We start from the raw sequence: 54,847 nt of genomic DNA on the forward strand, positions 1-54,847 counted from the left end.
TTTGGCGCCTCCCTTGTTTCGTTTTTCACCCCTGGGCGGCCGGGGCGGGGGCTGTTTGGGTTCCCCCGGGGGGCCGCCGGAGCGGCGGGTCCGGCGAGCCGGACGAGCTGCAGGAGGAAACAGAGATGACGCGGGTCTTCAGCGGTATCAAGCCGACCGGGCATCTGACCCTGGGCAACTACCTGGGGGCGGTGCGGCAGTGGGCCGCGGTCGACCAGCACCGGGCCGAGTCCCTCTTCTGTGTGGTGGATCTGCACGCGCTCACGGTGGACCACGACCCCGCCCGGGTGTGCCGGCTCAGCCGGCAGGCCGCGACGCTGCTGCTGGCCGCCGGGCTGGACCCCGCGGTGTGCACGCTGTTCGTGCAGAGCCATGTGGACGAGCACGCCCGTCTGGCCTACCTCCTGGAGTGCGTCGCCACGGACGGGGAGATGCGGCGGATGATCCAGTACAAGGAGAAGGCCGCCCAGGAGCAGCGGCGCGGCGGCAGCGTACGGCTGTCGCTGCTGACGTATCCGGTGCTCATGGCGGCGGACATCCTGGCGTACCGGACGGACGAGGTGCCGGTCGGCGACGACCAGGCGCAGCACGTGGAGCTGACGCGGGACCTGGCGGAGCGCTTCAACCAGCGGTACGGGCCGGTGTTCACGGTGCCCAGCGCGGTGCTGCCGCCGGTGGCGGCGCGGGTGATGAACCTGCAGGACCCGGCCGCGAAGATGGGGAAGTCCGACGACACCGGCCCCGGGATCGTCTATCTGCTGGACGAGCCGGAGGCGGTCCGCAGAACAGTGATGCGGGCGGTGACGGACAGCGGCGAGGACGTGGCGTACGACCGTGAGGAGCGGCCGGGCGTGGCGAATCTGCTGGAGATCCTGTCGGCGTGTTCGGGAAGGACGCCGCAGGAGCTGGCCGCGGAGTACGACTCCTACGGGGCGCTGAAGAAGGACACGGCGGAGGCGGTGGTGGAGGAGCTGCGGCCGTTGCGGGAGCGGCACGCGGAGCTGGCGGCCGATCCGGGGTACGTGGACGGGGTGCTCCGGACGGGGGCCGAACGCGCGCGGGCGCTGGCGCGGCCGACGGTGGACTCGGCCTACCGGGCGATCGGGCTGCTGCCTCCCGCGTGAGCGGTGGAGGGGACTGCCGCCCCGGGTGCCGGGCGCGGCCGTCCCCTCCGGACGTCAGCCGTTGCCGGAGGCGAGCTCGCGGCTGCGGTCGCGGGCGGCTTCCAGGGCGGCGATCAGGGCGTGGCGCACCCCGTGCTTCTCCAGCTCGCGGATGGCGTTGATGGTGGTGCCGGCCGGGGAGGTGACGGCCTCGCGCAGCTTGACCGGGTGCTCGCCGCTGTCGCGGAGCATGACGGCGGCGCCGATCGCGGACTGCACGATGAGATCGTGCGCCTGGGCGCGGGGCAGGCCGAGGAGGATGCCCGCGTCGGTCATGGCCTCCACCAGGAAGTAGAAGTACGCGGGGCCGGAGCCGGACAGCGCGGTGGCGGCGTCCTGCTGGTACTCGGGGATGCGCAGGGTCTTGCCGACCGGCTGGAAGATCCCCTCGGTGCGGACGAGGTGCTCCTCGCCGGCGTGGCTGCCCGCGGAGATGACCGACATGCCCTCGTCGACGAGGACGGGGGTGTTGGGCATGACGCGGACGACGGCGATGCCGGTGGCGAGGCGCTCCTCGAAGAAGGAGGTCGGCACGCCGGCCGCGGCACTGATGATCAGCCGGTCGGCGGCGACGTGCGGGGCGAGCTCGTCCAGGAGGGCGGACATGTCCTGCGGCTTGACGGCGAGGATGAGGGTGTCCGCGGTCTTGGCGGCCTCGTCGTTGGAGACGGCCTCGACGCCGTAGCGGGCGCGCAGTTCCTCGGCGCGGGCCGGACGGCGGGCGGTGACCAGGAGGTTTTCCGGCTTCCAGCCGGCGCGGAGCATCCCGGAGAGCAGGGCCTCGCCGATCTTCCCCGTGCCGAGCACGGCGACTTTCTGGGTCATGGGCCCATCTTCGCACCGGGGACGGCGGCCGCGGGGTCGCTGTCCACGGTGCGGTCGGGTGGGTCGAGCGGGGTCAGGCGGTGCGGCGGCGCAGGGTGGCGGCGCCCAGCGCCAGGGCGATGGCGGCGCTGCCCGCGACGACGGCGAGGTCGCGGACGAAGTCGCCGGTGATGTCGGTGTGGGTGAGGACCTGCTGCATGCCGTCGACGGCGTACGACATGGGCAGCACATTGGAGACGGCCTCCAGCACGGGCTGCATCTGCCCGCGCGGCATGAGCAGTCCGCACAGCAGGAGCTGCGGCAGCAGTACGGCGGGCATGAACTGCACGGCCTGGAACTCGCTCGCGGCGAAGGCGCTGACGAAGAGGCCGAGGGCGGTGCCGAGGCAGGCGTCGGCGAGGGCGACCACCAGGAGCAGCCAGGCTGACCCGGTGACGTCCAGGCCGAGGGTGAGGACGGCGAGGCCGGTGGCCAGGCCCGCCTGGACGACCGCGATGGCGCCGAAGGCGAGCGCGTACCCGGCGAGGAGGTCGCCCTTGCCGAGCGGCATCGACAAAAGGCGCTCCAGGGTGCCGGAGGTGCGTTCGCGGAGGGTGGCGATGGACGTCACCAGGAACATGGTGATGAGCGGGAAGATGCCGAGCAGCGAGGCGCCGACGGTGTCGAAGGTGCGCGGACTGGCGTCGTACACCCAGGACAGCAGTGTGAGCAGCACACAGGGGACGACGACCATGAGGGCGATGGTCCGCGGGTCGTGGCGCAGCTGGAGCAGCACGCGGCGGGCGGTGGCGAGGGTGCGGTGCGCGCTCATCGGACGGCCTCCTCGGCCTCGTTGGGGGTCGCGGGGTGCGGGGCCGTCCGGCCGGACGCCTCGTCGACGAGGCGGAGGAAGGCCTCCTCGACGGTGCCGGCGCCGGTACGGGAGCGCAGCGAGTCGGGGCTGCCCTGGGCGAGGATGCGGCCCTCGCGCATGAGGAGCAGGCGGTGGCAGCGCTCGGCCTCGTCCATGACGTGGCTGGAGACGATCAGGGTGGCGCCGCGCTCGGCGGCGAGGCGGTGGAAGAGCTCCCACAGGTCGCGGCGGAGGACGGGGTCCAGGCCGACGGTGGGCTCGTCCAGGACGAGGAGTTCGGGCGAGCCGAGCAGGGCGACGGCCAGGGAGACGCGATTGAGCTGGCCGCCGGAGAGGTTGCCCGCGAGGGCGCCCGCGTGCGAGGTGAGGTCGACGTCGGCGATGGCGCGGTCGACGTGGTCGCGGGCGTCGCCGCCGAGGACCGCGGCGAAGTAGTCGAGATTCTGACGAATCGTCAGGTCGAGGTAGACGGAGGGCGCCTGGGTCACGTAGCCGATCCGGGGGCGCAGGTCGCGGTGGCCGGCGGGGCGGCCGAGCACGTCGAGGGTGCCGGTGACGCGGGCCTGGGTGCCGACGACGGCGCGCATGAGGGTCGACTTGCCGCAGCCGCTGGGGCCGAGCAGTCCGGTGATCTCACCGCGGGGGACGGTGAAGTCCAGGCCGTCCAGGACGGTACGGCCGCCGCGCAGGACGGTCAGGCCGGCGGCGTGGACGGCGGGACCCGGGTCCGGCGCCGGGGCCGGCGCCGCCGGGTCCTCAACTTTATTCATCATGTGGTGAATACTGCTCTCGCGGTGGACGTCCCGTCAAGAAGCGGCAGGTACATCCATTCGAGTGACGGATCATTTACCCTGCGTTAACGTGGAGGGCTTGCAAAATGGAGGGGCCGACCGGGCAGACTGGAAGCCGCGACACCTCGGAACGGGGGCAACTGTGAGCTGGGGCGGGGGAGTTGTGCGCGTCATCGGCGTCTGCGCCGGCCTGGTGCTCTCCCTGTTCCTCGCCATCAATTGCGCCGCCGCGGAGCCCGCCGCCATGGCGGTCAAGAGCTCTGCCGCGAGTGCCGCCGAGGCGCAGGCCGAGAACCGGCACTGCCTGATCCACCGCCAGGAGGGCAACGGCATCGGCCTGGTGCTGCCCGGGGCGCCCGGCGTCCCGTCACCGGCCCCGCGCACCGGCACCGCGGTCGACGATCCCGCCGTGACAGCGGACGGGAAGACGTCCGCCACCGTCACGGCGCCGCGTACGGCCCGCCAGGCCGTCCCGCTGACCAGATCCGGCGAACTCCCCGTCGCTCTGGCGGCGTTCCGCTGCTGACAGGCGGCGCCGCGACGCCGCCCGGCACCGTCTGACGTCCGCTCGCGCCGACGACGTACGGAGGGCCGCTGCCGTGCGCAGCCGTCCGGGCACCGCCGCGGACACCCGACCCCCCCCACACGGCTCGACCCCGCACGCCCCCGCCCGTCCCCGGGCGCCGGGGCGCAATGGAGGCCACCCGAAATGAAGACCTTCATCCACCCTGCCCGCGACTTCCGCGCCGTCCCCTTGGCGGCTCCCCGCCCCGCCCACAGCGTCCTGGGGCTCACGCCCATCCCGTCCGCCGACGCGCTCCTCCGCCGGTGAGCCGCCGGATGGGACGAATCCCCACCCTGCCCGCCACACTGCGTGCCGACCTCACGGCCTCGCTCGTCGTCTTCCTCGTCGCCCTGCCGCTGTGCGTGGGAGTGGCCGTGGCCTCCGGGGTCCCGGCCGAACTCGGCCTCGTCACCGGCATCGTGGGCGGACTGTTCACGGGACTGCTGCCGGGCAGCAGTCTGCAGGTGTCCGGTCCGGCGGCCGGGCTCACCGTGCTGGTCTTCGAGGCCGTAAGGGAGTTCGGGCTGCCGGCGCTCGGCGTGCTCGTGCTCGTAGCGGGCGTGCTGCAGATGCTCATGGGGGCGCTGCGGCTGGGCCGCTGGTTCCGGGCGATCTCCGTCGCCGTCGTCCAGGGCATGCTCGCCGGGATCGGGCTGGTGCTGATCGCGGGGCAGGTGTACGCGCTCGCGGACGTCAAGGCCCCCGCCTCCGGACCGGCCAAGATCGCCGGGGTGGCCGGGCTCGTCCGTTACGTGGCCGGCTCCGGCGCGGCGCTCTCCGCCCTCGCCCTCGGGGCCGGCACGATCGCCGTCCTGGTGCTGTGGCCCAGGATCCCGCGCGCCGCGCGCGTACTGCCCGGGCCGCTGGCCGCGGTCGCGCTCGCCACGGCGGCTGCGGTGCTGCTGCGGCTGCCCGTCGCCCGCGTCGAGGTCCGGGGGCTGCTCGACGCCGTACAGCCGCCGGGCGCTGGGCAGTTCGCACAGCTGGCGAGCGTGTCGATGATCGGCACGGTGCTGGCCTTCACTTTGATCGCCTCAGCCGAGAGCCTGTTCAGCGCCGCCGCGGTGGACCGGCTGCACGACGGGCCGCGCACCGACTACGACAGGGAGCTGATCGCGCAGGGTGCCGGCAACGCCCTCTGCGGGGTGCTCGGGGCCCTGCCGATGACCGCCGTGATCGTGCGCAGCGCCGCCAACGTCCAGGCGGGCGCCCGGACCAAGGCGTCCCGGGTGCTGCACGGGGTGTGGCTACTGCTCTTCGCCGCGCTGCTGCCGGCCGCGCTCGGCGTGATCCCGGTCGCGGCCCTGGCGGGCGTGCTGGTGCACGCGGGCTGCAAGCTCGTCCCGTTCCGGGCGCTGGTGCCGCTGTGGCGGGAGCACCGGGGCGAGGCGGTCGTCCTGGTGGTCACGGCGATCGCGATCGTCGCCACCAACATGTTCGAGGGCGTGCTGCTCGGGCTGCTGACGGCCGTGGTCAAGGCGGCGTGGGAGACCTCCCACACCCACGTCGAGATCGACGACCGGGGCGGCGGCCCGATCGTCGTGCGCGTCCTGGGCAACGCCACCTTCCTGCGACTGCCCAAGCTGCTGGACCAGTTGGAGGCGCTGCCGCGGAACCGCGCCATGGAGCTCGACCTGCGGCGGCTGCGGCATCTGGACCACGCCTGCGGGATGGCGCTGGCCGGCTGGGCCGAGCGGCACAACGAGAAGGGGGTGACTCCGGTGCGGGTGCAGCGGGCGCCGGCGTGAGCGGGTGAGGCGCCCGGGCGGGGTTCCGTGGCGGCCCGGATCCCGGGTCGCCGCGGGCCACCGCAGGTCTCCACGGGTCGCCGTCGGCCGGGCCCCCGCGCGGGGGCCCGGCCCTGACACCGGGCTCCGGGCCGTCTCAGGGACATCCCCTATGGCTTCCGGCCACGCCCGGGGCGACCGTGGCGGTATGAGCCGTTCTACCGATCCATCCCGTCCCTCACCGGACGTGACCCGCGGTGAGAAGCGACAGTTGGCGGTGGCCTCGGCCACCCTCGGCCCCTGGCGGCCCGCCGCCGCGGTCGGCGCCATCGGCGGCGGAGTCTCCCTGGCCGTGTCCGCCGTCGGCGGCGACTTCGGGTTCGGCGTGGTCGCCGGGGCCTGCTCCGTCGCGCTGATGCTCTTCTTCCTCGTCGGCGGCGCCGGCGCGGTGACGGGGCGCGGCCCGCGTTCCGACCGCCGCATCCGCCGCTGGGCGGCCGAGCACCCTTGGCGCGTCGCGCTCGTACCGGGCGGCATGCTGCTCGTCACCGACCTCGTGCTGCGCCAGATCCTCACCTCCGAGGGCTTCTTCGGCAGCCTCTGGGACGGGTTGTGGCGCGGGGCGCTCGTCGCGGGCGTGGTCGGCGTCGTCGGATCGGTTGCGGCGTCCCGCCGGGCCGGCTAGTCCGTACCGTCCTTCACGGCGACGGTCAGCGCGACCCGGTACGGCTCGACGACCAGGCCGTCCGGGAAGAGCGCCAGCAGCTCGCGCCGCTCCTCCGCCAGGATCCGGGCGGCGGCGTCCGGGTCCAGCACAGCGAAGTACGACCGGCTGCCGAGCATCGCCAGGTGCGTGTCCACGGGGACGGTGCGGGTCCAGCGCAGCACGCGGGAGCCCGGTCTCAGCCCGAGGCCGGGGCCGAGCGAGCGCAGCACGCTCTCGGCGTCGCCGGCCAGGCCGAACTCGTGGTGGCCGGGCACGCGGGCGGCGAGCCGGGCCTCCTGTTCCACGATCCACGGCACGTCGGTGTCCGGCAGGTTCCACCACAGCGCGAACGCGCCGCCCGGCCGCAGTACGCGCGCCGCCTCCGGCGCCGAGCGCGCCGGGTCCGTCCAGTGCCACGCCTGCGCGTACGTCACGAAGTCGGCGACGCCGGCGGCGAACGGCAGCGTGTTCCCGTCCCCGCGCACGAGCGGCACCCCGGGCTGCCCCGCCCGCAGTTGCGCCGCCATCCCCGCGCCGGGCTCCACTGCCGTGACGTGCGCCCCGCGCGCCCGCAGCAGCGCGGTCGCGATCCCCGTCCCGGCCCCGACGTCCAGCACGACCGCGCCCGCGAGGGCACGGCCCGCCATCTCCTCGACGGCGTCGAACATCTCGCCCGGATATCCCGGGCGCGCGGCGGCGTACTGCGCGGCGACGGCGTTGAACGACTGGGCGTACACGCGGCGGTGTGTCGGCTGTGAGGTCATGCCGGTTGTCTTCCCCACGGCGCGGTCCCCCGACCGTGCGCCGGGGGACCGCAGCGGCGCGGTGTCAGCAGTGCGACGTGACGTAGCCGTCGCTGCCGGTGTGCACGTAGGTGTCGGACACGTACTGGTCGGGGCCGATGCGGTCCCAGATGTTGCTCGTGCCGTAGTAGCCGCTGACCGTCGTGCCCGGGGTCTGGCAGAAGATGGGCACCTTGGCGTCGGTGGGCAGCGTCCTCACGATCTGGTAGCTGGTGCCCGGGCCGTTGCGGACATTGACCCGCGTGCCCGGTGCGACGTCGTAGTAGACCAGATTCGTCGCGGCCGATGCCTCGGCCGCGCCACCCAGTACCAGGAACACGGCCCCGGCCAGTCCGGCCGCACCCGCGGCCAGCACACTGCGCCGCTCGCTGCGTAAGCTCAACTCTTCCTCCGCTGTCTGTGGACTGGGGGCGCCGGCGTCATCCGCAGCGCCCCGCGATGTAGCCGTCGCTACCGGTGTGCACGTACGCGTCGGACACGTACTCACCCGGGGCGATCCGGTCCCAGATGTTGCTCGTGCCGTAGTAGCCGCTGACCGTCGTGCCGGGCGTCTGGCAGATGACGGGCACCTTCACGTCGTACGGAAGGATCCTGACGATCTGGAAACTCGTCCCGGGGCCCGTCCGGACGTTGAGGCGGCAGCCCGGAGCGACGGGGTAGTACACGAGATCGGCGGCGGCCGCACCGGCTGTCATCGCCTTGGGCAGCACTTTTGCGGGCTCGTCAAGACTGTTCTCGGCCATTGGCCCTCCCCCGTGAGGTTCACGCTCAGTCAAGTGCAGGCTAGCAATCCGAGTCTTCGCCGTAAGGACGATCGGTTAGGCTCCGTAGGTTGCGGCCGCGGACGATTACTCGGGGGTGGGTCATGCCGGCATCGGGCAGACCCGGCACGGGTCCGGAAGCGGAACGTCCGGAATACGCGGGGCAGTACCGGCTGGAGGGCCGGCTCGGCTCAGGCGGCATGGGCGTGGTGCACCTGTCGCGCTCCACCTCCGGCATGCGTCTGGCCGTCAAGGTCGTGCACGAGGAGCTGGCGGCGGACCCCGAGTTCAGGGCGCGTTTCCGGCAGGAGGTCGGCGCCGCGCGCCGGGTGAGCGGGGCCTTCACGGCGCCCGTCGTGGACGCGGACCCCGACGCCGAGCGGCCCTGGATGGCGACGCTCTACATCCCCGGGCCGACGCTCGCCCAGTTCGTGAAGCGGAACGGTTCGGTGGCCCCGGCCCAGGTGCGGTATCTGATGGCGGGCCTCGCCGAGGCGTTGCGGGACATTCACCGGGTCGACGTCGTGCACCGCGACCTCAAGCCGAGCAACGTGCTGCTGGCCGCCGACGGTCCGAAAGTGATCGACTTCGGCATCTCGCGGCCGTCCGACAGCGACCTCCGCACGGAGACCGGCAAGCTCATCGGCACTCCGCCCTTCATGGCTCCCGAGCAGTTCCGCCAACCGCGGTCGGTCGGGCCGGCCGCCGACGTCTTCGCCATGGCCAGCGTCCTCGTGCACGCCGCGACGGGGCGGAGCCCGTTCAACTCGGACAGCCCGTACATCGTGGCGTACCAAGTGGTGCACGACGAGCCGCAGTTGGAGGGCATACCGGCCGACCTCCGGCCGCTCATCGAGCGCTGCCTCGCCAAGAATCCCAAGGACCGGCCCACCCCTGACGCCCTCATGGCCGAGCTGAGAGAAGTCTCGGCCTCGTACGACACCCAGACGTTCAGCGCCTTCGACCTCGGGGACTTCACCGGCGAACTGACTCCGCACCTGCGGAGGCACATGCGCGGCGAGGGCTCCGCCGCACCCGCGGTGAAGTCTGGCGAAGATCATGCCGATGCTCCCCGCCCGTCCAGGAAACGCCTGGTCGTTGCAGTGACTGCGGCACTGGCCGTCCTGGGGTCCGCCGCGGCCCTCACGACCCAGGCAATGAGCGGCAACCCAGGGGCCGTGGGCGGACACCACCCCGTCGCGCAGCGGAGCAGCCCGTCCGCCCCAACCTTCGCCCCTTGGCAGAGCACTCTGCCCACGGAGGGGAACCACGGGGGTGCGGCCGCCTGTGTGCACGAGGACGACGCCCTCTTCTGCGCCCGGCCGGGAATCGCGGCCGCGCGGCTCGACGCGAGCAGCGGGCGGTTGCGGTGGTCGGTTCCCAGCCCCGACACGGGTCACCTCGCCAGGCCGCAGCCGCCGGTCCTTTCGGGCGGTGTGCTGCGCGTCGTGACTCATGACGGCAAGCAACTGACCGGCCTGGACCCCGCCACCGGCAAGCTGATCTGGAAACGGGACATCTCCGCGTACGACGGGGCGTACTACGGCGCCGGCGACACGGTACTGCTGCTCAGGATGGGCGGCGACGTCACTGCCGTCGACGGCGTGACGGGCGCACAGCGCTGGCACACCGCCCTGTCCGGCAGCACCTGGCCCGTGTTCGCCGCCCTCCGCGATTCCAGCACCGCCTATGCCGTCGATGTCTCGGACGACGGCAGGCACACGCTGGTCAGCGCGCTGAACCTGGCCAACGGGAAAGTCCGGGAGCACCGGCGGTTCGACGGAGCACTGGCGCCTGTCGGTCTGTCGGGCGACTCGCTTTTCCTGACCTCGACCGACGGCCTCACGCGGACCGACGCCGTCGTGCGCATCGACACCACCGACTGGTCGGCGGCACGCACGCCACTGCGCCTCCCCCTCTCCGGCACACAGGCAGTCGTCAGCGGCACGCGCGTGTACCTCATAGGGTCCGGCGGTGCCCTGACGGCCCTCGACACGAGCCGCGGCAGCGACAACGCGCAGCTGTGGCGCGTGGAGACCTCGGTGAGCGAGTCCTCACCGCCTGTCGTCGCGGGCGGCCGGCTGTACTTCGCCGCCGCCGACGGCCGATTGCTGGCGGTGGACGCGCAGCGGGGCGAATTCCTCGGCCAGACCAAGCCGCGCCCCTTGGCGGACACCGGCCTCGTCCCCAGCGCGCTCCCCTCCCCCGTCGTCGCCGACGGCAAGGTGTTCGCGACCGCGCCCGACGGCACCGTGTTCGCCGTGGACGCGAAGGACCCCTCCCGCTGGTGAGGGCGGGAGGGGTCGAGGGCGTCGGTGGCGGTCAGCCGTCGAGCTTGCTGACGTCGCGGACGGCGCCCTTGTCGGCGCTGGTGGCCATGGCCGCGTAGGCCCTCAGTGCCAGGGAGACCTTGCGCTCGCGTCCCGCGGGGGCGTAGACGCCGCCGAGGGCGGCGCGGCGGGCGGCCAGGTCCTCGTCCGTGACCAGGAGATCGATCGTGCGGCCGGGGATGTCGATGCGGATGCGGTCGCCGTCCTCGACGAGGGCGATCGTGCCGCCGGAGGCCGCCTCGGGGGAGGCGTGGCCGATCGAGAGTCCCGAAGTGCCGCCGGAGAAGCGGCCGTCGGTGATGAGGGCGCAGCTCTTGCCGAGGCCGCGGCCCTTGAGGAAGGAGGTGGGGTAGAGCATTTCCTGCATGCCGGGGCCGCCCTTCGGGCCCTCGTAGCGGATGACGACGACGTCGCCCTCCTTGATCTCCTTGCGGAGGATCTTGTCGACGGCCTCCTCCTGGGACTCGCAGACCACGGCCGGGCCCTCGAAGGTCCAGATGGACTCGTCGACGCCGGCGGTCTTCACCACGCAGCCGTCGACGGCGAGGTTGCCGTGGAGCACGGCGAGGCCGCCGTCCTTGGAGTACGCGTGCTCGGCGGAGCGGATGCAGCCCTCGGCGGCGTCGGTGTCCAGGGCCTCCCAGCGCTCGGACTGGGAGAAGGCCTCGGCGGAGCGGACGCAGCCGGGGGCGGCGTGCCAGAGTTCCTCGGCCTCGGCGGAGGGGGAGCCGCCGCGGACGTCCCAGGTCTTGAGCCAGTCGGCGAGCGACGGGGAGTGCACGGAGTGGACGTCCTCGTTGAGCAGGCCGGCCCGGTGGAGTTCGCCGAGCAGGGCGGGGATGCCGCCGGCGCGGTGCACGTCCTCCATGTAGTACGTGCGGTTCTTCGCGACGTTGGGGGCGACCTTGGCCAGGCACGGCACGCGGCGCGAGACGGCGTCGATGTCGGTCAGGCCGAAGGGGACGCCCGCCTCCTGGGCGGCGGCGAGCAGGTGGAGGATCGTGTTGGTGGAGCCGCCCATGGCGATGTCGAGGGCCATGGCGTTCTCGAAGGCCTCGAAGGTGGCGATCGAGCGCGGCAGCACGGACTCGTCGTCCTGCTCGTAGTAGCGCCGGGTGATGTCGACCACGGTGCGGCCGGCGTCCTCGTACAGCCCCTTGCGGGCGGTGTGGGTGGCGAGGACCGAGCCGTTGCCGGGCAGGGACAGGCCGATCGCCTCGGTGAGGCAGTTCATCGAGTTGGCGGTGAACATGCCGGAACACGAGCCGCAGGTGGGGCAGGCGTTCTCCTCGATGCGGAGGATGTCCTCGTCGGAGATCTTGTCGTTGACGGCGTCGGCGATCGCGTCGATGAGGTCGAGGGTGCGCACGGTGCCGTCGACGAGGGTCGCCCGGCCGGCCTCCATGGGGCCGCCGGAGACGAACACGGTGGGGATGTTGAGCCGCAGGGCGGCCATCAGCATGCCCGGGGTGATCTTGTCGCAGTTGGAGATGCAGATCAGCGCGTCGGCGCAGTGCGCCTCGACCATGTACTCGACGGAGTCGGCGATCAGGTCGCGCGAGGGCAGCGAGTAGAGCATGCCGCCGTGGCCCATGGCGATGCCGTCGTCGACGGCGATGGTGTTGAACTCGCGCGGCACGGCGCCCGCGGCCTTGATCGCCTCGCTCACGATGCGGCCGACCGGCTGCAGGTGCGTGTGCCCGGGCACGAACTCCGTGAAGCTGTTGGCCACGGCGATGATCGGCTTGCCGATGTCCTCGCTCGCTACGCCCGAGGCCCGCATGAGGGCGCGTGCGCCCGCCATGTTGCGGCCGTGGGTGACTGTGCGGGACCTCAGCTCGGGCACGGGGACCACTCCCTACGTTTCCATCCTGGAGCCTTCGAGCGTACGCCCCGGGCCGCCGCCGGGGACGGCATGTCCGTATTGCGGACGCGAGTTCCAAGGAATGGAAGCCCGCGTACAGCCCGTACAGCGCGCACAGCCCGAACACCGCCCGCACACCGTGCCGCGGACCTCACCCCGTGACGGCCGCGCCGGGGTCGGGGTCGGCCAGGTAGCGCTGGAGCGTCGGCGCGACGAGCCGGACGACCTCCTCGATGTCCGCCGACGCCAGGGGCTCGATGCGCACGATGTAGCGCATCATCGCGATGCCGAGCATCTGCGAGGCGGCGAGTTCGGCCCGCAGCCGTGGGTCGGGGACCTTCAGCTCCGCCGCCACGCGCTCCAGCATCCGCCGCAGGACGATGCCGCGCAGCACGCCCGCGGCGGTCTCGTTGGTGACCGCCGAGCGCAGCACGGCCAGCATGGGGGCCCGGGTGACCGGGTTCTCCCAGATGCCCACGAAGAAGCGGGCGAGCCGCTCGCCCACACCCTCCGGGCCGGCCGCCAGGACGTCGGGGACGCCGAACGCGGGCTCGAAGGTCATCTCGATGGACGCCGCGAAGACCTGCTCCTTGGCCCCGAAGTAGTGGTGCACCAGCGCCGCGTCGACGCCGGCCGACCGGGCGATCGAGCGGATCGAGGTCTTGTCGTAGCCCCGGGCGGAGAACTCCGCGCGCGCGGCGGCCAGGATGCGGTCCCGGGTCTCGGCCGTGCCCGACCGCGCTCCGGCGGGACGACCGCGGCCGCGCCTGCCGGTGGCCGCGTTTCCCGGGTACTCCGGAGCCTCCGGGTCCTCCGGGCCCTCCGGCATCAGCCCACCTGCGCCGCAGCGGCCAGGTGCAGCCGGGTGAAGGCCAGTGCCTCCGCGAGGTCGGCCTCCCGTTCGGCGGCGGACATGGCGCGCCGGGTGTTCACCTCGATCACCACGTGTCCGTCGAAGCCGCCGGTCGCGAGCCGTTCCAGCAGCTCGGCGCACGGCTGCGTGCCGCGTCCGGGCACCAGGTGCTCGTCCTTGCCGGAGCCGCTGCCGTCGGCGAGGTGGACGTGGCCGAGCCGGTCGCCCATGCGGGCGAGCATCTCCAGCGTCTCGGTGCGGGCCGTGGCCGTGTGCGACAGGTCGATGGTGAAGTGCCGGTAGTCCTCGTGGGTGGGGTCCCAGTCGGGGGCGTAGGCGAGCATCTCGCGGTCGCGGTAGCGCCAGGGGTACATGTTCTCCACGGCGAACCGCACGTCCGTCTCATTCGCCATCCGCCAGATGCCGGAGACGAAGTCCCGGGCGTACGCGCGCTGCCACCGGAAGGGCGGGTGGACGACGACCGTCGACGCGCCGAGCTTCTCCGCCGCCGCGCGGGCCCGCTGGAGCTTCACCCACGGGTCGGTCGACCAGACGCGCTGCGTGATCAGCAGGCAGGGCGCGTGCACCGCGAGCACGGGGATGCCGTGGTAGTCCGACAACCGGCGCAGTGCCTCGACGTCCTGGCTGACCGGGTCGGTCCACACCATGACCTCGACGCCGTCGTATCCGAGCCGGGCCGCGATCTCGAAGGCCGTCGCCGTCGACTCGGGGTACACGGACGCCGTGGACAGCGCGACCTTCGCGTCGGGTACGCGCACGGTGTGTTCGTTCAGGTCCACAGGGTCAGGGGCTGCCACGGGGAACAGCGTACGGCGGCCGGTCCGCCGAACGGCACATCACACCGGGCCGACGTGACGCGATCGACACGCCGCGGGCCGCCGGGTCCACGCCATGCCGGTGCCCGGCACACCCGCGTGTGACGGCCTCCCATCAGGACCGGCGCGGCACCGCTGCGCGGGGTCGCCGCGGGTCAGACCCGCTCGCTGACCATGAGGTCCAGCCGCCGCAGGATCACGCCCTCGCGCAGCGCCCAGGGGCAGATCTCCAGTTCCGTCACGCCGTACAGGTCCATCGCCGCGTCCGCGACGAGTGCGCCGGCGAACAGCTGCCGGGCGCGTCCCTCCGAGACGCCGGGCAGCTGCTTGCGGGCGCCCTCGGTCATCGCCGCGAGCCGGGGGACCCACTCGGCGAGCGACTTTCGGCTCAATGTGCGCTGGATGTACAGGCCCTCGGCGGACCGCGCGGCGCCCGCGATGCGGGCGAGCTGCTTGAAGGTCTTGGAGGTGCCGACCACGTGGTCGGGCGTGCCGAGCCGGCTGAACTCCGCGACGCTGCGGGCGATCTCGGCCCGTACGTGCTTGCGCAGCGAGCGGACGTCGTCACCGGCCGGCGGGTCGCCCGGGAGCCATCCACTGGTGAGGCGGCCCGCGCCCAGCGGCAGGGAGACGGCGGCGCCCGGCTCCTCGTCCATGCCGTACGCGACCTCCAGGGAACCGCCGCCGATGTCGAGCATCAGCAGTCGTCCGGCGGACCAGCCGAACCAGCGGCGGGCGGCCAGGAAGGTCAGCCGCGCCTCGTCCTCACCGGAGAGCACGGTGAGGTCGACGCCGGTCTCCCGGGCCACCCGGGCCAGCACCTCGTCGCCGTTGGCCGCCTCGCGCACCGCGGAGGTCGCGAACGGCAGGACCTCCTCCACGCCCTTGTCCTCGGCCACCACCAGGGCCTCGGCGACCTGGGAGACCAGCCGCCGGACCCCGTCCTCGCAGATGGCGCCCCGCTCGTCCAGCAGCTCCGCCAGCCGCAGCTCCGCCTTGTGGGAGTACGCGGGCAGCGGACGCGCGCCAGGATGCGCGTCCATGACCAGCAGGTGGACGGTATTGGAACCCACGTCGAGGACACCGAGTCTCATGCCCGGAAACCTACTGCTCCGGGTACTTTCCCGGGACATGCGGGGTGCGCGCTGCCGCGCGGGTGACCACTGAAGAAGCTCCACATGCTTACCCTGACATCGTGGCGAAGGCGAAAAAGGCGACGAAGCGGCAGGAACACCCGGTCATCGAGGACGAAGTCGGCCTCGACTTCCCCCGCGCATGGGTGGAGTTCCCCGATCCGGCCGACGACGAACAGATCTTCCGCTGTGACCTGACCTGGCTCACCTCGCGCTGGAACTGCATCTTCGGACGCGGCTGCGAAGGTATCGAGGCGGGCCGCGCGAGTGACGGATGCTGCACCCTGGGCGCGCACTTCTCGGACGACGACGACGAGAAGCGGGTGGCCGGGCATGTGGACCGGCTCACCCCCGAGCTGTGGCAGTTCCACGACGTGGCCGCGCAGGAGGGCGAGAAGGGCGGCTGGGCCGAGGTCAACGAGGACGGCGACCGGCAGACCCGGCGCCACAAGGGCGCCTGCGTGTTCCTCAACCGCCCCGGCTTCGCGGCCGGCGCGGGCTGCGCGCTGCACCTGCTGGCGCTCAAGGAGGGCCGCGAACCGCTGGAGACCAAGCCGGACGTCTGCTGGCAACTGCCGATCCGCCGGACCTACGACTGGATCGACCGGCCCGACGACACGCGCGTGCTGCAGATCTCCATCGGCGAGTACGACCGTCGCGGCTGGGGCCCCGGCGGCCACGACCTGCACTGGTGGTGCACCGGCGCACGCTCGGCGCACGGCGCGGGCGACCCGGTCTATGTCTCGTACCGTGCGGAACTGACCGAGTTGATGGGGACGCGGGCGTACGCGCGGCTCGTCGAATTGTGCGAGCAGCGCCTCGCCTCGCTGCTGCCGATGGCGCCGCACCCGGCCGACCCGGCCCCGGGGCACAGCGCGGGCGAGGACGGCGAGGACGGCGCGGGCGAGGATGCGGGCCGGATCCAGACGCAGGGCTAGGACGACGGTGATCCGGACGGCTCGCCGCTGGGCGGGCCGGACGGTGAGGGATCCGGCGCCGAGGGCGTGGGCGAGGGCTCGGGGGACGACGGGGGCTGTGACGGCGTCCCGGAACCGTGGATGGTGACGACACCGCCCGAGGGGTCGAAGAGGATCCGCGCGGTCCACGCCCCCGCCGGCTCCCGGTCGCGGTCCACCGACACCATGATCGTCGTGGAGTCCCCCGGCCGCAGCATGCCGTGCCGCCGGCTGAGCCGCAGCCAGGGCGCCGACCGCGCGGCGGACCAGCGCACGGCCCGGTCGCCCTCCGCCTTGAGCGTGATGACGGTCACGTCGCCCTCGGTGTGGGCGGCGATCACCAGCCGTCCCTGACGGCGGCCGGGACGGTCGCCGTGGTCGCCGCGCTCGCCCCCGTCGCCGCCCTTCGTGGCGCTGCTCGACGGCGAAGCCGAATCCTTCCCGCCGGCCGACGGGGAGGCCTCCGGCGCCGCGGGGGAGGCCGAGGCGACCGACACCGACACCGACAGCCGTCCAGGACCGCCGCGCTGGGAACGGCCGCGGTCCGCACTGCCCGCACTGCCCGCGACACCGGCCTTCTCGTACGGGAAGCCGTCCAGTCCGTCGCCGTCGGCCGCGGTGAAGGAACCTTCCCCCTTCTGGCCCGGAGCCAGCGGCGCCCCGTGGTACGCCGCCCAGAGCGCCAGCACCGGCGCCGCCACCACGGCCGCGACGACGGTCGAGGTCACCGCGCGGTGCCGCATCCGGGCGCGGCGCGCGGTGCGTTCCTTCAGGTCCATGGGGAAGCCGCGCCGGTCGAAGCGCGGGGTGCCCTGCCGGGTGCGCCCGGTGCCGCCGCGCATGGCGTGCAGCATGGCGGCGTACGCGGCCGAGCGCGGGGCCTCGATGGTCGCCAGCACGGCGGTCGCGGCGGTGGTGGCCAGGCCCGGCCACGGGCCGGGGGCGACCGCGCGCTCGGCGGTCAGCCGGCAGTGCGAGCAGACGTCCACGTGGTGGACGAGTTCGCGGCGCAGGGCCGTGCCGAGCAGCACCCGGGCGTCCCCCGCGAGCCGGGCGACGGCCGGGCAGTTGCCCAGTTCGACGACGGCCAGGGCGGCCCGGGTCCGCTCCACCTCGCAGGCGGCCTGCGCGAGCAGCGCCCGGGTGGCGTCCGGCTCCAGACCGACGACCAGCGCGACCTCGTGCGGGGCCAGCTGATGGCGTACCGCCAGCTCCAGCGCCTCGCGCTGCTCCGGCGTCGTACCGGCCGCCTCGGGCCAGGCCAGGGCGGACAGCTCGCCGCGGCGCCGGGCGGCCACCTCGGCCGAGGCCTTCACCGACACCGGGCGGCCGTCGGCCAGCGTACGCAGGCAGGCCCAGCGGGCCAGCGCGTACAGCCACGGGCGGCGCAGCTCGGGGTCGCGCAGCCGGGCGCGCTGCCGCTCGGCGACCGCCAGCACGTCACCGAGCGCCACGGCCGCGGCGTCGTGCTCGCACAGCACCGACAGGCAGTAGGTGAACAGCCCGTCCAGGTAGGGCTCGTAGTGCGCGGGCGGCTGCGAGGGCAGCGTGCCGTGCGGCCGGGTCCGGCGCCGTCCCGCCTCCGGGCCGGTCCCGCCGCCCGCCGCGGCGCGGCCGCGCTGGACCGGCGCGCGGTGTCGGCGGTGCGCGCCGGTTGTCTGCGAGGGTGTCTCAGGCCTGCTGCTCATCACTCCGTGACGGTAGGCCCACGGTCCGTACGCCCTCAGGTGTCACGGCGGGCTTTAACCCAATTGGGTGGTGATCCCCCCCGAAAGAGCACACGCCGCTCACCCCCTGGGGCGACCTCTCGGCCGTGTGCGCGAGTGTTCCGGAGCGGGGTCGGGACATCGGCGCGGGCGGGGTGGCGGTGCTGTCTCGCTTGTCTGCGCCGTCAGCCCTGCCTCCGATGTCAGTGGTTCCCGATACCGTGCACGGCATGGCTGCCCGGACTCGCCCCGCATCAAAGGACCGACCGTCCTACCGCTGCACGGAATGCGGTTGGACGACCGTCAAGTGGCTCGGCCGCTGTGGCGAGTGCCAGGCGTGGGGCACGATCGAGGAGTACGGCGGAGCCTCGCCGGTGCGCACGACCGCGGCCGGCCGGGTGACGACGCCGGCGAAGCCGATCGGGGAGGTGGACGGCCGCCAGGCGACCGCGCGCGGCACGGGCGTGCCGGAGCTGGACCGGGTACTGGGCGGCGGGCTGGTCCCCGGCGCGGTGGTGCTGCTCGCGGGGGAGCCGGGCGTCGGCAAGTCCACGCTGCTGCTGGACGTCGCGGCGAAGGCGGCCGGGCCCCAGGCGCGCACCCTCTATGTGACCGGTGAGGAGTCCGCGTCGCAGGTGCGGCTGCGGGCCGACCGCATCGGCGCCCTGTCCGACCACCTCTACCTCGCCGCCGAGACCGACCTGTCGGCGGTGCTGGGCCACCTGGACGACGTCAAGCCCGCGCTGCTGGTCCTGGACTCGGTGCAGACCGTGGCCTCGCCGGAGATCGACGGCGCCCCCGGCGGCATGGCCCAGGTCCGCGAGGTCGCCGGCGCGCTGATCCGGGCGTCGAAGGAACGCGGCATGTCGACGCTGCTCGTCGGGCACGTCACCAAGGACGGCGCGATCGCCGGGCCCCGGCTGCTGGAGCACCTGGTGGACGTGGTGCTGTCCTTCGAGGGCGACCGCCACGCCCGTCTGCGGCTGATCCGGGGCATCAAGAACCGCTTCGGCGCCACCGACGAGGTCGGCTGCTTCGAACTGCACGACGAGGGCATCACCGGCCTGGCCGACCCCTCGGGCCTGTTCCTGACCCGGCGCGACGAGCCGGTGCCCGGCACCTGCCTGACGGTCACGCTGGAGGGCAAGCGCCCGCTGGTCGCCGAGGTGCAGGCGCTGACCGTGGACACCCAGATCCCCTCGCCGCGCCGCACGACCTCGGGTCTGGAGACCTCGCGCGTGTCGATGATGCTGGCGGTGCTGGAGCAGCGTGGCCGCATCCGGTCGATCGGCAAGCAGGACATCTACACCGCCACGGTCGGCGGCGTGAAACTCGGCGAGCCCGCCGCGGACCTCGCCGTGGCCCTGGCACTGGCCAGCGCCGCGATCGACACCCCGTTGCCGAAGAACCTGGTCGCCGTGGGCGAGGTGGGCCTCGCGGGCGAGGTCAGACGGGTCACCGGCGTGCAGCGGCGGCTCGCCGAGGCGGCCCGGCTGGGCTTCACTCACGCCCTCGTCCCGCCGGACCCGGGCAGGATCCCGGCGGGGATGAAGGTGACGGAAGTGACGGACATAGGGGACGCCTTGCGCGTCCTGCCCAAGAGGGCCCCCCGTCCGTGAGCCTTCCGACGGTAAACTTTGCCCTGGTCTCGCCCATCCGGGCATCCGTACGACCGGAGGAGAGCAGTGGCAGCCAATGACCGGGCGGCAGCTCCCGGCAAAGCCTGGGGTCGCGAGGGCTCCGGTACTGACAGCCTGATGCGCGCCTCCCTGAGCGCCGTGGCTCCCGGCACGAGCCTGCGCGACGGCCTGGAACGGGTCCTGCGCGGCAACACCGGCGGCCTGATCGTCCTGGGCATGGACAAGCTCGTCGAGTCGCTGTGCACCGGCGGTTTCGTCCTGGACGTCGAGTTCTCCGCGACGCGCCTGCGCGAGCTGTGCAAGCTCGACGGCGCCCTCATCCTCGACAAGGACATCAGCAAGATCCTGCGGGCCGGCGTCCAGCTCGTCCCGGACGCCGCGATCCCCACCGAGGAGACCGGCACCCGCCACCGCACCGCGCAGCGGGTCTCCATCCAGACCGGCTTCCCGGTCGTCTCCGTCAGCCAGTCGATGCGGCTGATCGCGCTGTACGTCGGCGGTCACCGCCGGGTCCTGGAGGACTCCGCGGCGATCCTCTCCCGCGCCAACCAGGCGCTGGCCACCCTGGAGCGCTACAAGCTGCGGCTGGACGAGGTCGCGGGCACGCTGTCCGCCCTGGAGATCGAGGACCTGGTCACGGTCCGCGATGTCACCGCGGTCGCGCAGCGCCTGGAGATGGTGCGCCGCATCGCCACCGAGATCGCGGAGTACGTGGTCGAGCTGGGCACCGACGGCCGGCTGCTCTCGCTCCAGCTGGACGAGCTGATCGCGGGCGTCGAGCCCGAGCGCGAGCTCGTGGTGCGCGACTACGTGCCCGAGCCGACCGCCAAGCGCAGCCGCACGGTCACCGAGGCCCTCTCCGAGCTGGACTCGCTCCCCCAGGGCGAACTGCTCGAACTGCCCACCGTGGCAAGGGCGCTGGGCTATGCCGGCTCCCCCGAGGCACTGGACTCCGCGGTCTCGCCGCGCGGCTACCGGCTGCTGGCCAAGGTGCCGCGGCTGCCGAACACGATCGTGGAGCGCCTGGTGGAGCACTTCGGCGGATTGCAGAAGCTGCTCGCGGCCAGCGTGGACGATCTGCAGACCGTCGACGGCGTCGGCGAGGCCCGCGCCCGCTCGGTCCGCGAGGGCCTGTCCCGCCTGGCGGAGTCCTCGATCCTGGAGCGCTACGTCTGAGGACGGTGTCCGGGGGCGGGCCGGCGCCCGCCGCCCGGGGTGTCCCGGGCCGGTGCGCCGGCCTGACGTCCGTACCGGTCAGGCGTCCTTCAGGACGAAGGACGTCTGCTTGGCCTGGAAGCCCGGCAGCCTCGCCTCGACCAGGTAGGTGCCCAGCGGCGCGGCCTGGCCCTTGGGGGTCGCGCACTGCGGTGCGCTGGTCGTGCGGTCCCATGTCAGCTCGTAGGTGGTCGAGCTGTTCGCCGGCACCTGCAGCAGGTAGCCGGAGCGGCTCTTGGGGCAGTCGTCGCTGGCCCAGCGGTGGTTGTCGTCCACGTCTGAGACGGTGAAGACGGCCGCGGTCGCCCCGAAGTCCAGCTTGCAGCTGACACCGGAGGAGTTGGCGGCGGTCAGCGTGAACGTGGGCTTCTCGCCGGGCTCGTAGGAGTTCCGCTCGCTGCGCAGGCTGAGCGTGACCGAGGACGACGTGCAGTCGGGGAGGCTGGATCCGGCGGGCAGCTGCGCACCGCCACCGCTGCCGCTGCCGCCGCTTCCGGAGACACCGCCGCCGGACGCGGAGTCCGTACCGCCGTTCGCCGAGCCGCCGTCCGCGCCACTGCCGCCGGTGTCGCCACCGTCCGCGCCACTGCCGCCCGTGTCGCCACCGGCCGAACTTCCGTCCGTGGCACCGGAGTCACCGGCGCCGTCGGAGGAGCCGCCGCCGACCGAACCGCCGGGACGGGAGCTGTTGAGCGGGCCGCTGGCGGACGGACCGGGCGTGATGGAGGGCACGGGGGTGTGACCGCCGGGACCGCCCGCCCTGTTCCCGCCGCCCCCGTCACGGAAGTTGACGGCCCACACCACCAACGCGGTGATCACCAGGAGGAGGAGCAGCACAACAGCCCGTCGTCGCCAGTAGATGGAGGACGGGAGAGGTCCCACGGGATTGCGCACAGAGCCCACGCGCAAACCTTATGCGCTTTCCCTTGAATCGGACCAAGGCACGCGCGGCACGCAGGCAACTTGTGTGATTGATCAGCAGATCTCCCCTGCCTGCCGGGCGGGTTCCGGGGCCGTAGGATCGGTGGCGCTATGAGCGAGCACCATGATCTTCACTCCCCCGTGATCGACTGGTTCGACGACAACGCCCGGGACCTTCCGTGGCGCCGCCCCGAGGCGGGCGCCTGGGGCGTCATGGTGAGCGAGTTCATGCTGCAGCAGACGCCGGTCTCCCGGGTGCTGCCGGTGTACGAGCAGTGGCTGGAGCGCTGGCCCGACCCGGCCGCGCTCGCCGCCGAGCCCTCCGGCGAGGCGGTCCGCGCCTGGGGCCGGCTCGGCTATCCGCGCCGGGCGCTGCGACTGCACGCCGCCGCCACCGCGATCGCACACCTCCACGATGGTGAAGTCCCCACGGACCACGGCGAGTTGCTGGCCCTCCCGGGCATCGGCGAGTACACGGCCGCGGCCGTCGCCTCGTTCGCGTACGGACAGCGACACGCGGTGCTGGACACCAATGTGCGGCGGGTGTTCGCGCGCGCGGTGACCGGCGTGGAGTACCCGCCGAACGCCACGACCGCCGCGGAGCGCAAGGTCGCCCAGCGACTGCTCCCCGCCGACGAGGCGACCGCCGCCCGCTGGGCCGCCGCCACGATGGAACTGGGCGCGCTGATCTGCACCGCGCGCGGCCCGGAGTGCGTGCGCTGCCCGATCGCCGCGCAGTGCGCGTGGCGGCTGGCCGGCTCTCCCGCGCACGAGGGCCCGCCGCGCCGCGGCCAGACGTACGCGGGGACCGACCGGCAGGTGCGCGGCAAGCTGCTGGCGGTGTTGCGCGACGCGACCGCCCCGGTGCCGCAGGCGGCCCTGGACGCGGTGTGGCACGAGCCGGTGCAGCGCGCCCGCGCCCTGGACGGGCTGGTCGCCGACGGCCTGGTGGAGCCCTTGGCGGGCGGGGTGTACCGGCTGCCGGGCTGAGCCCGGCACCGAGGGCGGGCCGCCCCTGGCCCGGCCGCCCCGAGCCCCTTGCGGTACCCAAAAAGTCCGGTCGTTACACAACCGATGGGTTGCTGTGGGCCCGCTGTGCGGCTGCGGTGGCCAAAGCCGGACATGCCCTCCGTAGCGTCGGCCGCGTCGTGATGGAACGCGCGGAACGGAGAGACGCCATGGGGGCGAACGCTCAGGGGTCAGCCCAGGTGATGGACTTCGAGGAGTACGTGCGGAGCCGCCAGGACGCCCTGCTGCGCAGCGCCCGCCGCCTCGTCCCGGACCCGATCGACGCGCAGGACCTCGTCCAGACCGCGCTCGCCCGCACCTATCCGCGGTGGGACGACATCGCCGACAAGAACCTCGCCGACGCCTACATGCGCCGGGTGATGATCAACACCCGCACCGAGTGGTGGCGGGCCCGGCGCCTGGAGGAGGTGCCGACCCCCGAGCTGCCCGAGGGCGTCGTCGACGACGGCGCGGAGCAGCGCGCGGACCGGGCCATGCTGCTGGAGGCGCTGGAGTGCCTGGCGCCGAAGCAGCGCCAGGTGGTGCTGCTGCGCCACTACCGGCAGCTGAGCACGGAGGAGACGGCGCACGTTCTGGGCATGTCGGTGGGTACCGTGAAAAGCACACTGCACCGGGCGCTGGCGCGACTGCGCGCCGAGCTCGAACGGCAGAGCAACGGGTACGGAAGGTCGGAAGGGCCGGAAGACGTCAGGACGGAGGGTGTGTGCGCCGCAGCGTAGCCCCGGTCGGCGCCGCCGTCGCCGCGTTCGCGGTGTGCGGGTCGGCGCTCGTCGCCGTGACCAGCTGCCGTGACGCCGGCGGGGTACGGGAGGAGGGCACCGCGCTCTCCTCGGCGCTCCCGGTGCCGGGCCCCTTGTCCACGGGCGCCGCCCCCTCGGCGCAGGCGCCCGTCCCCGCGCGCGGCGCCTCCCCGAGCCCGGCCCGCACGCCCGTCGCGAACGCGGTGCGCCTGGTCAAGAGCGACCCGAAGGTCGCCGAGGACATCCGCGCCCGGCTGGTGGCCTGCGTGGCCGCCTCGCCGGTCCCCGGATCGGCCGCCCGCGACGGCGCCGCCGGGAGCGCGCCCGCGGCGCAGGCGCCACCGGTGCCCACTGCCCGGAGCACGGAGGCCGTGTACCCCGTCGACGACCGCTACGGGGACCTGACGGGCAGCGGCGCGGCCGACCTCGTCGTCACCGTCTCGACCTGCGGCGACGGGGTGGGCATCGGCGCGTACGTCTACCGCCGCGAGCACGGGAGGTACGTGAACGTCTTCGCCGACGAGCAGCCCCCCGTCTACGCCGGGATCAGTGACGGCACACTCAAGGTCACACACCAGGTCTACGAGCCGCAGGACGCCGTCTCGAACCCCTCCGGCGAGGACATCACCACCTACCGGTGGAACGGGGCGCGCTTCGAGGAGATCTCCTTCAGCCACCGCGACTACGAGACCGGCAACGAGGACACCTCCCATGGCTGAGACGCACGTCCTGTTCGTCGAGGACGACGACGTCATCCGCGAGGCCACCACCCTGGCGCTGGAGCGGGACGGCTTCGACGTCACCGCGGTGCCCGACGGCCTGTCCGGGCTGGACGCGTTCCGCGCCCGCCGGCCCGACCTGGCGCTGCTGGACGTCATGGTGCCGGGGCTGGACGGGGTGAGCCTGTGCCGGCGCATCCGGGACGAGTCGACGGTGCCGGTGATCATGCTGTCGGCGCGGGCCGACGCGATCGACGTGGTGCTCGGCCTGGAGGCGGGCGCCGACGACTACGTGACCAAGCCCTTCGACGGGGCCGTGCTCACCGCCCGGATGCGGGCCGTGCTGCGCCGCTTCCGGCTGGCCGCGGCGGAGGACGAGCCGGCCGGGACCGGGGTGCTGGCCTTCGGCGACCTGGAGGTGGACCCGGAGGGCATGGAGGTGCGGCGCGGCGGCGAGCGGCTGGCCCTGACCCCGACGGAGATGCGGCTGCTGCTGGAGTTCTCCGCGGCGCCGGGCACCGTGCTGTCCCGGGACAAGTTGCTGGAGCGGGTCTGGGACTACGCGTGGGGCGGCGACACGCGCGTCGTGGACGTCCATGTGCAGCGGCTGCGCGCCAAGGTCGGCCAGGACCGGATCGAGACGGTGCGCGGCTTCGGCTACAAGCTGCGGGGCTGAGCCCGGTGACCACGCGCCGGGGCGGCGGGCCCCGCTCACTGCCGACGATCGGTCTGCGCTGGAAGGTGTGCGCGGCCATCGCCGCGGTGTCGGCCCTGATCGCCGTCGTCCTGAGCCTGGTCGTGCACAACGCGGCACGGGCCAGCATGATCGACAACGCCCGGGATGTGCAGATCGAGAAGGTGCAGTTCACACAGCGGATCTACGAGTCCACCGGCCGGCTCGCGTTCGGCGCCAGCCTCGACGACCCCGCCCTGCCGTCCGCGCTGCGCCGGCTGGCCCGCGAGGGCAAGCTGGCCACCTATGTCGCCGACGGCGGGGGCGCGCCCGTGGTCTGGGCGGAGACCCCGCTCCCGGACGGCAAGATCCTCTCCCTGAAGACCACGTCCGCCGACCGCTTCTCCGTCCTGGAGGACCTGGACCAGGCGCTCGTCATCGGCTCGACCGCGGTCGTGGTCGGCGGCACCGCGCTCGGCGTCCTCATCGGCGGGCAGCTGTCCCGGCGGTTGCGGAAGGCCGCCGAGGCGGCGGGCCGGGTGGCCGACGGGGAGACCCGGGTACGGGTGCGGGACGCGATCGGCGGCCGGGTCCGCGACGAGACGGACGAACTCGCGCGCGCGGTGGACGCCATGGCTGACGCCCTGGCCGGACGCCTGGAGGCCGAGCGCCGGGTCACCGCCGACATCGCCCACGAACTGCGCACCCCGGTGACCGGCCTGGTCACCGCGGCCGAACTGCTGCCGCCGGGCCGCCCCTCGGAACTGGTGCGGGACCGGGCGCAGGCGCTGCGCACCCTCGTGGAGGACGTGCTCGAGGTCGCCCGGCTCGACGGCGCCGCCGAGCAGGCCGATCTGCAGGACGTGGCGCTCGGCGACTTCGTGCGCCGCCGGGTCGCCGCGGTGGTCCCCGCGGCCACCGTCGACGTGCGCGAGGACGCCGTCGTGCGCACCGACCCCCGGCGCCTGGAACGCGTGCTGGCCAACCTGCTCGCCAACGCCGCCCGGCACGGCCGGCCGCCCGTCGAGGTCACGGTGGACGGCCCCTGTCTGGAGGTCCGCGACCACGGCCCCGGCTTCCCCGAGGACCTGCTCCGCGAGGGCCCCAGCCGCTTCCGCACCGGCAGCAGCGACCGCGCCGGCAGCGGCCACGGCCTCGGCCTCACCATCGCCGCCGGCCAGACCCGCGTCCTCGGCGCCCGCCTCACCTTCCGCAACGCCCCCGGCAGCACCGGCGGCGGCGCCGTCGCCCGGCTCCTCCTCCCCCGCGACTGACCGGACCGGCGGCTCAGCCGTCGATCTGTTCCCGCGTGCCGCCGTCCCACTCCTTCGTGAGGTCCAGCTCGTCGCGCCGCTGGGTGAGGCTGAACCAGTTGCCGGAGTCGTCCCGCATGATCGCCTCCGTGCCGTAGGGGCGCTCCTGCGGTTCCTGGAGGAAGGTGACCCCCTTGCCCTTGAGGTCGCGGTAGGTGGCGTGGATGTCGTCCGTGCGGAGCACGCCCGCGCCGAGTACGCCCTTGGCGACCAGCGACCCGAGCTGCTCGGCGGATTCGGGGTCGAGCGCGGGGGGACCGGGCACCATGAGCGTGATCTCGACGTCGGGCTGCTCCTTGGGGCCCACGGTCAGCCAGCGCATCGCCCCCATGCTCATGTCCGTGCGCACCTCGAAGCCGAGCTTCTCGGTGTAGAACTCCTTGGCGCGTTCCTGGTCCTGCACCCAGACGGTGACGATGGAAATACCGGTGATCCCAGTGGTCATGACCTGCTCCTGAGGGGGTCGCTTGCCTGCCCCTCCACGCTAGGCCGGGGCCAGGTCACGGCGCTTCTCCGGAATTGCGGAATCCGCCGGCCCAGAACAGCGCGTAGCACCCGGGTATCAGCGCGGCGCCGCGGCCGAGGTGCCTGCCGCGGTACTCGGTCGGGGTGAGCCCGGTGTGCTGCTTGAAGCGGGTGGAGAAGGTGCCCAGGCTGGAGAAGCCGACGAGCGTGCAGATCTCGGTGACCGCCAGGTCCGCCGTGCGCAGCATCTCCTGCGCGCGCTCGATGCGGCGCCGGCTCAGGTACTGCCCGGGCGTCTCCCCGTACACCGCTTTGAAGGAGCGCACGAAGTGGTACCGGGAGTAACCGGCGTGCGCGGCAACCGCGTCCAGGTCCAGCGGCTGGGCCCAGTCGCGGTCCATCGCGTCCTTGGCCAGCCGCAGCTGCCGCAGGAGCCGGAGGTTCACCGCCATACGACGATGCTCGCACGGGGGTCGGACACCGACCCCCGTGCGAGCACGGGTCACATCACAGCGGGGTGGAGCGGGGACGGGCGGGGGCGGCGCTCAGAAGGCCTCGACGGCCGCCATGGCCTCCTGCTGCCCGTCCTTCTCCTCCGCGGGCGCCGCGGACGGTGCGCCGCGCAGCGGGATCTCCTTGACGAAGAATGCCGCGGCGAAGCCGATCAGGCTGAGTGCCGCACCCCACAGGAAGACGTGGTGCGTGCCGTTGGCGACCGCGTGGAAGTAGGCCTGCTGCACCTGCTCCGGGAGCTTGGCCAGGCTCGCCATGTCCATCTGGGCCGGGCCGGACGCGGCGGATTCACCGGCGCTGCCGAGGCTGGCGCTCATGGAGTCCTGCACCTGGTGCGCGAAGATCGCGCCGAACAGCGCGACACCGAACGAGCCGCCGATGGTGCGGAACAGCGTGGAGGACGAGGACCCGACGCCGATGTCCTTCATCTCGACGCTGTTCTGCGCGATGAGCATCGTGATCTGCATCAGGAAGCCCATGCCCGCGCCGAGTACGGCCATCCACACGCCCGAGACGAAGCGGCTGGTGCCGGTGTCCATCGTCGACAGCAGGTAGAGGCCGACCGCGATGAGGGCACCGCCGATGATCGGGAAGATCTTGTACTTGCCGGTCTGCGTGGTGACCCGGCCCGCGATGAGCGAGACCACCATCATCGACAGCAGCATCGGCAGGAGCAGCAGGCCGGAGTTGGTGGCGGAGGCGTGCTGCACGGTCTGCTGGAACAGCGGCAGGAAGGTCATCGCGCCGAACATCACGAAGCCGACCAGGAAGCCGATCACGGAGATCAGCGCGAAGTTGCGGCTGCGGAAGATGTGCAGCGGCAGCACGGGCTCCGCGGCGCGGGTCTCGGCGTAGATGAACGCGGCGAGCGTCACCAGGCCGAGGGCCAGCAGGCCGAGGATCTGAGCCGAGCCCCAGGCGTACTGGTTGCCGCCCCACGTGGTCAGCAGCACCAGTGAGGTGATGCTGACGGTGAGCAGCGCCGCGCCGAGGTAGTCGATGCGGGCCTTGACCCGCTTCTTCGGCAGGTGCAGCACCGCCGAGATCACGAAGAGCGCGACCACGCCCAGCGGCAGGTTGATGTAGAAGCTCCAGCGCCAGCCCCAGTTGTCGGTGATGCTGCCGCCGACCAGCGGGCCGCCGATCATGGCGACCGCCATGACGCCGGCCATCATGCCCTGGTACTTGCCGCGCTCGCGGGGCGGGATCAGGTCACCGATGATTGCCATGACGCCGACGATCAGGCCACCGGCGCCCAGGCCCTGGATGGCGCGGAAGGCGATCAGCTGACCCATGTCCTGGGCCATGCCGGACAGCGCGGAGCCGGCCAGGAAGATCACGATCGACGCCATGAAGATGCCCTTGCGGCCGTACATGTCGCCGAGCTTGCCCCAGATGGGCGTCGACGCGGCCGTCGCGAGGGTGTATGCGGTGACCACCCACGACAGGTGCTCCAGGCCGCCCAGTTCGCCGACGATGGTGGGCATCGCCGTGCCGACGATCATGTTGTCGAGCATCGCGAGCAGCATCGCGATCATCAGCCCGAACAGCACCACGCGCACACTGCGCTGCGGTGCCTCGGCGGTGTCCGCCATTACAAGCTCCCCTACTTGTCACACATTTGTCGTGAGTTGCTTACCTGCCGCCCGGCTAGTTGCCCCGGGCATCCTGAATGTAAGCCGCTTACTAGCCGGGCGTCAAGTAAGTTAAAGTTCGCCCATGGCCACGCCGCACGCACGCAGAGGTGATACGCGCCGTCGCATCCAGGACGTCGCGCTCGAACTGTTCGCCCAGCAGGGGTACGAGAAGACCTCGCTGCGCGAGATCGCCGAGCACCTCGACGTCACCAAGGCGGCGCTGTACTACCACTTCAAGACCAAGGAAGACATCCTCATCGGCATCGTGGAGGATCTGACCTCCCCGGTCGACGAGTTGATCAAGTGGGCCGCCGATCAGCCCCGCACCCTGGAGACCAAGTGCGAGGTGCTGCGCCGCTACAGCGAGGCGCTGTGGATCGCGGGCCCGCTCTTCCGCTTCCTCCAGGAGAACCAGGCCACGGTCCGCGACCTCAGCATCGGTGAGGCCTTCAAGTCCAAGCTGTACGCCGTGCACGCGCTGCTGCGCGACCCCGACGCCCCGCTGACCGACCAGGTCCGCTCGATCACCGCCGTCTTCGCCATGCACGCGGGCATGTTCACGATGCAGAACATCGAGGGCGACCCCGAGGAGAAGCGCGCAGCCGTCCTCGAGGTCGCCCAGGGGCTCATCGCCGAGACCTACCGGGGTGACCGGGGGCAGGGCGGAGCGGGTGGAACAGGTGGTTCAGGCGGAGCCGGTACAGCCGATGGGGCGGATGGCTCGCCGGAGGGTCAGACCGAGACGCCCATGGACCGCAGGAACGGCAGCGGGCTCACCGAAGAGCCGTAGTACGGGGTCTTGCGGATCTCGAAGTGCAGGTGCGGGCCGGTGCTGTTGCCGGTGTTGCCGGACAGCGCGATCTGCTCGCCGGTGTTCACATGCTCGCCGACACGCACCTGGATCTTCGACAGGTGGCCGTACTGCGAGTACGTGCTGTCGGCGTGCCGGATGACGATGTTGTTGCCGTAGGCGCCGCCCCAGCCGGCCGTCACGACGGTGCCGCCGTGCACGGCGTGCACATCGGTGCCGATGGCGACCGCGAAGTCCTGGCCGGAGTGCTTGTGCGCCCAGTGGGAACCGCTCTTCATGTAGCCCGCCGAGAGCTGGTAGTGCTTGACGGGGGTCATCCATGCGACGGAGAGCTGGTGCTGCTGGTGTGCCACGTGTGCCTGGGTACGGGCGTGGCGCACGGCCTCGTTCGCCACGGCGGCACGCTGCTGCACCTGGGACTGAGCACGGGTGGCCTTCGCCAGCTTGGCGGCCGCGCCCATCCCCAGCAGCCCCGTGTTCTGGGTCCCGGCCATCGCCGTGCCCGCCGTGCCGAGCGCCAGCGACGCCACGACGCCGGCGGTCACGGCGGCGCCGCGGCCACGGATCACGGAGTTGGAGAAGTTGGGCTTGAGCATACGTTATTACCTCGCGGAAATAGCCGGAAAAGTCGTCGCGGTTGTCTGCCGCGATTCACAGGTAACCCGGTATTCCCGGCGGGGACAAACCCCCGCATGCACTACGCGGGATCGTAGGCGAATTCTCCGACAGGGCCCGGCCCCTTGTTCCGCAGGACTGTCTTCCCCTATCGCTCTTCGTATGTGCCGCAGGTCACGTGGGTCAGGTCACCGGCCGTGGGACCAAAGGAAATGGCCCCCGAGGGACCAAGGACCGCCCCCGGGGACCAAAGTCCCGTGGCCTGGGCCACGCATCCGAAAAAGCAGTCACGGCCTTTCTTCGGCGGAATTCAGTGCGGCAAGGACGACAGGCGTGCGGCCGAAGGCGACGGACCGGAAACGCGACGGGGAGATCGAGGCGTCCAGGGACCAGCGCTGGGCGGAGCGGCCGTCACGGGGCGCGAGGACGACCCCGGCGCCGCGCACCGTGCCGTCCGGAGCGACGGCGAGCTGCTGGTTCCAGCGCGGTATGAGGTCGCCGGTGAGCGTCAGGTCGTAGCGCACGTCCTCCGCTCCGGTGACGAACGAGGCGGTGCACAGCCCCAGTTCGAGCGCCCGGCCCCGGTGCGAGTTGAGGCAGTACGAGGGTTCGGCGACGCTGCGCAGCAGCCCGTCCCGCTCGTACGTCCAGAACTGGGTGGCCCCGGAATCGCACAGGGCGGTACGCGCCGTCGTCCCCAGGGCCGTCCCGCGATCGGTCAGGTCGACGCACAGGTCGCTGCCCTGGTTGCGCAGCCGGCCCCGCAGCCCCCCGCCCGGCACCGGGTCGGCGGTGCGGGCGCCGGCGCCGGGCCCGGTGCCGGACGCCGTGGTGGACGCCGAGGACGTGGGCGAGGCGGGAGCGGATGCCGAGGCCGGGACGGAGGCCGAGACGGACGCGCCCGGGAAGACGCCCGCCGAGGCCCGGTCGTCGGTGCCGTCGTCCGACAGCAACCCGGCGACCGCGGCCGCGGCCAGCACGACGCCGCCGATCCCCAGGGCGGCCGCTCCGGCCGCCCCCGGCCTGCGACGGCCGCGCAGCAGCCCGCCGGCCCCCCGGCGGCGGGCGCCGTGCCGGGGTCCCGATGGACCGTCGTGGCGGCCGCCCGCAGCGGCCGCGGCATCGTTGTCACGCGCCGCGCGGCGCGCGGGGCGGGAGTCGAGGTAGGCCCGCGCCTCCCAGACCAGGACGGCCTCGGCGATCAGCGCGCCCAAGCGGCCGCCGGAGTGGTCGAGTTGCTCCGCGGCGTACCGGCAGTGGTCGCATTTGGCGATGTGGCGCTGCAGGTCGGGCACGAGTTCGGCGCCACCGCGGTGGATGGAGATGTCCAGCAACCGGCTGAACTGCAGACAGCTCTCGTACGGGGCCAGGTCCCGGTGGGCCTGCACACAGGCCTCGCGGAAGCGGGTCCGCGCGAGCTCCAACTGCCCGGCGGCCTTCTCCTCGCCGACGCCGAGAAGCGCGGCCGGCACCGCGAGGGACTCCGCGTCGACCTCGACGTGCCAGAGCAGGCAGCGGGCCGGTTCGGGGAGCCGCTGGAACGCGCGGTGGACCAGCCGGCGGTTGTCGGGCACGGCCAGGCGCGGATCGGTCTGGTCGCCGCGCAGCCGCAGCCCGCGGGTGAGGGAGGCCCGCCGGCGGTCCATGGCCCATTCCTCCGCGATGCGGTGGACGGTGACCAGGAGCTCGGGGCGCCACGCGGCCGAGGGCCCGGTCAGCCGCAGCGTGTCGACGAAGACCCTGGTGAAGGCGGCCGACGCGAGGATGCCCGCCGTGTGCCCGGAGACGGCGCACAACTCCGCGTACTCGAAGACCGGCCGCCAGTGGCGGGCCAGCAACTCCTCGAAGGGCTGGTGGACGGCTTTCTTTCCCGAGAAGTTCCTCAGCTCCACCGACAGGGCCTCGTCCGGAACGTCGAACAAATGGCCGGGGTGCGGGGAATTCGATGAGAACGAATCCTTCAACGAGCGTTTCCTTCCGCGTTCACCGCGCGGGGAAAAGTACGAACCATTCCACCGGCGGCCACGCAGCTATGTGGGGGGACGCGGGACCGGGGCACCGGGAGGTGTGCTCTCCCCCTTCGCCTGGAGCAGCTCATCGGGAATGCCTGCGGGAATGACGGCGCGACACCGGCCCACGAAGAAGGAAGACAGAAGGAAGTGTTCCCGCGCGTGAGCAGGGCTCACCTTTCCATAAATCAGACGAGCACAACAAGGGTGGGTTCATCGGGAACGCAAATGAGCCGGCCCCGTCCGCACCTTTGTACGGACGGGGCCGGCCCCGGTGTTCGATGACGCGCGACTAGGCGTCCTTGCTCAGGTTCGGGCCCGAGCCGCCGCTGCCGGCCGCCTCGACCGGCGGGGCGTCGGCGACCGCCACCTTCTCCTCACCGCGGAAGGTGAACTTGATGTTCTCGCCTTCGCCCTCGGTGCCCACGACCACGATGTGACCGGTCCGCAGCTCGCCGAAGAGGATCTTCTCGGAGAGCACGTCCTCGATCTCGCGCTGGATCGTCCGGCGCAGCGGCCGGGCGCCCAGCACGGGGTCGTAGCCGCGCTTGGCGAGCAGCGACTTGGCCTCGGGGCTGAGCTCGATGCCCATGTCCTTGTCCCTGAGGCGTTCGTCCACCCGGGCGATCATGAGGTCGACGATCTGGATGATGTCTTCCTCGCTGAGCTGGTGGAAGACCACGATGTCGTCGACACGGTTCAGGAACTCGGGGCGGAAGTGCTGCTTGAGCTCCTCGCCGACCTTGGCCTTCATCCGCTCGTACCCGGTCTTGACGTCACCTGCGGCCGCGAAGCCGAGGTTGAAGCCCTTGGAGATGTCCCGGGTGCCGAGGTTGGTGGTCATGATGATGACCGTGTTCTTGAAGTCCACGACCCGGCCCTGGGAGTCGGTCAGGCGACCGTCCTCCAGGATCTGCAGCAGGCTGTTGAAGATGTCCGGGTGGGCCTTCTCGACCTCGTCGAAGAGGACGACCGAGAACGGCTTGCGGCGCACCTTCTCGGTGAGCTGGCCGCCCTCCTCGTAGCCGACGTATCCGGGCGGGGAGCCGAACAGCCGCGAGACGGTGTGCTTCTCGCTGAACTCGGACATGTCGAGCTGGATCAGCGCGTCCTCGTCGCCGAAGAGGAACTCGGCGAGCGTCTTGGAGAGCTCGGTCTTACCGACGCCGGACGGGCCGGCGAAGATGAACGAGCCACCGGGGCGCTTGGGGTCCTTCAGGCCGGCCCGCGTACGGCGGATGGCCTGCGAGAGGGCCTTGATCGCGTCCTTCTGGCCGATGACGCGCTTGTGCAGCTCGTCCTCCATGCGCAGCAGACGCGAGGACTCCTCCTCGGTGAGCTTGAAGACCGGGATGCCCGTGGCGGTGGCCAGGACCTCGGCGATCAGCTCCTCGTCGACCTCGGCGACGACGTCCATGTCGCCGGCCTTCCACTCCTTCTCCCGCTTGGTCTTCGCGGAAAGCAGCTGCTTCTCCTTGTCGCGGAGAGAGGCGGCCTTCTCGAAGTCCTGGGAGTCGATCGCGGACTCCTTCTCCCGGCGCACGTCGGCGATCTTCTCGTCGAACTCACGCAGGTCCGGCGGAGCGGTCATCCGGCGGATGCGCATCCGGGAACCGGCCTCGTCGATCAGGTCGATCGCCTTGTCCGGCAGGAAGCGGTCCGAGATGTAGCGGTCGGCGAGGGTCGCCGCGGCCACCAGGGCGGCGTCCGTGATGGACACGCGGTGGTGGGCCTCGTAGCGGTCCCGCAGGCCCTTGAGGATCTCGATGGTGTGCGGCAGCGACGGCTCCGCGACCTGGATGGGCTGGAAGCGGCGCTCCAGGGCCGCGTCCTTCTCCAGGTGCTTGCGGTACTCGTCGAGCGTGGTGGCGCCGATGGTCTGCAGCTCACCGCGGGCGAGCATCGGCTTGAGGATCGAGGCGGCGTCGATCGCGCCCTCGGCGGCACCCGCACCCACCAGGGTGTGGAGCTCGTCGATGAACAGGATGATGTCGCCGCGGGTGCGGATCTCCTTGAGCACCTTCTTCAGGCGCTCCTCGAAGTCACCGCGGTAGCGGGAGCCGGCGACCAGGGCACCGAGGTCAAGCGTGTAGAGCTGCTTGTCCTTCAGCGTCTCCGGGACCTCGCCCTTGACGATGGCCTGGGCCAGGCCCTCGACGACGGCGGTCTTGCCGACACCGGGCTCGCCGATGAGGACGGGGTTGTTCTTGGTGCGGCGCGACAGCACCTGCATCACGCGCTCGATCTCCTTCTCGCGCCCGATGACCGGGTCGAGTTTGGTCTCACGAGCGGCCTGGGTGAGGTTGCGGCCGAACTGGTCCAGGACGAGCGAGGTCGAGGGGGTGCCCTCGGCGGGACCGCCGGCGGTGGCGGCCTCCTTGCCCTGGTAGCCGGAGAGCAGCTGGATGACCTGCTGCCGCACCCGGTTCAGATCGGCGCCCAGCTTCACGAGGACCTGGGCGGCGACGCCCTCGCCCTCGCGGATCAGGCCGAGCAGGATGTGCTCCGTACCGATGTAGTTGTGGCCGAGCTGGAGGGCCTCGCGGAGCGAAAGCTCCAGGACCTTCTTGGCCCGGGGGGTGAAGGGGATGTGACCGGACGGGGCCTGCTGGCCCTGGCCGATGATCTCCTCAACCTGCTGGCGGACCGCCTCGAGCGAAATCCCGAGGCTCTCCAGGGCCTTAGCGGCGACACCCTCACCCTCGTGGATAAGGCCCAGGAGGATGTGCTCGGTGCCGATGTAGTTGTGGTTGAGCATCCGGGCTTCTTCCTGAGCCAGGACGACAACCCGCCGCGCGCGGTCGGTGAACCTCTCGAACATCGTTAATCGCTCCTCAGAGCGGTCGGGCAGTTAGGGGCGTGTCCCCTCCCTGTCCTTCCGCATGCTAGTCCCGCACAGCGGGGCAGCTCACTTCAACCGTCGACACCTCGCGAGGTCGTTTACCCCCCGCGCCGTCGACAACAGCCTCAACTTGATGGTGCGAGACGATGTTCCCGCAGGCCAGGCGGATAGCCCTTTATCCAGTACGCCGAGGGCGAACGCCCCGCCTGTCCGACACGGCCGTCATCCGTTCCCACTAGGTATTTCTTACCCGCCCCCACGGACAGTCCATGCCGGAAGCGCGCCTGCTGTCTGCTATAGGCGAACAGGCTTGCGTCCGGGGAATTCACGGACAGTGACGGGATACCGGCACCCGGGTACTCCTGGTGACGACCCTCGTAACCGGCGCCGGGTCCGCCGCGTTGCGCAGGACATGCAGGACACGACGGCCACCCCGGCCATGCTTCGCATCCAGGACGCACGGCGCACGACGGGCATGGACGCCCTCGACGTGCCCGCGGCGGCGGGGTACGAGGTACTGGACCGCTTCCCGGCCCCGCGCACCGGGCCGGTGGCCCTGGAGGGGCGGCGGATGCGGTTCTACGTGGCCGCCGGCGGGGCGGCGGAACTGCCGGGCCTCCTGGACTGGCTGGAGTGGACCGGCGTCCCGCTGGACCTCGTGCCGCTGCTCGGCCCCGCCGGGTCCTCGGGACCCTCGGGACCCTCGGAACCGGCACGCCCGGGAGCCGGGGCCCGCGGAGCGAACGCCGTCCCCCGGGACGGCGACGCGCCCGTGTGGCTGCGTCCACCCACTGGGGGCGGGCACAGCCACACGGGCGCGCCGCACTTGCCCGCCATGTCGGTCGGGGGCTGTCCGGCCGACGGAGACCCCGAGGGGCCCGTCGGCCTGGTGGCCCTGGTGTCCGCGCTGGCGAACGCCTGCCACCGGGTCCGGCTGCGCACCGGCCGGACCGGTCAGCCGTGCTCCTTCTCGTACGCCTCGCGGATCTGCGCCGGGACGCGGCCGCGGTCGTTGACCTCGTAGCCCGCCTCCTTGGCCCAGGCGCGGATCTTCGCGGTGTCCTGGCTCGCGGATCCACCGCGGGAGGCGGCCTTCACCGTGCGGCCACGGCCCGAACGGCCACCGGTGCGCCGGCCGCCGTCCACGTAGGGGCTCAGCAGGCCGCGGAGCTTGTCGGCGTTGTCGGTGGTGAGATCGATCTCGTAAGTCACTCCATCGAGTGCGAACGTCACGGTCTCATCCGCCTCGCCGCCGTCGAGGTCGTCAACAAGAAGGACCTGAACCTTCTGTGCCACCGGCTTCCCTTTCATCGAATACTGATTACCGGTAAAAGCAAACCGCCTTTTCCCGGAAAACTCAAACCCCTTGCCCGAACTGCTCCGGTCCATCACGCTGTACGCGGTCTTCCGCCGGGGAACGTATCGGACATACTGTTGTGGGGGAGGCGGCCGCGGAGCGCCGTCAGAGATGCAACAGCATCCGGCTGTTGCCCAAGGTGTTCGGTTTCACTCGTTCGAGGTCGAGGAACTCGGCCACGCCCTCGTCCTTTGAGCGCAGCAGCTCCCCGAAGACATCGCCGTCGACCGGCGTCTCACCGATCTGCACGAAGCCGTGCTTCACGAAGAAGTCCACTTCGAAGGTGAGGCAGAAAATTCGCCGCACTCCCAGCCAACGCGCTGTCTGCAGCAGCTTCTCCAGTACGAGATGCCCGATGCCGTGGCCATGGTGGACCGGGTCGACCGCGAGAGTGCGCACCTCGGCGAGGTCCTCCCACATGACGTGGAGCGCCCCGCAGGCCACGACCTCGGCGTCCTGATCCCGTTCGGCGACCCAGAACTCCTGGATGTCCTCGTAAAGCGTGACCGTCGGCTTGTCCAGCAGGATGCGGTCCCGGACATAGGCGTCGAGCAGTCGCCGGACGGCCGGTACATCACCCGTGCGCGCCCGGCGGATGGTGACGTCATTTGAAGCGACGGGCATGTGCGGACGCTATCGTCCGCCCGATCCCCGCGTCTCCCCGGGGTCAGCGGGTTCCGCCGGTTCAGCGGATTGGACGACGCGCATTGCGTCCCGGAGCGCTTCTCGCTGTTCCGCCGACATCATCCCGAAGAAGGCGACAAGAGCCGCCGCGGGGTTGTCACTCGCGGCCCACGCCTCGTGCATCAGCGCGGCGGAGTAAGCGGCGCGCGTGGAAACCGCCTCATAGCGATAGGCGCGCCCTTCGGCTTCCCGGCGCAGCCAGCCCTTCTGATGGAGGTTGTCCATTACGGTCATGACCGTCGTGTACGCGATGGAGCGCTCCTGGCGCAGATCTTCGAGCACTTCACGGACCGTCACCGGGCGGTTCCATCGCCACACCCGTGTCATGACGGCGTCTTCGAGGTCTCCCAGGGGACGGGGCACACCCGAATACTAGTGGCAATCGGGCGGAATGCCCCGGAATGCCGGAGAACCCCGGGCGTCAGGCCCGGGGTTCGGCGCCGCCCGCTCCGGGGACCGGGGTGGCGGCGTTGGCGGAAAGCGCGGCGTCGACCACCGCGTCCTCCTTGGCCTTGTTCGCCCCGCCCTGGCTCTTGATCAGCGTCCTGATGAGGAAGGTGAACGCGATGGCCATCACGGTCGGGGGCACGAGCGCGGAGACGTAGTCCATGCGACCAGAGTAGTCACGCCCCCGCGCGGCCCCGTCGGCCGGGCGGCCCGGGCGGCTCAGGCGGCCCGGGCGGCGCACGTCAGCCCGTGGCGAGCTGCTCCGGCGAGGGGGGCGGGGTGCGGCGGCGCGGCGGGAAGATCTCCGCCGGGGTGGGCACCTTGCGCTTGGGCTCGTCGCGCTCGGGCGCGTCGGGATCCGCGGGCGGGGTCGCGGGGGCTCTCGGCTCGGGCCGCGGCGACGGCTTCGGTTCCTGCCCCCAGGCACGTTCCGCGGGGTCGTCGGCGGCGGTCCTGCCACCTGGCAGGGCGCGCAGCCTGGTACGCCCCGGGCGGGCCGTGACGAGCGGCGAGGCGGGCGCCGGGATGCGGGCCGCCAGCCGGGCGCGGACATCCAGCTCCGCGAGGTGCTCGCAGCGGCGCAGGACCCCGTACCGGCGGTGCGTCTCGGCCGCGGAGGACGGATGGGTGCGCAGCATGCGCAGCGCCGCGAGGTCGTCCGGCACGGGGACGTATCCCGTGTCGAGCGCACCGGTCAGCCGTTCGAGATAGCCGGCGGCGCTGCCCGGCAGCGCCGCCCGGTAGCGGGCGAGCTCCGCGAGCAGGAAGGTGCGCAGTCGCCCGGCCTCCCGGGCCGCCTCGTCCACGTCCTCGACAAGACGCAGATAGTCCCGCACATCGTCGGGCGTGGGGGTCGTGGTGCTGGACTGGAGGGCCGCTGAGAGGGCGCGCCGGAGCACGCGCAGTTCATCCGCGCTGAACGCCATTCCGCCTCGGGACCCGTGTGGCGTGGGCATGCACTGACTTTACGTACTAAGCGGACAAAATACGCGTAACCAGATATGCCCGGCGTGCCGTGCGGACGGCCTTCCGACGCCGGTGCGGCGCCTGCGCGACGCCCGTCCGGAGCCCGTCCCGAGCCCGTCAGGTCGCCTGGATGTTGCGCTCGTAGACCAGGCGCAGTCCGATGAGCGTCAGCCACGGCTCGTGGACGTCGATGGCCGCCGACTCCCCCAGTACCAGGGGCGCCAGGCCGCCGGTGGCGATGACGGTGACGTCGTCGGGGTCGTCCGCGAGCTCCCGGGCCATCCGCTCGGTCACGCCGTCCACCTGGCCGGCGAAGCCGTACAGGATGCCGGACTGCATCGCCTCGATGGTGTTCTTGCCGATGACGCTGCGCGGCCGGGTCAGTTCGACCTTGCGCAGCTGCGCGCCGCGCGCCCCGAGGGCGTCCACGGAGATCTCGATACCGGGGGCGATGGCGCCGCCGGCGTACTCGCCGCGCGCGGTGACCGCGTCGAAGGTGGTGGCCGTGCCGAAGTCCACGACGATGCACGGGCCGCCGTACAGATGGACGGCGGCCAGCGAGTTGATGATCCGGTCCGAGCCGACTTCCTTGGGGTTGTCGGCCAGCACCGGGACACCCGTCTTCACGCCGGGCTCCACGAGGACCGCGGGGACGTCGCCGTAGTAGCGGCGGGTCACCTCGCGCAGTTCGTGCAGCACGGAGGGGACCGTGGAGCAGATCGCGATGCCGTGGATGCCGTCGCCGAGCTCCTCGCCGAGCAGCGGGTGCATGCCCATCAGGCCCTGCATCAGGACCGCCAGCTCGTCCGCCGTGCGGCGCGGATCGGTGGAGACCCGCCAGTGCTCGACGATCTCGTCCCCGTCGAACAGCCCCAGGACGGTGTGGGTGTTGCCGACGTCGATGGTGAGAAGCATCAGTCCCGCTCCGGTCCTTCACCCGTGGCACCCGCGGCACCGGAGGCACCCGCGGCGCGCAGGTCGAGGCCGATGTCGAGGATCGGCGCGGAGTGGGTCAGGGCGCCCACGGCCAGATAGTCCACGCCGGTCTCGGCGTAGGCGCGGGCGGTCTCCAGGGTGAGCCGGCCCGAGGACTCCAGGGCGGCGCGGCCGGCGACCAGCGCGACGGCCTCCTCGGTCTCGGCGGGGGTGAAGTTGTCCAGCAGGATCAGGTCCGCGCCCGCCTCCAGGACCTCGCGGACCTGGTGCAGGGTGTCGGCCTCGACCTCGATCGCCAGGTCCGGGAACTCGTCCCGCACGGCCTTGAAGGCGGCCGCGACGCCGCCCGCGGCGACCACGTGGTTGTCCTTGACGAGGGCCGCGTCCGAGAGCGACATGCGGTGGTTGACGCCGCCGCCGCAACGCACCGCGTACTTCTCCAGCGCGCGCAGGCCCGGGGTGGTCTTGCGGGTGTCGCGGACCTTGGCTTTCGTGCCCTCCAGCAGATCCGCCCAGCGGCGGGTCGTGGTGGCGATGCCGGACAGCCGGCACAGCAGGTTGAGCGCGCTGCGCTCGGCGGTCAGCAGGTCCCTGGTCCGGGTGCGGACGGAGAGCAGCACCTGGCCGGCCTCGACCCGGTCGCCGTCCTCGACGTGCCGTTCCACCTCGAACTCGTCGGTGCAGACGACGGACAGGATCGCCTCGGCGACCCGCAGCCCGGCCACCACGCCCGCCTCGCGGACGGTGAAGTCGCCGGTGGCGAAGGCGTCCTCGGGGATCGTGGCGACCGTGGTGACGTCCACCCCGCCGTCGAGATCCTCCTCGATCGCCATGTGGGCGATGTCCTCGACCAGCACCGGGTCCAGGCCGGCGTCCGCCAGCAGCTGGGCCAGGCCCGGGTCGAGGCCGCACTCGTTCGGGTCGTACGCGTGCTCCTCGCCGGCGCCGCAGCCGCAGCCGTCACCGCAGCCACCGCCCCCGCCGCCGCTCGGGCCGCCGATCTGCAGGAGGGGTTGGTCGGGCGTGCTCATCGCTGCTGCTCCGTTCCAGGGCGGGTCGGGTGGGGGCCGCCGTGCCGGGGGCCGGGGGCGAAGTCCGCTGTGTCGGTGGTGCGGATGGTGAGAGTAGCGGGTACGGCGGGCGACGCCCCGCCCGGCCGGAGGCCGTGGGAGGCGGGGGGATCAAGGGTGGCGACGATGTGCCGGCGCCAGTTGTCGTCGTCCCGCGCGGGGCGGTCCTCGCGCCAGTGGCAGCCGCGGGTCTCCTCACGGCGCCGTGCGGCCTCGACCAGCACCCGGGCGACCAGGCACAGGTTGGACGCCTCCCAGGTCTCCACGCAGGGCTCGGCGGTCTTGCCGTCGCGTTCCAGCAGCTCGGCGGCGTCGGCGTACATCCGGTGCAGCGCCTCGGCCGCCTCCTCCAGGCTGGCCGCGCTGCGCAGCACTCCCGCGCCGCGCGTCATGATCCGCTGGATCCCGTACCGCGCCTCGGAGGGCAGCAGCGGGAAGCGGCTCGGGGCGGGGATCACCGGGGCGCCGGGGGCGGCCGGACGGGCGGCGATGTCGGCGGCGATCCGCTCGGCGAAGACCAGCCCTTCGAGGAGGGAGTTCGACGCGAGCCGGTTGGCGCCGTGCACGCCGGTGCAGGCCACTTCGCCGCAGGCGTACAGGCCCGGCACGGTCGTGCGGCCGTGCAGGTCGGTGCGGACGCCGCCGGAGGCGTAGTGCGCGGCCGGGGCGACCGGGATCGGCTCGGTCACCGGGTCGATGCCGTGGGCACGGCAGGCGGCCAGGATCGTGGGGAAGCGCTTGCTCCACATCTCGGCCCCGAAGTGGCGGCCGTCGAGATACATGTGCTCGGCGCCGGTCTCCTGCATCCGGCGCATGATGCCCTTGGCGACGATGTCCCGCGGGGCCAGCTCGGCCAGTTCGTGCTGCCCCTGCATGAAGCGCACGCCGTCGGCGTCCACGAGGTGGGCGCCCTCGCCGCGCACCGCCTCGGAGACCAGCGGCTGCTGGCCCTCCGCGTCCGCGCCGAGGAAGAGCACCGTCGGGTGGAACTGGACGAACTCCAGGTCCGAGACCTCCGCCCCGGCGCGCAGCGCCAGTGCCACGCCGTCGCCGGTCGACACCGCGGGGTTGGTCGTGGCGGAGAAGACCTGGCCCATGCCGCCGGTGGCCAGCACCACGGCCCGGGCCCGGACCGAGCCCACCCCGTCGCGCTGCCCCTCGCCCATGACGTGCAGGGTCACCCCGGCGGTGTCGCCCGCGGCGTCGGTGAGCAGGTCCAGGACGAGGGCGTTCTCGATGAACTCGATACTCCCCTGGCCTTCGGCATGGGGCACCCCAGCCTCCCGCACGGCCTCGATCAGGGCCCGGGAGATCTCCGCGCCCGTCGCGTCGCCGCCGGCGTGCGCGATACGGCGGCGGTGGTGGCCGCCCTCGCGGGTCAGCAGGATCTCGCCGGTGGTCTCGCTGGTGTCGAAGTGCGCGCCGGTCGCGATCAGCCGGCGCACCGCGTCGGGGCCCTCGGTGACCAGGATGCGGACCGCCTCCTCGTCGCACAGCCCGGCGCCCGCCACCAGGGTGTCGTCCAGGTGCTGCGCCGGGGTGTCGCCCTCCCCGAGGGCCGCGGCGATGCCGCCCTGGGCCCAGCGGGTGGAGCCGTCGTCGAGGTGCGCCTTGGTGACGACGGTGACCCTGGCCCCCTGCGCCGCGCAGCGCAGCGCGACCGTCAGCCCGGCCACGCCGGACCCGACCACCACCACGTCGGCCTCGTGCGCCCAGCCGGGCGCGGGGGCGAGCAGCCGTATGCCGGTGGTGGTCACAGGGCGCCTCCGAAGTCGAGTGGCAGATTGTCGATCAACCGGGTCGAGCCGACCCGGGCGGCGACGGCGAGCACCGCGGGTCCCGTGTGGTCCGGGGCCGCCTCGGAGAAGTCGCGCGGGTCGGCGAGGGCGAGGTAGTCCACGGCCACGCCCTCGGCGCCGTCCAGTACCGCCCGGGCGGCGGCCCGTACGGCCTGCGGCCCCTGCCCGGCGGCGTCGCGGCCGGCGAACAGGGCGCGGGACAGGGCGAGGGCGGTGCGGCGCTCCTCGTCGGAGAGATAGCGGTTCCGGCTGGACAGGGCCAGGCCGTCCGGCTCGCGCACGGTGGGGACGCCGACGATCTCGACGGGGAAGTTCAGGTCGGTGGCCATGCGCCGGATCAGCGCCAACTGCTGGGCGTCCTTCTGGCCGTAGAAGGCGGCGTCGGGCCGGGTCAGGTGGAGCAGCTTGGCGACGACGGTGAGCATCCCGTCGAAGTGGCCGGGGCGGGAGGCGCCCTCGTACCGCTCGCCCATCGGGCCGGCGCTGATCCGCACCCGGGGCTGCCCGCCGGGGTAGACCTCCTCGACGGCGGGGGCGAACACCACGTCCGCGCCCGCCTGTTCGGCGATCTTGAGGTCGGTGTCGAGGGTGCGCGGGTAGCGGTCGAAGTCCTCGTCCGGGCCGAACTGCAGCGGGTTGACGAAGACGGTGACGACCACGGTGCCGTCGCCGACCCGCTCGCGGGCGGTGCGGACCAAGGTGGCGTGGCCCTCGTGCAGGGCGCCCATCGTCATGACGACGCCCGTCGTACCGGGCCGTCCCTCGACGGCCGTTCGCAACTCGCGCGCGGTGTGGACCAGCTCGGTCATCGCTCTCCCCGTTCTCCGCCGCCGGTCCCGCCGGACTCGTCGGTTCCGCCGGTTCCGCCGGTCCCGTCGGCGAGTACGCCGAGCAGCGCCTCGGCGAACTCCGCTTTGAGCAGGCCGCCCGCCAGCGCGCGGTCCGCGGTGGCGCGGGCCATCGCGAGGTAGGAGGCCGCCATCTCGGGCGCGTGCTCGCGCAGTTCGGACAGATGGGCGGCGACCGTGCCGGCGTCGCCGCGGGCCACGGGGCCGGTCAGGGCGGCGTCGCCGGAGCGCAGGGCGTTGTCGAGGGCGGCGCCGAGCAGCGGCCCGAGCATGCGGCCGGGCTCGGCGACCCCGGAGGCGCGCAGCAGTTCCATGGACTGCGCGACAAGGGTGACCAGGTGGTTGGCGCCGATGGCCAGGCCCGCGTGGTAGAGCGGCCGGGCCGACTCCTCGATCCACTCGGGCTCGCCGCCCATCTCGATGACCAGCGCCTCGGCGGCCATCCGCAGCTCCTGCGGGGCCGTGACGCCGAAGGAGCAGCCGGCCAGCCGCTGCACGTCGACGGAGGTGCCGGTGAAGGTCATCGCCGGGTGCAGCGCCAGCGGCAGCGCGCCCGCGCGCAGCGCCGGGTTCAGGACGCCCGCGCCGTACCGGCCGGAGGTGTGCACCAGCAGCTGGCCCGGGCGCACCGCCCCGGTCTCGGCGAGCCCGGCCACCAGGCCGGGCAGGGTGTCGTCGGGCACGGTGAGCAGCACCAGCTCGGCGCGGGCCAGCACCTCGGCGGGCTCCACGAGCGGCACGTCGGGGAGCAGGGCGGCGGCCCGGCGGCGGGAGGCGTCGGAGACACCGGACGCGGCGACGGGGTGGTGCCCGGCCATCCGCAGCGCGGCCGCGAGGGCGGGACCGACCCGGCCCGCGCCGACGACGCCGACCGTGAGCCGCGCGGGGCGGGCCTCCACGTCGGGGGGCAGGGGCCCCGGGGAGTGCGATGCGTTCACGCTGGCTTGCCTTCCGTTCCAGTCCTCGCGGGGGTACCGGACGTTCTCGTCAATGCTACGCGAATGTTCCCCGGCGCCCTCCGGCACGGCAGGATCGGGGGCATGACCTCTGTGGACGACGAGAAGGCGCGGCGGATAGCCGCCGTGAACGCCTGCGACCGGGTGCTGTCGCACGGCAAGTGGCCGACCATGCGGGACCGGCTGGCCCGGCTGGCGGCCCGGGACGGGCTGGACGGCCCCACCGACACCTACGGCGACGGCATCGTGGCCGAGGTGGAGCAGCGGGTGGCCCGGCTGCTGGGCACCGAGGAGGCGGTCTGGTTCCCGACCGGCACCATGGCGCAGCAGGTCGCGCTGCGCTGCTGGGCGGGCCGCACCGGCAACCCCACGGTCGCGCTGCACCCGCTGGCCCACCCCGAACGGCACGAGCGCGGGGCGCTGTCGGCGCTCAGCGGGCTGCGGACCGTGCACCCGACCACCGCGCGGCGACTGCCCGACGCCCAGGAGATACGCGAGCTGGACGAGCCCTTCGGCACGCTCATGCTGGAACTCCCGCTGCGCGACGCCGGTTTCGTCCTGCCCTCCTGGGAGGACCTGACGGCGACCGTGGAGGCCGCGCGCGAGCGCGACGCGGTGGTCCACTTCGACGGTGCCCGGCTGTGGGAGTGCCCGCCGCACTTCGGGCGGCCGCTGGAGGAGATCGCGGGGCTGGCCGACAGCGTCTACGTCTCGTTCTACAAGTCGCTCGGCGGAGTCGCGGGCGCCGCCCTGGCCGCCCCCGCCGACCTGGCCGCCGAGGCCCGCGCCTGGCGCCACCGCTACGGCGGCCTCCTCTTCCAGCAGTGGCCCACCGTCCTGGCGGCGCTGGACGGACTGGACCGCGAACTGCCCCGGCTGCCGGAGTACGTGGCCCATGCCAAGACGGTGGCGGCGGCCCTGCGCCGGAGCCTGACGCAGGCCGGGTGGTCCCGGGTGCACCCGGAGGTGCCGCACACCCACCAGTTCCAGGTGTGGCTCGGCGAGACGCCGGAGGTGCTCAACGAGGCGGCCGTGCGGCAGGCGGAGGTGACCCGCAGCGCGCTCTTCGGCCGCTGGTCCGCGGGCGAGGCGCCGGGGACGTCGATGACCGAGGTGACGGTCGCCGCCTCGGCCCTGGAGTGGGACGCCGACGACATCGCCGGGGCGGTGGACGACTTCCTCGGCTTCGTGCGCGAGGTCCGCAAGGAGTCCTAGCCGCTAGACGCTCCCGGCCGCCGCGGCGACCCGCTCCACCACGGGCCGCCAGTGGTCGAGCCCCGGTGCGCGCAGGCCCACGATCTTCCCGGCGTCGTCGGCGCGGCGCAGGGCGACCGCCGCCTCGAAGTCCGGACCGGCCTCGAAGGCGGCGGCCTCCCGCGGCGTCATCGGGCCGCCCTGGCAGCCCAGGGTCCGGGCGCTCTCGGGGGAGAGGGCGAGGGAGTGGTCGGTGGCCGCCAGGTAGCGCTTGGCCGGGATGTGCAGGGCGACCAGGCGGGCCACCCGCTCGCCGAGGATCCCGGCGACCGCCGCGGCGGCGTGCTCGCCGTGGCCGGCCTCGTCGCCGGGGTACAGGTAGTGCCCGATGTCGTGGACGAGCCCGGCGACCTGCAGCTCCTCGTCGCCGGGATGGCGCTCGGCGAGGACCGCGGCGACCTGGAGGCCGTGGTCGAGGATGTCCACCGGGTCGCCGGAGCGGTCCGGGGTGTCCCAGGCGTCCGCGCAGTCGGCCAGCAGTGCCATGAGCCCGTCCACGGACCGCGGAAAGGACGCAGAGGCCTCGGAGGACGCAGAGGGCGGTGTCAGATCCCGGTTCATGGCCGTCACGCTGCCCCAGCCGTCCGTACGGCGGGTGTACGCGGGTCGTCCGCCCGGTGCGCGCGGATGCCGCCGGCACCGGGCGGGGCGGTCGATCGCCTCGCCCGAGAAATGTGCCCGCCGCTGCCCGGCGTCGCGGCCGCACGTCGAGCCGCCGGGCCCCGCGGCAGCGCGGCCTGTCCGCCGCCCTTCAGGCTCGGCGGCGGCATCGCGCGGGACCTGCCGCGGGCCGTCCCGGACGTACCGGGAACCACCGCTCCGCGCGACCGGCAGGACGTTGTGGCGGCCCGGGAGGCCGCGCTACGCCGCGCCGCCGCCGGCCCGGACGAGACCGGTCTCGTAGGCCAGGACCACGGCCTGGACGCGGTCGCGCAGGCCCAGCTTGGTGAGGATGCGGCCGACGTGGGTCTTCACGGTCGCCTCGCTCAGCACCAGCTTCGCGGCGATCTCCCCGTTGGACAGTCCCTGGGCGACCAGCAGCAGCACCTCGCGCTCGCGGTCGGTCAGCCGGTCCAGCTCCTTGTGCGTGGGCTGGGACACGCTCGGCAGCAGGGGCGTGAAGCGGTCCAGCAGGCGGCGGGTGGTGCTCGGCGCGACGACCGCGTCGCCGCTGTGGACGGCGCGGATCGCGGCCAGCAGCTCGTCCGGCGGGACGTCCTTGAGCATGAAACCGCTGGCGCCCGCCTTGAGCGCGGAGAAGGCGTACTCGTCGAGGTCGAAGGTGGTGAGGATCAGCACCCGGGGGACGTCGGCGCCCTCCCGGCCGCGGGTCCCGTCGCCCTCCGCGGGGCCGCAGATCAGCCGGGTGGCCTCCACCCCGTCGAGCCTCGGCATGCGGACGTCCATCAGCACGACGTCCACCGCGGTGGAGCGCAGCGTCTCCACCGCCTCCGCGCCGTCGCCCGCCTCGGCGACGACCTCCATGTCCGGCTGGGCCTGCAGCACCATGCGGAAGCCGGTGCGCAGCAGCACCTGGTCGTCGACGAGCATCACGCGGATCGCCATGGGTACCGGTGCCTCTTTCCCTCTGTCCGGTCCGGTGCCGGGCGTTCCCGGCACACCTGTCCTGCCTGTCCTGCCTGTCCTGCCTGTCCTGCCGTCACGCCGGGCACTACCGCGCGGCCTTCACCGGCAGCACAGCGCTGATCCGGAAGCCGCCGCCGGGCCGCGGGCCGGCGTCGAGGGTGCCGGCGACCATGCCGACCCGCTCGCGCATGCCGATCAGGCCCTGGCCCTGCCCGTCCTCGCCGCCCGACTCGTACAGCTCCTGCTGGGCGCCGCGCCCGTCGTCCTCGATCAGCAGGGCCAGTTCGCTGTCGCGGAAGGTGAGCCGCACATTGGCCCGCGCATCCGGGCCGCCGTGCTTGCGGGTGTTGGTCAGGGCCTCCTGGACGATCCGGTACGCGGTCAGCTCCACGCCGCTGGCCAGCGGGCGGGACTCACCCTCGACCTGGAAGTCCACCGGCAGCCCGGCGCCGCGCACCTGCTCTATCAGGTCGCCGAGCTGGTCGACACCGGGCTGCGGCACATACTCCCCGCCGACGGCGTCCCCGGCGCGCAGCAGGCCCAGCAGCCGGCGCATCTCGGTGAGCGCCTGGCGGCCGGTGCTGGAGATGGTCTCCAGGGCCTGCTTGGCCTGCTCGGGCGAGGCGTCCAGCACATACGCGGCGCCGTCGGCCTGGACCACCATGACCGACACATTGTGCGCGACGACGTCGTGCAGCTCGCGGGCGATCCGGGCGCGCTCGGCCGCCACCGCGGCCTTCGACTGGGCCTCGCGTTCGCGCTGGAGGCGGGCGGCACGCTCCTCCAGTTCCGCGTAATAGGCGCGGCGGGTGCGCAGGCTGTCGCCGATGACCCACGCCAGCGCGAACGGGATGGCCAGGAAGAAGCCCCCGACGACCTGGCTCCAGCCGCTCTGGTGCGCGCTGGGCCAGCGCACCGACGCTATGGGGGAGGCCAGCAGTCCGCCGATGAGCGCCAGCCGGGAGGCCCACAGCGCGCCGTTGGCGGCGACGGTGTAGATGATCACGAGCATGGCGAAGTCGCCCGGGTTCACACGGACATCGGCCACCAGCTGAAGGGCGCCGACCAGGATCGCCAGCAGCAGCATCCGCTCCGGCGCCCGGCGGCGCAGCGCCACGACCAGGGACAGCGCCAGGCACAGCGCGCCGGCCGCCGCCCGTGAGTCCGTGCCGATGTCCCCCGCCGCCATCCACAGGCTCGACAGCCCGAGCAGGGCGACGGCCCAGAAGGTGTCGACCCAGGTCGGGTGCCGGCGGAGGAAGTCGTAGAGACGCTGCACGTAACCCAGCGTAGGCACGGCAAATGCGTGCGGGAGTCAACCGGCAGAGCGATCCCGGGTACTCCGCAGGTTGGACGCGGGCCCTTCGCGGAGGAGGAAGCGGGCGCCGGTGACGGGGCCGGTCAGCCCGCGCGGCGGTGGCTGCGGGTGCCGTTGCGGGAGCGCTTCTCGATGTACATGCGCTGGTCGGCGGAGTGCAGCACCTCGTCGGCGGTCATCCCGCAGCCCGCCCAGCCGATGCCGAAGCTCGCCCCGACCCGGACCGCGCGCCCCTCGAAGCGGATCGGGGGGATGATCGCGTTCCGCAGCCGCACCGCGAGGTCTTCCGCGTCCTCGCGGCCGAGACCGTCGGCGAGGACGACGAACTCGTCGCCGCCGAGCCTGGCAACGGTGTCACCGTCGCGTACGGCACTCGTGAGCCGCCGGGCGACCTCGATGAGGACGGCGTCTCCGGTGTGGTGGCCGAAGCGGTCGTTGATGGACTTGAAGCCGTCGAGGTCGCAGAAGAGCACCGCGAGGCCCTTGCCGCCCTCGGGGTCGTCGGCGGGCGGGAGGGTGTGCGTGTGGTGGTCGTAGCCGGCCAGCGGGGGCACGCCGCCCTCGATCGGGTCGAAGCCGTAGCTGTACGCGAACTCATCGCCCGCGTCCGCCGCGGTGTGGCCGTCGGCGTCCGGGGCCTGCGGCCGGGAGCAGATCCTGCCGGACAGCCGGGCGCGCAGTTCGGCGCTGTTGGGCAGGCCGGTGAGCGAGTCGTGGCTGGCGCGGTGGGCGAGGGCCAGTTCGCGGCCCTTGCGCTCCTCGATGTCCTCGACGTGGGTGAGCAGGAAGCGGGGTCCGTCGGCGGTGTCGGCGACGACGGAGTTGCGCAGACTCACCCACACATAGGAACCGTCGCGCCGCTGCAGCCGCAGTTCGGCGCGGCCGCCCTCGGCACTGGTGCGCAGCAGGACGCCGACGTCCTCGGGGTGGACCAGGTCGGAGAAGGAGTGGCGGCGCAGCAGGGCCGCCGGGCGGCCGAGCAGCCGGCACAGCGCGTCATTGGTCCGCACCAGTTTGCCGTGCTGGTCCCCGCCCATCTCGGCGATGGCCATGCCGCTGGGGGCGTACTCGAAGGCCTGCCGGAAGCTCTCCTCGCTCGCCCGCAGGGCCTGTTGCTCACGCTCCAGGCGGACCAGCGCGCGTTGCATATTTGCACGTAGACGCGCGTTGCTAATCGCGATGGCGGCCTGGAAGGCGTACATCTGCAGCGCCTCGCGGCCCCAGGGGCCGGGGCGGCGGCCGCCCACCGGGCGGTCCACGGAGATCACGCCGATCAGTTCGCCGGCCCCTGAGGGGTTGGCGTACATCGGGGCGAGCAGCCGGTCCTCGGGGTGCCACTCGTCGGGGAAGCGGGGCGGCGGCCCGTCGCCGGGCCAGGTGGGGACGTCGTCGCCGTCCAGCACCCAGCCCTCGTGGTGGGGTATGAAGCGCAGCGTGCCCCAGCGCTCGCCCATGGTCAGCCGGCGCTCCCAGGAGGCGCGCGAGCCCACCCGCCCGGCCATCAGGGCCTCCGCGGCGGCGCTCCCGGCGAGGGCGGCGACCACCAGGTCACCGTCGGGGCGGACGAGGTTGACCGCGGCCAGCTCGAAGCCCAGGCCCTTGACGACCCCGTCGGCGACGGCCTGAAGGGTGTCCGCGAGGCTGCGCCCGGTGTTGAGGTCCGCCACCACCTGGTGCACCTGGCGCAGGGTCGCGAGGCGGACATACGGCTCCGACTCGGTGTCCATGCGCTCTCCCGGGCCCTCGACGACAACTCCTGAGACTGCTTGTGGTCCGTTGTGGTCCGATTCCCACCGCAACTGAATCACAGCGAGCACCACGACCGGTACACAGGGTCAACAATTCATGCCGCCTGTGACTCAAGTCACAGAAGTTTGTCGTGGTCCGGTCACGCAGCGTAGAGAACGCCGGGATGTTGCCTTCACCCATTGAACACAATCGACCAGGTGAGCGGGGGTCGAACGGCGGAATCGAGGTCAGGGGGAGGTCCTAGGACCTGGCTCGATCCGAAGTCCGATGCGGGCGCGGCATCAGTCCGGCTAGCGTCGTGGCGTGCCACAGTCAATCACCTCCCCGCCCCTGATCCCGCATCCTGGGACCGTGCCCGACGGTTCCGAGCCAGAGCCCGCGGCCGTGGACGGCGATGCCTTCCGCGCCGCCATGAGCCGACTCGCCGCGGGTGTCGTCCTCGTGACCGCCCACGACCCCGAGGACGGCCCGAACGGCGAGGACGTCGGCATGACCGCGACCGCCTTCATCTCGGTCTCCCTGGAGCCGCCCATGGTGCTGGTGAGCCTGCGCGAGGGCTCCCGGATGGACGAGGTGCTGGAGCGCTGCCCCCGGTGGGCCGTCTCCGTGCTCAGCGAGAGCCAGCGGCACATCGCCGGGCGCTTCGCGATGCGCGGACGCATCAGCGACCGCCTGCTCTTCGAGGACGTGGCCTACTACCGCGGCGAGGCGTCGGGCGCCCCCATACTCGGCGGCGGACTCGCGGTCATCGAGTGCGAGACCGACCAGCGCGTGACGGCCGGCGACCACACCCTGGTCGTCGGACGGGTGCTGACGGCCCGCACGCCCAGCGCGGACGGCTCGCCGCTGGCGTACTTCCGCGGCCGCTACCGGCACCTGAGCTGACACGGGCGTTTCGGGCGTCCCGAGCGTCCCGTGCGGGCCCGGCACCGGACCCGCACGGCTCAGTTCCAGCCGCGCGGGTCGCGCCCGCGCTTGGTCTCCCCGCGCTGCTTCTTCTCCCGCAGCCGCCGCTCGTTGATCCCGCGCGGGATCTTCGTCGGCCGGCGCACCCTCGGCGGCGGCGCCGTGGCCTCGGCGAGCAGCGCCGCGAGACGGGTCAGCGCCGTCTCCCGGTTGCGCCACTGCGAGCGGTGCTCCGAGGCCCGTACGACCACCACACCGCCCACCAGGCGGGAGGCGAGGCGCTCCAGGGCGCGTTCCTTCCACACCGGCGGCAGGCACTCCGTGGCGGCCAGGTCGAAGCGCAGCTCCACCTGGCTGTCGGAGGTGTTCACATGCTGGCCGCCCGGCCCGGACGACCGGGAGAAACGCCACTGGAGCTCGGCCTCCGGGACGGAGACCGAGCCGCGGACGACGAGCGGCAGCGATCCGGACATGCTCCCCATGATCCCGGCCGGGGGCGCCCACGTCACAGGGTTTTCGCGCCGTTAAGGAACCGTGCGCGCCCCTGACCGCGTTCACCCCTGTGAAGGTAGCGTCATCGTCGGCAGATACGACCGACATCACGGAGGGGACTCCCATGGCTGTAAGCCTGTCCAAGGGCGGCAACATCTCGCTCACCAAGGAAGCTCCGGGCCTGACGGCCGTCACGGTCGGCCTGGGCTGGGACGTCCGCACGACCACCGGCGTCGACTTCGACCTCGACGCGAGCGCCATCGCGCTCAACCCGAGCGGCAAGGTCTACTCCGAAGGCCACTTCGTCTTCTTCAACAACAAGCAGACCCCCGACCAGACCATCGTGCACACCGGCGACAACCGCACCGGTGAGGGCGTGGGCGACGACGAGGCGATCAACGTCAACCTGGCCGGGCTGCCGGCCGACGTCGACCGGATCGTCTTCCCGGTCTCCATCTACGACGCCGACACCCGCACCCAGAACTTCGGCCAGGTCCGCAACGCCTACATCCGCATCGTCAACCAGGCCGGCGGCACCGAGATCGCCCGCTACGACCTGAGCGAGGACGCGGCCACCGAGACCGCCATGGTCTTCGGCGAGCTCTACCGCAGCGGCGCCGAGTGGAAGTTCCGCGCCGTGGGCCAGGGCTACGCCGCGGGCCTGGCCGGCATCGCCACCGACTTCGGTGTCGGTCTCTGAGCGACGCTTTTCCGGGCTTTCCCGGGCTTTTCCGGGCGCCTCGTGCCCCGCACGCGACTAGCGTGCGGGGCATGCCGGTGTCCCTCGCCCCTCTCGAACCGCTCGTCCCCGAAGACGGCGCCCTGCCGCCCGGACTGCTCGGCGAGCTGACCGGGCTGTACGCCTCCAACGCCGCCTTCCACCGGATCAGCGGGGACTTCCCGGACCCCGGCCGCATCACCCCGGAGCAGGTCGCCTCGGCCCTCGGCGCCGAACTGGCGCACCCCGCCGTGGAGGTGCTGCTCGCCCGTGACGACGCCGACGGCACCCTGGCCGGCATCGCCGTCACCCTGGCCGAGCACCCGGACCCCCTCGACCCGTACCCGTGGATCGGCCTGCTGATGGTGCACGGCGGGCGGCAGCGGACCGGCCTGGGCCGGGAGCTCGCCGGACAGGTCGAGGCGCGACTGCGGGCCGCCGGGCGGGACGGCGTGCGCCTGGCGGTGCTCGACAACAACCCCAGGGCGCTCGCGTTCTGGACCGCGCTCGGCTACCGGGTCGTGGACCACCGCGAGGACCGCCAGATGGGCCGTCCCTGCGCCGTCCTGCACAAGGACCTGCCGCCGGGGCCGCCACGTACCATCGGCGGGTGATCGACCTCGGCTACTCGCTCTCCCGCCGCTTCCCCGACCCCCCGCAGACCGACTACCGCACCGCGGACGTGCGGACGCTGCGCCACGACCTGTTCTGCGGGGACGTCTACCTGGCGGACGTCAAGGCCGACCGCGAGTTGTCCACAGCCTGGGGATGGGTGCCGGTCCTGGACTTCGCGTGGGCGCTGTGCGCCATCGTCGAGCACCTGGACCGCGACCCGCTCGGCAGCCGCGCGGCCCGCCCCCAGCGCGCGGAGCTGGACTTCACCGAGTCCACCGACCGCCTGCGCTTCGAGCGCCGCTTCGGCTGGGTGGACGTCACCGCCGACTGGGCGCCGGACGAGGCGCCGCTCGCCTTCCCCCACGCGGACCTGCGCCGCGAGGCCCGCGACTTCCTGCACGACCTGATCGCCGACCTCACCGACATGCACGACGGCCTGGACGCCAACCCGGCGATCTGGGACCTGCAGGCCCGTTTCCCCCGCGTGTGACCCGGACGGACACGTCGCCCGGACGGCCCCATCCGGGGTGCGGGACCCATTTGGCCGCCGTCCACTTGGGGCCATGGACGACTACCCGCTGCTGAACCTGTTCTGGACCATGCTCCTGATCTTCTGCTGGGTGCTGTGGTTCTTCCTGCTCTTCCGGATCATCGGCGACCTCTTCCGCGACCACTCGCTGGGCGGGTGGGCGAAGGCCGGCTGGATCATCGTCCTCATCTTCCTGCCCTTCCTCGGCGTGCTGGTCTACGTGATCGCCCGCGGCAAGGGCATGGCCGAGCGCGACCAGAAGCAGGCCAAGGACGTGGACGCCGCCTTCAAGCAGTACGTCCGCGACGCCGCCGCGGACGGTTCGGGCGGGACCGCCGCGAGCGGGCATCCCGCGGCCGGGAGCCCGGTCGACCAGCTCGCCAAGCTCGCCGACCTCAGGAGCAACGGCCACCTCACCGAGGAGGAGTACCAGAAGGCGAAGACGAAGATCCTCGCGTGACGCGGTTGACCTCAACCATGGTTGAGGACGAACAGTGGGCGGTGCGGACCCGGTCCGGCCGCCCGCTCGATTTTTCGCGTCTCTCCATAAGGGGCACTTCGTGCACGCCATCCGCCTCCACGCGTTCGGCCCGGCCGCCAACCTGCGCTACGAGAAGACCGAGGACCCCGAACCGGGCCCCGGGCAGGTGCGGATCGCCGTCGCCGCCGCCGGGGTCCACATGATCGACACCGCGCTGCGCTCGGGCGACTTCGACGGGCCCTACCCGCTGCCCGACCTGCCGACGGTCCCCGGCCGCGAGGTCGCCGGCACCGTCGACGCCGTCGGGGAGGGCGTCGGCCGCGAGTGGCTCGGGCGGCGCGTCGTCGCCCACCTGGGCATGGTGCCCGGCGGCTACGCCGAACTCGCCGTGACCTCCGTCGACAGGCCCCACGTACTGCCGGACGGGCTGGGCTTCGCCGAGGCCGTCGCCATGGTCGGCACCGGCCGTACGGCGATGGGCATCCTGCGCCAGGCGCCGGTCGGCCCCGACGACGTGGCCGTCGTGACCGCGGCGGCCGGCGGCATCGGCACGCTGCTCGTCCAGGCCGCCGGGAACGCCGGGGCCACCGTGCTCGGCCTCGCCGGCGGTCCGGCGAAGACCGCGCGGGTCGGGGAACTCGGCGCGGACGCGGCCGTCGACTACACCGCGGACGGCTGGACGGACACCGCCCGTGCCGCCCTGGGCGGGCGGGCCGCCACCGTCGTCTTCGACGCGGTCTCCGGGGACCTCGGGCGCGGGGCCGTGGACCTGCTCGGCCGGGGCGGGCGCCATGTGGTCTACGGGTGGGCCTCCGGCGGGGCGCTGGAGCTGTCCGAGGAGGAACGGGCCGCGCGCGGCATCACCTCAGAGGTGGTCCTCGGCCCGGGCATGGCACGGGCCGGCGGTCCCGGCGGCCTGCGCGCCCTGGAGGAGGCGGCCCTGGCCGAGGCGGCGGCGGGACGGCTGCGGCCGGCGGTGCAGCGCTTCCCGCTCGCGGACGCCGCGGCGGCCCACACCGCGCTGGAGACCCGGGGCACGACGGGCAAGGTCGTCCTGATCCCCTGATCCCCTGATCCCCTGGTCCTCCGGCCTCCCGGCCTCCCGGCCTCCCGGCCGCATC

The 54,847-nt window shown here is 72.8% G+C and carries 55 protein-coding genes and 1 pseudogene; 23 read left to right on the forward strand and 33 right to left on the reverse strand.

Translation table 11 applies throughout. The annotated features are described in order from the left end of the window. Nucleotides 1-125: 125 nt before the first annotated feature. Nucleotides 126-1,124 (forward strand): tryptophan--tRNA ligase, encoded by a 999-nt coding sequence (trpS, locus tag ACFWVC_RS28305; RefSeq protein WP_384292638.1) that lies wholly within the window; start codon nucleotides 126-128, stop codon nucleotides 1,122-1,124. Nucleotides 1,125-1,178: 54 nt separating this feature from the next. Here trpS and proC read toward each other — a convergent pair whose 3' ends face one another. From proC to ACFWVC_RS28320, 3 genes are all read right to left on the reverse strand, one after another. Continuing rightward, nucleotides 1,179-1,988 (reverse strand): pyrroline-5-carboxylate reductase, encoded by an 810-nt coding sequence (gene proC, locus ACFWVC_RS28310; protein ID WP_384292644.1) that lies wholly within the window; start codon nucleotides 1,986-1,988, stop codon nucleotides 1,179-1,181. Between the two features lie 73 nt (nucleotides 1,989-2,061). Beyond that, nucleotides 2,062-2,799 (reverse strand): ABC transporter permease, encoded by a 738-nt coding sequence (locus ACFWVC_RS28315; RefSeq protein ID WP_384292650.1) that lies wholly within the window; start codon nucleotides 2,797-2,799, stop codon nucleotides 2,062-2,064. Beyond that, nucleotides 2,796-3,614, reverse strand: a complete 819-nt coding sequence (locus ACFWVC_RS28320) for an ABC transporter ATP-binding protein (protein WP_384292654.1) — start codon at nucleotides 3,612-3,614, stop codon at nucleotides 2,796-2,798. The genes ACFWVC_RS28315 and ACFWVC_RS28320 overlap by 4 nt, the downstream gene beginning before the upstream one ends. Nucleotides 3,615-3,795: 181 nt before the next feature. On the opposite strand from ACFWVC_RS28320, the gene ACFWVC_RS28325 reads away from it, so the two are divergent. From ACFWVC_RS28325 to ACFWVC_RS28340, 4 genes are all read left to right on the forward strand, one after another. Continuing rightward, nucleotides 3,796-4,158, forward strand: a complete 363-nt coding sequence (locus tag ACFWVC_RS28325; protein ID WP_384292660.1) for a hypothetical protein — start codon at nucleotides 3,796-3,798, stop codon at nucleotides 4,156-4,158. Nucleotides 4,159-4,341: 183 nt separating this feature from the next. Beyond that, the gene (locus ACFWVC_RS28330; protein WP_384292665.1) at nucleotides 4,342-4,464 is read left to right on the forward strand and encodes a hypothetical protein; all 123 of its coding nucleotides are present in this window, start codon (nucleotides 4,342-4,344) and stop codon (nucleotides 4,462-4,464) included. A gap of 8 nt (nucleotides 4,465-4,472) precedes the next feature. After that, entirely contained in the window at nucleotides 4,473-5,945 is a 1,473-nt protein-coding gene (locus tag ACFWVC_RS28335) for a SulP family inorganic anion transporter (protein ID WP_384292670.1), read from the forward strand. Nucleotides 5,946-6,132: 187 nt separating this feature from the next. Next, a complete protein-coding gene (locus ACFWVC_RS28340) occupies nucleotides 6,133-6,609 on the forward strand; it encodes a hypothetical protein (RefSeq protein ID WP_384292675.1) in 477 nt (158 codons plus the stop codon). Here the strand turns inward: ACFWVC_RS28340 and ACFWVC_RS28345 are convergent. The 3 genes from ACFWVC_RS28345 to ACFWVC_RS28355 form a co-directional block, all read right to left on the reverse strand. After that, nucleotides 6,606-7,394, reverse strand: coding sequence for a class I SAM-dependent methyltransferase (locus ACFWVC_RS28345; RefSeq protein ID WP_384292679.1), 789 nt, complete (start codon nucleotides 7,392-7,394; stop codon nucleotides 6,606-6,608). The two genes, ACFWVC_RS28340 and ACFWVC_RS28345, sit on opposite strands and share 4 nt — an antisense overlap. A gap of 64 nt (nucleotides 7,395-7,458) precedes the next feature. Continuing rightward, nucleotides 7,459-7,815, reverse strand: a complete 357-nt coding sequence (locus tag ACFWVC_RS28350) for an SH3 domain-containing protein (protein WP_384292684.1) — start codon at nucleotides 7,813-7,815, stop codon at nucleotides 7,459-7,461. Between the two features lie 37 nt (nucleotides 7,816-7,852). Next, complete coding sequence (locus ACFWVC_RS28355; RefSeq protein WP_384292689.1) at nucleotides 7,853-8,176, reverse strand: SH3 domain-containing protein; 324 nt, start codon at nucleotides 8,174-8,176, stop codon at nucleotides 7,853-7,855. A 122-nt stretch (nucleotides 8,177-8,298) separates the two neighbouring features. On the opposite strand from ACFWVC_RS28355, the gene ACFWVC_RS28360 reads away from it, so the two are divergent. Further along, nucleotides 8,299-10,485 (forward strand): PQQ-binding-like beta-propeller repeat protein, encoded by a 2,187-nt coding sequence (locus ACFWVC_RS28360; RefSeq protein WP_384292692.1) that lies wholly within the window; start codon nucleotides 8,299-8,301, stop codon nucleotides 10,483-10,485. Nucleotides 10,486-10,516: 31 nt separating this feature from the next. On the opposite strand, the gene ilvD is transcribed toward ACFWVC_RS28360, so the two are convergent. The 4 genes from ilvD to ACFWVC_RS28380 form a co-directional block, all read right to left on the reverse strand. Next, nucleotides 10,517-12,370 (reverse strand): dihydroxy-acid dehydratase, encoded by a 1,854-nt coding sequence (gene ilvD / locus ACFWVC_RS28365; RefSeq protein ID WP_384292696.1) that lies wholly within the window; start codon nucleotides 12,368-12,370, stop codon nucleotides 10,517-10,519. 169 nt (nucleotides 12,371-12,539) lie between these two features. Further along, nucleotides 12,540-13,217: a TetR family transcriptional regulator gene (locus ACFWVC_RS28370; protein ID WP_384292701.1), complete on the reverse strand. Its 678-nt coding sequence runs from the start codon at nucleotides 13,215-13,217 to the stop codon at nucleotides 12,540-12,542. After that, nucleotides 13,217-14,035 (reverse strand): sugar phosphate isomerase/epimerase family protein, encoded by an 819-nt coding sequence (locus tag ACFWVC_RS28375; protein ID WP_384292900.1) that lies wholly within the window; start codon nucleotides 14,033-14,035, stop codon nucleotides 13,217-13,219. Before ACFWVC_RS28375 ends, ACFWVC_RS28370 begins: the two co-directional genes overlap by 1 nt. Before the next feature lie 197 nt (nucleotides 14,036-14,232). Then, nucleotides 14,233-15,171 carry a Ppx/GppA family phosphatase gene (locus ACFWVC_RS28380; protein WP_384292706.1) on the reverse strand — a complete coding sequence of 313 codons (939 nt, stop codon included), beginning with the start codon at nucleotides 15,169-15,171 and terminating at the stop codon, nucleotides 14,233-14,235. A gap of 101 nt (nucleotides 15,172-15,272) precedes the next feature. Between ACFWVC_RS28380 and ACFWVC_RS28385 the strand changes: the two genes are divergently transcribed. Next, the gene (locus tag ACFWVC_RS28385) at nucleotides 15,273-16,148 is read left to right on the forward strand and encodes a hypothetical protein (protein ID WP_384292712.1); all 876 of its coding nucleotides are present in this window, start codon (nucleotides 15,273-15,275) and stop codon (nucleotides 16,146-16,148) included. On the opposite strand, the gene ACFWVC_RS28390 is transcribed toward ACFWVC_RS28385, so the two are convergent. Beyond that, complete coding sequence (locus ACFWVC_RS28390) at nucleotides 16,145-17,854, reverse strand: RNA polymerase sigma factor (protein ID WP_384292716.1); 1,710 nt, start codon at nucleotides 17,852-17,854, stop codon at nucleotides 16,145-16,147. The two genes, ACFWVC_RS28385 and ACFWVC_RS28390, sit on opposite strands and share 4 nt — an antisense overlap. Nucleotides 17,855-18,102: 248 nt before the next feature. On the opposite strand from ACFWVC_RS28390, the gene radA reads away from it, so the two are divergent. Next, entirely contained in the window at nucleotides 18,103-19,491 is a 1,389-nt protein-coding gene (gene radA / locus ACFWVC_RS28395) for a DNA repair protein RadA (protein ID WP_384292721.1), read from the forward strand. A 66-nt stretch (nucleotides 19,492-19,557) separates the two neighbouring features. Next, entirely contained in the window at nucleotides 19,558-20,688 is a 1,131-nt protein-coding gene (gene disA / locus ACFWVC_RS28400; protein WP_384292727.1) for a DNA integrity scanning diadenylate cyclase DisA, read from the forward strand. Between the two features lie 78 nt (nucleotides 20,689-20,766). Here disA and ACFWVC_RS28405 read toward each other — a convergent pair whose 3' ends face one another. Then, entirely contained in the window at nucleotides 20,767-21,564 is a 798-nt protein-coding gene (locus ACFWVC_RS28405) for a hypothetical protein (RefSeq protein ID WP_384292734.1), read from the reverse strand. A 195-nt stretch (nucleotides 21,565-21,759) separates the two neighbouring features. Between ACFWVC_RS28405 and ACFWVC_RS28410 the strand changes: the two genes are divergently transcribed. From ACFWVC_RS28410 to ACFWVC_RS28430, 5 genes are all read left to right on the forward strand, one after another. Continuing rightward, entirely contained in the window at nucleotides 21,760-22,638 is an 879-nt protein-coding gene (locus tag ACFWVC_RS28410; protein WP_384292738.1) for an A/G-specific adenine glycosylase, read from the forward strand. Between the two features lie 188 nt (nucleotides 22,639-22,826). After that, nucleotides 22,827-23,396: a SigE family RNA polymerase sigma factor gene (locus tag ACFWVC_RS28415; protein WP_384292740.1), complete on the forward strand. Its 570-nt coding sequence runs from the start codon at nucleotides 22,827-22,829 to the stop codon at nucleotides 23,394-23,396. Beyond that, a complete protein-coding gene (locus ACFWVC_RS28420; RefSeq protein ID WP_384292745.1) occupies nucleotides 23,381-24,136 on the forward strand; it encodes a hypothetical protein in 756 nt (251 codons plus the stop codon). The genes ACFWVC_RS28415 and ACFWVC_RS28420 overlap by 16 nt, the downstream gene beginning before the upstream one ends. Continuing rightward, nucleotides 24,129-24,812 (forward strand): two-component system response regulator CseB, encoded by a 684-nt coding sequence (cseB, locus tag ACFWVC_RS28425; protein ID WP_384292750.1) that lies wholly within the window; start codon nucleotides 24,129-24,131, stop codon nucleotides 24,810-24,812. The genes ACFWVC_RS28420 and cseB overlap by 8 nt, the downstream gene beginning before the upstream one ends. Nucleotides 24,813-24,817: 5 nt before the next feature. Beyond that, nucleotides 24,818-26,083 (forward strand): ATP-binding protein, encoded by a 1,266-nt coding sequence (locus ACFWVC_RS28430; protein ID WP_384292754.1) that lies wholly within the window; start codon nucleotides 24,818-24,820, stop codon nucleotides 26,081-26,083. Nucleotides 26,084-26,096: 13 nt separating this feature from the next. Here ACFWVC_RS28430 and ACFWVC_RS28435 read toward each other — a convergent pair whose 3' ends face one another. From ACFWVC_RS28435 to ACFWVC_RS28445, 3 genes are all read right to left on the reverse strand, one after another. Beyond that, nucleotides 26,097-26,567, reverse strand: coding sequence for a VOC family protein (locus ACFWVC_RS28435; RefSeq protein ID WP_384292762.1), 471 nt, complete (start codon nucleotides 26,565-26,567; stop codon nucleotides 26,097-26,099). 55 nt (nucleotides 26,568-26,622) lie between these two features. Then, on the reverse strand, nucleotides 26,623-27,039 hold the full coding sequence (locus ACFWVC_RS28440; protein WP_384292766.1) for a helix-turn-helix transcriptional regulator: 417 nt from the start codon (nucleotides 27,037-27,039) through the stop codon (nucleotides 26,623-26,625). A 93-nt stretch (nucleotides 27,040-27,132) separates the two neighbouring features. After that, nucleotides 27,133-28,695, reverse strand: a complete 1,563-nt coding sequence (locus ACFWVC_RS28445) for an MDR family MFS transporter (RefSeq protein WP_384292770.1) — start codon at nucleotides 28,693-28,695, stop codon at nucleotides 27,133-27,135. 124 nt (nucleotides 28,696-28,819) lie between these two features. Between ACFWVC_RS28445 and ACFWVC_RS28450 the strand changes: the two are divergent. Beyond that, nucleotides 28,820-29,392 (forward strand): annotated as a pseudogene (locus ACFWVC_RS28450) (TetR/AcrR family transcriptional regulator); the annotation flags it as partial. A gap of 77 nt (nucleotides 29,393-29,469) precedes the next feature. Here the strand turns inward: ACFWVC_RS28450 and ACFWVC_RS28455 are convergent. The 3 genes from ACFWVC_RS28455 to ACFWVC_RS28465 form a co-directional block, all read right to left on the reverse strand. Beyond that, entirely contained in the window at nucleotides 29,470-30,144 is a 675-nt protein-coding gene (locus ACFWVC_RS28455) for a M23 family metallopeptidase (protein ID WP_384292774.1), read from the reverse strand. 306 nt (nucleotides 30,145-30,450) lie between these two features. Then, nucleotides 30,451-32,127 carry a ricin-type beta-trefoil lectin domain protein gene (locus tag ACFWVC_RS28460; protein WP_384292777.1) on the reverse strand — a complete coding sequence of 559 codons (1,677 nt, stop codon included), beginning with the start codon at nucleotides 32,125-32,127 and terminating at the stop codon, nucleotides 30,451-30,453. A gap of 337 nt (nucleotides 32,128-32,464) precedes the next feature. Then, nucleotides 32,465-34,993 carry an ATP-dependent Clp protease ATP-binding subunit gene (locus ACFWVC_RS28465; RefSeq protein ID WP_384292779.1) on the reverse strand — a complete coding sequence of 843 codons (2,529 nt, stop codon included), beginning with the start codon at nucleotides 34,991-34,993 and terminating at the stop codon, nucleotides 32,465-32,467. A 433-nt stretch (nucleotides 34,994-35,426) separates the two neighbouring features. Here ACFWVC_RS28465 and ACFWVC_RS28470 point away from each other — a divergent pair, with 433 nt between their 5' ends. Next, on the forward strand, nucleotides 35,427-36,038 hold the full coding sequence (locus tag ACFWVC_RS28470; RefSeq protein WP_384292783.1) for an SCO3374 family protein: 612 nt from the start codon (nucleotides 35,427-35,429) through the stop codon (nucleotides 36,036-36,038). Here the strand turns inward: ACFWVC_RS28470 and ACFWVC_RS28475 are convergent. From ACFWVC_RS28475 to ACFWVC_RS28520, 10 genes are all read right to left on the reverse strand, one after another. Further along, the gene (locus ACFWVC_RS28475) at nucleotides 35,969-36,310 is read right to left on the reverse strand and encodes an Lsr2 family protein (RefSeq protein ID WP_384292785.1); all 342 of its coding nucleotides are present in this window, start codon (nucleotides 36,308-36,310) and stop codon (nucleotides 35,969-35,971) included. The genes ACFWVC_RS28470 and ACFWVC_RS28475 overlap by 70 nt on opposite strands. A gap of 166 nt (nucleotides 36,311-36,476) precedes the next feature. Further along, nucleotides 36,477-36,995: an amino-acid N-acetyltransferase gene (locus ACFWVC_RS28480; RefSeq protein WP_384292787.1), complete on the reverse strand. Its 519-nt coding sequence runs from the start codon at nucleotides 36,993-36,995 to the stop codon at nucleotides 36,477-36,479. A gap of 9 nt (nucleotides 36,996-37,004) precedes the next feature. Further along, nucleotides 37,005-37,418, reverse strand: a complete 414-nt coding sequence (locus tag ACFWVC_RS28485; RefSeq protein ID WP_384292792.1) for a BlaI/MecI/CopY family transcriptional regulator — start codon at nucleotides 37,416-37,418, stop codon at nucleotides 37,005-37,007. Between the two features lie 58 nt (nucleotides 37,419-37,476). After that, nucleotides 37,477-37,665: a hypothetical protein gene (locus tag ACFWVC_RS28490; RefSeq protein WP_384292796.1), complete on the reverse strand. Its 189-nt coding sequence runs from the start codon at nucleotides 37,663-37,665 to the stop codon at nucleotides 37,477-37,479. Between the two features lie 79 nt (nucleotides 37,666-37,744). Then, entirely contained in the window at nucleotides 37,745-38,458 is a 714-nt protein-coding gene (locus ACFWVC_RS28495) for a hypothetical protein (RefSeq protein ID WP_384292802.1), read from the reverse strand. A gap of 127 nt (nucleotides 38,459-38,585) precedes the next feature. Beyond that, nucleotides 38,586-39,383, reverse strand: a complete 798-nt coding sequence (locus ACFWVC_RS28500) for a type III pantothenate kinase (protein ID WP_384292807.1) — start codon at nucleotides 39,381-39,383, stop codon at nucleotides 38,586-38,588. Then, nucleotides 39,383-40,435 carry a carboxylating nicotinate-nucleotide diphosphorylase gene (gene nadC / locus ACFWVC_RS28505; RefSeq protein ID WP_384292810.1) on the reverse strand — a complete coding sequence of 351 codons (1,053 nt, stop codon included), beginning with the start codon at nucleotides 40,433-40,435 and terminating at the stop codon, nucleotides 39,383-39,385. Before nadC ends, ACFWVC_RS28500 begins: the two co-directional genes overlap by 1 nt. Then, entirely contained in the window at nucleotides 40,432-42,231 is a 1,800-nt protein-coding gene (locus ACFWVC_RS28510) for an L-aspartate oxidase (protein ID WP_384292813.1), read from the reverse strand. The genes nadC and ACFWVC_RS28510 overlap by 4 nt, the downstream gene beginning before the upstream one ends. Further along, nucleotides 42,228-43,082, reverse strand: coding sequence for a pantoate--beta-alanine ligase (gene panC, locus ACFWVC_RS28515; RefSeq protein WP_384292816.1), 855 nt, complete (start codon nucleotides 43,080-43,082; stop codon nucleotides 42,228-42,230). Before panC ends, ACFWVC_RS28510 begins: the two co-directional genes overlap by 4 nt. Further along, on the reverse strand, nucleotides 43,079-44,059 hold the full coding sequence (locus tag ACFWVC_RS28520; protein WP_384292822.1) for a Rossmann-like and DUF2520 domain-containing protein: 981 nt from the start codon (nucleotides 44,057-44,059) through the stop codon (nucleotides 43,079-43,081). The genes panC and ACFWVC_RS28520 overlap by 4 nt, the downstream gene beginning before the upstream one ends. A 102-nt stretch (nucleotides 44,060-44,161) precedes the next feature. Here ACFWVC_RS28520 and ACFWVC_RS28525 point away from each other — a divergent pair, with 102 nt between their 5' ends. Further along, entirely contained in the window at nucleotides 44,162-45,292 is a 1,131-nt protein-coding gene (locus tag ACFWVC_RS28525) for a threonine aldolase family protein (RefSeq protein ID WP_384292827.1), read from the forward strand. Nucleotides 45,293-45,295: 3 nt separating this feature from the next. On the opposite strand, the gene ACFWVC_RS28530 is transcribed toward ACFWVC_RS28525, so the two are convergent. From ACFWVC_RS28530 to cdgB, 4 genes are all read right to left on the reverse strand, one after another. Further along, a complete protein-coding gene (locus ACFWVC_RS28530) occupies nucleotides 45,296-45,817 on the reverse strand; it encodes an HD domain-containing protein (RefSeq protein WP_384292830.1) in 522 nt (173 codons plus the stop codon). Between the two features lie 375 nt (nucleotides 45,818-46,192). Continuing rightward, complete coding sequence (locus ACFWVC_RS28535) at nucleotides 46,193-46,897, reverse strand: response regulator (protein ID WP_384292834.1); 705 nt, start codon at nucleotides 46,895-46,897, stop codon at nucleotides 46,193-46,195. Between the two features lie 106 nt (nucleotides 46,898-47,003). Then, the gene (locus ACFWVC_RS28540) at nucleotides 47,004-48,197 is read right to left on the reverse strand and encodes a sensor histidine kinase (RefSeq protein ID WP_384292839.1); all 1,194 of its coding nucleotides are present in this window, start codon (nucleotides 48,195-48,197) and stop codon (nucleotides 47,004-47,006) included. Nucleotides 48,198-48,319: 122 nt separating this feature from the next. Next, nucleotides 48,320-49,963 carry a diguanylate cyclase CdgB gene (gene cdgB, locus ACFWVC_RS28545; protein ID WP_384292844.1) on the reverse strand — a complete coding sequence of 548 codons (1,644 nt, stop codon included), beginning with the start codon at nucleotides 49,961-49,963 and terminating at the stop codon, nucleotides 48,320-48,322. Nucleotides 49,964-50,369: 406 nt separating this feature from the next. On the opposite strand from cdgB, the gene ACFWVC_RS28550 reads away from it, so the two are divergent. Beyond that, nucleotides 50,370-50,870: a flavin reductase family protein gene (locus ACFWVC_RS28550; protein WP_384292904.1), complete on the forward strand. Its 501-nt coding sequence runs from the start codon at nucleotides 50,370-50,372 to the stop codon at nucleotides 50,868-50,870. Nucleotides 50,871-50,929: 59 nt separating this feature from the next. Here the strand turns inward: ACFWVC_RS28550 and arfB are convergent, their stop codons facing one another. Beyond that, nucleotides 50,930-51,373 (reverse strand): alternative ribosome rescue aminoacyl-tRNA hydrolase ArfB, encoded by a 444-nt coding sequence (gene arfB / locus ACFWVC_RS28555; protein WP_384292848.1) that lies wholly within the window; start codon nucleotides 51,371-51,373, stop codon nucleotides 50,930-50,932. 134 nt (nucleotides 51,374-51,507) lie between these two features. Between arfB and ACFWVC_RS28560 the strand changes: the two genes are divergently transcribed. The 5 genes from ACFWVC_RS28560 to ACFWVC_RS28580 all read left to right on the forward strand — a co-directional run bounded on the left by ACFWVC_RS28560 (nucleotide 51,508) and on the right by ACFWVC_RS28580 (nucleotide 54,792). Continuing rightward, nucleotides 51,508-52,083: a TerD family protein gene (locus ACFWVC_RS28560; protein ID WP_384292852.1), complete on the forward strand. Its 576-nt coding sequence runs from the start codon at nucleotides 51,508-51,510 to the stop codon at nucleotides 52,081-52,083. Between the two features lie 71 nt (nucleotides 52,084-52,154). Further along, nucleotides 52,155-52,715, forward strand: a complete 561-nt coding sequence (locus tag ACFWVC_RS28565) for a GNAT family N-acetyltransferase (protein ID WP_384292858.1) — start codon at nucleotides 52,155-52,157, stop codon at nucleotides 52,713-52,715. After that, nucleotides 52,712-53,206, forward strand: coding sequence for a hypothetical protein (locus ACFWVC_RS28570; RefSeq protein WP_384292864.1), 495 nt, complete (start codon nucleotides 52,712-52,714; stop codon nucleotides 53,204-53,206). Before ACFWVC_RS28565 ends, ACFWVC_RS28570 begins: the two co-directional genes overlap by 4 nt. 73 nt (nucleotides 53,207-53,279) lie before the next feature. Next, entirely contained in the window at nucleotides 53,280-53,705 is a 426-nt protein-coding gene (locus ACFWVC_RS28575) for an SHOCT domain-containing protein (RefSeq protein WP_384292868.1), read from the forward strand. Nucleotides 53,706-53,805: 100 nt separating this feature from the next. Further along, a complete protein-coding gene (locus ACFWVC_RS28580; RefSeq protein ID WP_384292872.1) occupies nucleotides 53,806-54,792 on the forward strand; it encodes a zinc-binding dehydrogenase in 987 nt (328 codons plus the stop codon). The last annotated feature ends 55 nt before the right edge of the window (nucleotides 54,793-54,847 follow it).

This window comes from Streptomyces sp. NPDC058691, assembly GCF_042714775.1.
GTDB lineage: Bacteria > Actinomycetota > Actinomycetes > Streptomycetales > Streptomycetaceae > Actinacidiphila.

What these genes read in the sequence shown, in the direction of transcription:
- ACFWVC_RS28315 (WP_384292650.1), bottom strand. Translation starts at nt 2,799, where the DNA reads ATGAGCGCGCACCGCACCCTCGCCACCGCCCGCCGCGTGCTGCTCCAG.
- cseB (WP_384292750.1), top strand. Translation starts at nt 24,129, where the DNA reads ATGGCTGAGACGCACGTCCTGTTCGTCGAGGACGACGACGTCATCCGC.
- ACFWVC_RS28355 (WP_384292689.1), bottom strand. Translation starts at nt 8,176, where the DNA reads ATGGCCGAGAACAGTCTTGACGAGCCCGCAAAAGTGCTGCCCAAGGCG.
- radA (WP_384292721.1), top strand. Translation starts at nt 18,103, where the DNA reads ATGGCTGCCCGGACTCGCCCCGCATCAAAGGACCGACCGTCCTACCGC.
- cdgB (WP_384292844.1), bottom strand. Translation starts at nt 49,963, where the DNA reads ATGGACACCGAGTCGGAGCCGTATGTCCGCCTCGCGACCCTGCGCCAG.
- ACFWVC_RS28410 (WP_384292738.1), top strand. Translation starts at nt 21,760, where the DNA reads ATGAGCGAGCACCATGATCTTCACTCCCCCGTGATCGACTGGTTCGAC.
- ACFWVC_RS28370 (WP_384292701.1), bottom strand. Translation starts at nt 13,217, where the DNA reads ATGCCGGAGGGCCCGGAGGACCCGGAGGCTCCGGAGTACCCGGGAAAC.
- nadC (WP_384292810.1), bottom strand. Translation starts at nt 40,435, where the DNA reads ATGAGCACGCCCGACCAACCCCTCCTGCAGATCGGCGGCCCGAGCGGC.
- ACFWVC_RS28455 (WP_384292774.1), bottom strand. Translation starts at nt 30,144, where the DNA reads ATGCTCAAGCCCAACTTCTCCAACTCCGTGATCCGTGGCCGCGGCGCC.
- proC (WP_384292644.1), bottom strand. Translation starts at nt 1,988, where the DNA reads ATGACCCAGAAAGTCGCCGTGCTCGGCACGGGGAAGATCGGCGAGGCC.
- ACFWVC_RS28575 (WP_384292868.1), top strand. Translation starts at nt 53,280, where the DNA reads ATGGACGACTACCCGCTGCTGAACCTGTTCTGGACCATGCTCCTGATC.
- ACFWVC_RS28495 (WP_384292802.1), bottom strand. Translation starts at nt 38,458, where the DNA reads ATGCCCACGCCACACGGGTCCCGAGGCGGAATGGCGTTCAGCGCGGAT.
- ACFWVC_RS28345 (WP_384292679.1), bottom strand. Translation starts at nt 7,394, where the DNA reads ATGACCTCACAGCCGACACACCGCCGCGTGTACGCCCAGTCGTTCAAC.
- ACFWVC_RS28390 (WP_384292716.1), bottom strand. Translation starts at nt 17,854, where the DNA reads ATGAGCAGCAGGCCTGAGACACCCTCGCAGACAACCGGCGCGCACCGC.
- ACFWVC_RS28415 (WP_384292740.1), top strand. Translation starts at nt 22,827, where the DNA reads ATGGGGGCGAACGCTCAGGGGTCAGCCCAGGTGATGGACTTCGAGGAG.
- ACFWVC_RS28470 (WP_384292783.1), top strand. Translation starts at nt 35,427, where the DNA reads ATGCAGGACACGACGGCCACCCCGGCCATGCTTCGCATCCAGGACGCA.
- ACFWVC_RS28525 (WP_384292827.1), top strand. Translation starts at nt 44,162, where the DNA reads ATGACCTCTGTGGACGACGAGAAGGCGCGGCGGATAGCCGCCGTGAAC.
- ACFWVC_RS28565 (WP_384292858.1), top strand. Translation starts at nt 52,155, where the DNA reads ATGCCGGTGTCCCTCGCCCCTCTCGAACCGCTCGTCCCCGAAGACGGC.
- trpS (WP_384292638.1), top strand. Translation starts at nt 126, where the DNA reads ATGACGCGGGTCTTCAGCGGTATCAAGCCGACCGGGCATCTGACCCTG.
- ACFWVC_RS28335 (WP_384292670.1), top strand. Translation starts at nt 4,473, where the DNA reads ATGGGACGAATCCCCACCCTGCCCGCCACACTGCGTGCCGACCTCACG.
- ACFWVC_RS28380 (WP_384292706.1), bottom strand. Translation starts at nt 15,171, where the DNA reads ATGAGACTCGGTGTCCTCGACGTGGGTTCCAATACCGTCCACCTGCTG.
- ACFWVC_RS28465 (WP_384292779.1), bottom strand. Translation starts at nt 34,993, where the DNA reads ATGTTCGAGAGGTTCACCGACCGCGCGCGGCGGGTTGTCGTCCTGGCT.
- ACFWVC_RS28560 (WP_384292852.1), top strand. Translation starts at nt 51,508, where the DNA reads ATGGCTGTAAGCCTGTCCAAGGGCGGCAACATCTCGCTCACCAAGGAA.
- ACFWVC_RS28535 (WP_384292834.1), bottom strand. Translation starts at nt 46,897, where the DNA reads ATGGCGATCCGCGTGATGCTCGTCGACGACCAGGTGCTGCTGCGCACC.
- ACFWVC_RS28530 (WP_384292830.1), bottom strand. Translation starts at nt 45,817, where the DNA reads ATGGCACTGCTGGCCGACTGCGCGGACGCCTGGGACACCCCGGACCGC.
- ACFWVC_RS28360 (WP_384292692.1), top strand. Translation starts at nt 8,299, where the DNA reads ATGCCGGCATCGGGCAGACCCGGCACGGGTCCGGAAGCGGAACGTCCG.
- panC (WP_384292816.1), bottom strand. Translation starts at nt 43,082, where the DNA reads ATGACCGAGCTGGTCCACACCGCGCGCGAGTTGCGAACGGCCGTCGAG.
- ACFWVC_RS28340 (WP_384292675.1), top strand. Translation starts at nt 6,133, where the DNA reads ATGAGCCGTTCTACCGATCCATCCCGTCCCTCACCGGACGTGACCCGC.
- ACFWVC_RS28500 (WP_384292807.1), bottom strand. Translation starts at nt 39,383, where the DNA reads ATGCTTCTCACCATCGACGTCGGCAACACCCACACCGTCCTGGGGCTG.
- ACFWVC_RS28440 (WP_384292766.1), bottom strand. Translation starts at nt 27,039, where the DNA reads ATGGCGGTGAACCTCCGGCTCCTGCGGCAGCTGCGGCTGGCCAAGGAC.
- ACFWVC_RS28320 (WP_384292654.1), bottom strand. Translation starts at nt 3,614, where the DNA reads ATGATGAATAAAGTTGAGGACCCGGCGGCGCCGGCCCCGGCGCCGGAC.
- ACFWVC_RS28435 (WP_384292762.1), bottom strand. Translation starts at nt 26,567, where the DNA reads ATGACCACTGGGATCACCGGTATTTCCATCGTCACCGTCTGGGTGCAG.
- ACFWVC_RS28480 (WP_384292787.1), bottom strand. Translation starts at nt 36,995, where the DNA reads ATGCCCGTCGCTTCAAATGACGTCACCATCCGCCGGGCGCGCACGGGT.
- arfB (WP_384292848.1), bottom strand. Translation starts at nt 51,373, where the DNA reads ATGGGGAGCATGTCCGGATCGCTGCCGCTCGTCGTCCGCGGCTCGGTC.
- ACFWVC_RS28330 (WP_384292665.1), top strand. Translation starts at nt 4,342, where the DNA reads ATGAAGACCTTCATCCACCCTGCCCGCGACTTCCGCGCCGTCCCCTTG.
- ACFWVC_RS28490 (WP_384292796.1), bottom strand. Translation starts at nt 37,665, where the DNA reads ATGGACTACGTCTCCGCGCTCGTGCCCCCGACCGTGATGGCCATCGCG.
- ACFWVC_RS28445 (WP_384292770.1), bottom strand. Translation starts at nt 28,695, where the DNA reads ATGGCGGACACCGCCGAGGCACCGCAGCGCAGTGTGCGCGTGGTGCTG.